This window comes from Glycomyces tarimensis, from assembly GCF_054776215.1.
The window spans coordinates 581528-633161 of the sequence record NZ_BAAHCB010000005.1 but is presented as its reverse complement, the minus strand read 5'-3'; the positions used below and the strand labels follow the sequence as shown (position 1 = coordinate 633161).

Annotated in this window: 47 protein-coding genes and 2 pseudogenes (1 of these 49 only partly in view); 26 read left to right on the top strand and 23 right to left on the bottom strand. The window is 70.2% G+C overall.

Annotated features, from left to right (window positions below; translation table 11 throughout):
• On the bottom strand, positions 1-795 hold the full coding sequence (locus tag ACYVK3_RS08380; RefSeq protein WP_460496820.1) for an FHA domain-containing protein: 795 nt from the start codon (positions 793-795) through the stop codon (positions 1-3).
• Between the two features lie 110 nt (positions 796-905).
• On the opposite strand from ACYVK3_RS08380, the gene ACYVK3_RS08375 reads away from it, so the two are divergent.
• Positions 906-1376, top strand: a complete 471-nt coding sequence (locus ACYVK3_RS08375) for a hypothetical protein (RefSeq protein ID WP_460496819.1) — start codon at positions 906-908, stop codon at positions 1374-1376.
• A gap of 4 nt (positions 1377-1380) precedes the next feature.
• Here ACYVK3_RS08375 and ACYVK3_RS08370 read toward each other — a convergent pair whose 3' ends face one another.
• A complete protein-coding gene (locus tag ACYVK3_RS08370) occupies positions 1381-3168 on the bottom strand; it encodes a serine/threonine-protein kinase (RefSeq protein ID WP_460496986.1) in 1788 nt (595 codons plus the stop codon).
• 109 nt (positions 3169-3277) lie between these two features.
• Positions 3278-4135, bottom strand: coding sequence for an NAD-dependent epimerase/dehydratase family protein (locus ACYVK3_RS08365; protein WP_460496818.1), 858 nt, complete (start codon positions 4133-4135; stop codon positions 3278-3280).
• A gap of 116 nt (positions 4136-4251) precedes the next feature.
• Here ACYVK3_RS08365 and ACYVK3_RS08360 point away from each other — a divergent pair, with 116 nt between their 5' ends.
• The 4 genes from ACYVK3_RS08360 (at position 4252) to ACYVK3_RS08345 (ending at position 9084) form a co-directional block, all read left to right on the top strand.
• Positions 4252-5064 carry an MBL fold metallo-hydrolase gene (locus tag ACYVK3_RS08360; protein ID WP_460496817.1) on the top strand — a complete coding sequence of 271 codons (813 nt, stop codon included), beginning with the start codon at positions 4252-4254 and terminating at the stop codon, positions 5062-5064.
• An 80-nt stretch (positions 5065-5144) separates the two neighbouring features.
• Positions 5145-6671: an alpha-N-arabinofuranosidase gene (locus ACYVK3_RS08355; protein WP_460496816.1), complete on the top strand. Its 1527-nt coding sequence runs from the start codon at positions 5145-5147 to the stop codon at positions 6669-6671.
• A gap of 117 nt (positions 6672-6788) precedes the next feature.
• Positions 6789-7787: a LacI family DNA-binding transcriptional regulator gene (locus ACYVK3_RS08350; RefSeq protein ID WP_460496815.1), complete on the top strand. Its 999-nt coding sequence runs from the start codon at positions 6789-6791 to the stop codon at positions 7785-7787.
• A gap of 106 nt (positions 7788-7893) precedes the next feature.
• The gene (locus ACYVK3_RS08345; RefSeq protein WP_460496985.1) at positions 7894-9084 is read left to right on the top strand and encodes a magnesium and cobalt transport protein CorA; all 1191 of its coding nucleotides are present in this window, start codon (positions 7894-7896) and stop codon (positions 9082-9084) included.
• 274 nt (positions 9085-9358) lie between these two features.
• Here the strand turns inward: ACYVK3_RS08345 and ACYVK3_RS08340 are convergent, their stop codons facing one another.
• The gene (locus ACYVK3_RS08340) at positions 9359-10024 is read right to left on the bottom strand and encodes a hypothetical protein (RefSeq protein ID WP_460496814.1); all 666 of its coding nucleotides are present in this window, start codon (positions 10022-10024) and stop codon (positions 9359-9361) included.
• 30 nt (positions 10025-10054) lie between these two features.
• Here ACYVK3_RS08340 and ACYVK3_RS08335 point away from each other — a divergent pair.
• Positions 10055-10564: pseudogene (locus ACYVK3_RS08335) on the top strand (DUF222 domain-containing protein); the annotation flags it as partial.
• A 1005-nt stretch (positions 10565-11569) separates the two neighbouring features.
• Here ACYVK3_RS08335 and ACYVK3_RS08330 read toward each other — a convergent pair.
• The 5 genes from ACYVK3_RS08330 to ACYVK3_RS08310 form a co-directional block, all read right to left on the bottom strand.
• Entirely contained in the window at positions 11570-12760 is a 1191-nt protein-coding gene (locus tag ACYVK3_RS08330; RefSeq protein WP_460496813.1) for a M20 metallopeptidase family protein, read from the bottom strand.
• An 86-nt stretch (positions 12761-12846) separates the two neighbouring features.
• A complete protein-coding gene (locus ACYVK3_RS08325; protein ID WP_460496812.1) occupies positions 12847-14067 on the bottom strand; it encodes an MFS transporter in 1221 nt (406 codons plus the stop codon).
• Between the two features lie 239 nt (positions 14068-14306).
• Positions 14307-15590, bottom strand: coding sequence for a glutaminase A (glsA, locus tag ACYVK3_RS08320; protein WP_460496811.1), 1284 nt, complete (start codon positions 15588-15590; stop codon positions 14307-14309).
• 130 nt (positions 15591-15720) lie between these two features.
• On the bottom strand, positions 15721-17799 hold the full coding sequence (locus ACYVK3_RS08315) for a PhoX family protein (RefSeq protein WP_460496810.1): 2079 nt from the start codon (positions 17797-17799) through the stop codon (positions 15721-15723).
• Positions 17800-17986: 187 nt separating this feature from the next.
• The gene (locus ACYVK3_RS08310; protein WP_460496984.1) at positions 17987-19078 is read right to left on the bottom strand and encodes an NADH:flavin oxidoreductase/NADH oxidase; all 1092 of its coding nucleotides are present in this window, start codon (positions 19076-19078) and stop codon (positions 17987-17989) included.
• 562 nt (positions 19079-19640) lie between these two features.
• Between ACYVK3_RS08310 and ACYVK3_RS08305 the strand changes: the two genes are divergently transcribed.
• From ACYVK3_RS08305 to ACYVK3_RS08275, 7 genes are all read left to right on the top strand, one after another.
• On the top strand, positions 19641-20225 hold the full coding sequence (locus ACYVK3_RS08305; RefSeq protein ID WP_460496809.1) for a CGNR zinc finger domain-containing protein: 585 nt from the start codon (positions 19641-19643) through the stop codon (positions 20223-20225).
• 271 nt (positions 20226-20496) lie between these two features.
• On the top strand, positions 20497-20949 hold the full coding sequence (locus ACYVK3_RS08300; RefSeq protein ID WP_460496808.1) for a VOC family protein: 453 nt from the start codon (positions 20497-20499) through the stop codon (positions 20947-20949).
• 74 nt (positions 20950-21023) lie between these two features.
• Complete coding sequence (locus ACYVK3_RS08295) at positions 21024-21911, top strand: pyridoxamine 5'-phosphate oxidase family protein (RefSeq protein ID WP_460496807.1); 888 nt, start codon at positions 21024-21026, stop codon at positions 21909-21911.
• Between the two features lie 11 nt (positions 21912-21922).
• Positions 21923-22120 (top strand): ferredoxin, encoded by a 198-nt coding sequence (locus ACYVK3_RS08290; protein ID WP_460496806.1) that lies wholly within the window; start codon positions 21923-21925, stop codon positions 22118-22120.
• Complete coding sequence (locus tag ACYVK3_RS08285) at positions 22117-23238, top strand: NAD(P)/FAD-dependent oxidoreductase (RefSeq protein ID WP_460496805.1); 1122 nt, start codon at positions 22117-22119, stop codon at positions 23236-23238. Before ACYVK3_RS08290 ends, ACYVK3_RS08285 begins: the two co-directional genes overlap by 4 nt.
• Positions 23235-23690 carry a nuclear transport factor 2 family protein gene (locus tag ACYVK3_RS08280; RefSeq protein WP_460496804.1) on the top strand — a complete coding sequence of 152 codons (456 nt, stop codon included), beginning with the start codon at positions 23235-23237 and terminating at the stop codon, positions 23688-23690. The genes ACYVK3_RS08285 and ACYVK3_RS08280 overlap by 4 nt, the downstream gene beginning before the upstream one ends.
• A gap of 269 nt (positions 23691-23959) precedes the next feature.
• Positions 23960-24697, top strand: a complete 738-nt coding sequence (locus ACYVK3_RS08275; RefSeq protein WP_460496803.1) for a Rossmann-fold NAD(P)-binding domain-containing protein — start codon at positions 23960-23962, stop codon at positions 24695-24697.
• A gap of 154 nt (positions 24698-24851) precedes the next feature.
• Here ACYVK3_RS08275 and ACYVK3_RS08270 read toward each other — a convergent pair whose 3' ends face one another.
• Complete coding sequence (locus tag ACYVK3_RS08270) at positions 24852-25742, bottom strand: SLATT domain-containing protein (RefSeq protein ID WP_460496802.1); 891 nt, start codon at positions 25740-25742, stop codon at positions 24852-24854.
• A gap of 54 nt (positions 25743-25796) precedes the next feature.
• On the bottom strand, positions 25797-26273 hold the full coding sequence (gene sepF, locus ACYVK3_RS08265; protein WP_460496801.1) for a cell division protein SepF: 477 nt from the start codon (positions 26271-26273) through the stop codon (positions 25797-25799).
• Positions 26274-26543: 270 nt separating this feature from the next.
• On the opposite strand from sepF, the gene ACYVK3_RS08260 reads away from it, so the two are divergent.
• Positions 26544-27272: a hypothetical protein gene (locus tag ACYVK3_RS08260; protein ID WP_460496800.1), complete on the top strand. Its 729-nt coding sequence runs from the start codon at positions 26544-26546 to the stop codon at positions 27270-27272.
• Between the two features lie 22 nt (positions 27273-27294).
• Entirely contained in the window at positions 27295-27960 is a 666-nt protein-coding gene (gene nucS / locus ACYVK3_RS08255; protein WP_460496799.1) for an endonuclease NucS, read from the top strand.
• A gap of 46 nt (positions 27961-28006) precedes the next feature.
• Here nucS and ACYVK3_RS08250 read toward each other — a convergent pair whose 3' ends face one another.
• Both ACYVK3_RS08250 and ACYVK3_RS08245 read right to left on the bottom strand, forming a co-directional pair.
• The gene (locus tag ACYVK3_RS08250; protein WP_460496798.1) at positions 28007-28411 is read right to left on the bottom strand and encodes a hypothetical protein; all 405 of its coding nucleotides are present in this window, start codon (positions 28409-28411) and stop codon (positions 28007-28009) included.
• A 121-nt stretch (positions 28412-28532) separates the two neighbouring features.
• On the bottom strand, positions 28533-30611 hold the full coding sequence (locus ACYVK3_RS08245) for an alpha-galactosidase (protein ID WP_460496797.1): 2079 nt from the start codon (positions 30609-30611) through the stop codon (positions 28533-28535).
• Positions 30612-30723: 112 nt separating this feature from the next.
• Here ACYVK3_RS08245 and ACYVK3_RS08240 point away from each other — a divergent pair, with 112 nt between their 5' ends.
• The 3 genes and pseudogenes from ACYVK3_RS08240 to ACYVK3_RS08230 all read left to right on the top strand — a co-directional run.
• Positions 30724-31812: a mannose-1-phosphate guanylyltransferase gene (locus ACYVK3_RS08240; protein ID WP_460496796.1), complete on the top strand. Its 1089-nt coding sequence runs from the start codon at positions 30724-30726 to the stop codon at positions 31810-31812.
• Positions 31813-31820: 8 nt separating this feature from the next.
• On the top strand, positions 31821-32330 hold the full coding sequence (locus ACYVK3_RS08235; protein WP_460496795.1) for a hypothetical protein: 510 nt from the start codon (positions 31821-31823) through the stop codon (positions 32328-32330).
• 306 nt (positions 32331-32636) lie between these two features.
• Positions 32637-32888 (top strand): annotated as a pseudogene (locus ACYVK3_RS08230) (WhiB family transcriptional regulator); the annotation flags it as partial.
• Positions 32889-33159: 271 nt separating this feature from the next.
• Here the strand turns inward: ACYVK3_RS08230 and ACYVK3_RS08225 are convergent.
• On the bottom strand, positions 33160-33591 hold the full coding sequence (locus ACYVK3_RS08225) for a metallopeptidase family protein (RefSeq protein WP_460496794.1): 432 nt from the start codon (positions 33589-33591) through the stop codon (positions 33160-33162).
• A 121-nt stretch (positions 33592-33712) separates the two neighbouring features.
• Between ACYVK3_RS08225 and ACYVK3_RS08220 the strand changes: the two genes are divergently transcribed.
• The 6 genes from ACYVK3_RS08220 to ahcY all read left to right on the top strand — a co-directional run bounded on the left by ACYVK3_RS08220 (position 33713) and on the right by ahcY (position 40098).
• Complete coding sequence (locus ACYVK3_RS08220; RefSeq protein WP_460496793.1) at positions 33713-34147, top strand: DUF3499 domain-containing protein; 435 nt, start codon at positions 33713-33715, stop codon at positions 34145-34147.
• Positions 34148-34209: 62 nt separating this feature from the next.
• Positions 34210-35622 carry a phosphohexomutase domain-containing protein gene (locus ACYVK3_RS08215; RefSeq protein WP_460496792.1) on the top strand — a complete coding sequence of 471 codons (1413 nt, stop codon included), beginning with the start codon at positions 34210-34212 and terminating at the stop codon, positions 35620-35622.
• 4 nt (positions 35623-35626) lie between these two features.
• Positions 35627-35803 (top strand): Trm112 family protein, encoded by a 177-nt coding sequence (locus tag ACYVK3_RS08210; RefSeq protein ID WP_460496791.1) that lies wholly within the window; start codon positions 35627-35629, stop codon positions 35801-35803.
• A gap of 2 nt (positions 35804-35805) precedes the next feature.
• On the top strand, positions 35806-36999 hold the full coding sequence (locus ACYVK3_RS08205) for a phosphoheptose isomerase family protein (protein WP_460496790.1): 1194 nt from the start codon (positions 35806-35808) through the stop codon (positions 36997-36999).
• Positions 37000-37058: 59 nt separating this feature from the next.
• The gene (gene manA, locus ACYVK3_RS08200) at positions 37059-38207 is read left to right on the top strand and encodes a class I mannose-6-phosphate isomerase (protein WP_460496789.1); all 1149 of its coding nucleotides are present in this window, start codon (positions 37059-37061) and stop codon (positions 38205-38207) included.
• A 445-nt stretch (positions 38208-38652) separates the two neighbouring features.
• Positions 38653-40098 carry an adenosylhomocysteinase gene (gene ahcY / locus ACYVK3_RS08195; protein ID WP_460496788.1) on the top strand — a complete coding sequence of 482 codons (1446 nt, stop codon included), beginning with the start codon at positions 38653-38655 and terminating at the stop codon, positions 40096-40098.
• A 51-nt stretch (positions 40099-40149) separates the two neighbouring features.
• Here the strand turns inward: ahcY and ACYVK3_RS08190 are convergent, their stop codons facing one another.
• The 5 genes from ACYVK3_RS08190 to ACYVK3_RS08170 form a co-directional block, all read right to left on the bottom strand.
• On the bottom strand, positions 40150-41043 hold the full coding sequence (locus ACYVK3_RS08190) for a serine hydrolase (RefSeq protein WP_460496787.1): 894 nt from the start codon (positions 41041-41043) through the stop codon (positions 40150-40152).
• A gap of 157 nt (positions 41044-41200) precedes the next feature.
• Positions 41201-42379: an adenylyltransferase/sulfurtransferase MoeZ gene (moeZ, locus tag ACYVK3_RS08185; RefSeq protein WP_460496786.1), complete on the bottom strand. Its 1179-nt coding sequence runs from the start codon at positions 42377-42379 to the stop codon at positions 41201-41203.
• A 71-nt stretch (positions 42380-42450) separates the two neighbouring features.
• Entirely contained in the window at positions 42451-43293 is an 843-nt protein-coding gene (locus ACYVK3_RS08180) for a zinc metalloprotease (RefSeq protein WP_460496785.1), read from the bottom strand.
• The gene (locus ACYVK3_RS08175; protein WP_460496784.1) at positions 43290-44291 is read right to left on the bottom strand and encodes an alpha/beta fold hydrolase; all 1002 of its coding nucleotides are present in this window, start codon (positions 44289-44291) and stop codon (positions 43290-43292) included. Before ACYVK3_RS08175 ends, ACYVK3_RS08180 begins: the two co-directional genes overlap by 4 nt.
• Positions 44292-44296: 5 nt before the next feature.
• A complete protein-coding gene (locus tag ACYVK3_RS08170) occupies positions 44297-45931 on the bottom strand; it encodes a hypothetical protein (RefSeq protein ID WP_460496783.1) in 1635 nt (544 codons plus the stop codon).
• 144 nt (positions 45932-46075) lie between these two features.
• Here ACYVK3_RS08170 and ACYVK3_RS08165 point away from each other — a divergent pair, with 144 nt between their 5' ends.
• Complete coding sequence (locus tag ACYVK3_RS08165) at positions 46076-46738, top strand: TetR/AcrR family transcriptional regulator (RefSeq protein WP_460496782.1); 663 nt, start codon at positions 46076-46078, stop codon at positions 46736-46738.
• A gap of 104 nt (positions 46739-46842) precedes the next feature.
• On the top strand, positions 46843-47070 hold the full coding sequence (locus ACYVK3_RS08160; RefSeq protein ID WP_460496781.1) for a DUF3107 domain-containing protein: 228 nt from the start codon (positions 46843-46845) through the stop codon (positions 47068-47070).
• A 63-nt stretch (positions 47071-47133) separates the two neighbouring features.
• On the opposite strand, the gene ACYVK3_RS08155 is transcribed toward ACYVK3_RS08160, so the two are convergent.
• The 4 genes from ACYVK3_RS08155 to ACYVK3_RS08140 form a co-directional block, all read right to left on the bottom strand.
• The gene (locus tag ACYVK3_RS08155) at positions 47134-48885 is read right to left on the bottom strand and encodes an LpqB family beta-propeller domain-containing protein (RefSeq protein WP_460496780.1); all 1752 of its coding nucleotides are present in this window, start codon (positions 48883-48885) and stop codon (positions 47134-47136) included.
• Positions 48875-50470: an MtrAB system histidine kinase MtrB gene (mtrB, locus tag ACYVK3_RS08150; RefSeq protein WP_460496779.1), complete on the bottom strand. Its 1596-nt coding sequence runs from the start codon at positions 50468-50470 to the stop codon at positions 48875-48877. Before mtrB ends, ACYVK3_RS08155 begins: the two co-directional genes overlap by 11 nt.
• Positions 50470-51159, bottom strand: coding sequence for an MtrAB system response regulator MtrA (mtrA, locus tag ACYVK3_RS08145; protein ID WP_026924637.1), 690 nt, complete (start codon positions 51157-51159; stop codon positions 50470-50472). The genes mtrB and mtrA overlap by 1 nt, the downstream gene beginning before the upstream one ends.
• A 74-nt stretch (positions 51160-51233) precedes the next feature.
• Positions 51234-51634 carry the final stretch of an NAD(P)/FAD-dependent oxidoreductase gene (locus ACYVK3_RS08140; RefSeq protein ID WP_460496778.1) on the bottom strand. It continues 976 nt past the right edge of the window, so 401 of the gene's 1377 nt are visible here — the last part of the coding sequence; the start codon falls outside the window, past its right edge; the stop codon is at positions 51234-51236.

Below are 51634 nucleotides of genomic sequence, written 5' to 3'. Positions count from 1 at the left end.
TCACGTCGGGTCGAGCAGCCGCAGGTCCGGAGGGACGAGCGTGCGGGTGTGCAGCAGCTCGGTGATGAGATTGTGGTTCAGCATGTTCCCCACCGGCTCGCCGAGCTCGTCGCGCGTCAGGCCCGGCACGCCGGCCTTCGACAGGCGCTTGCGCACGGCGACCACCAGATGCTCGACCTTCTTGGGCTTCCAGCCCGCGTCCGGATCGATCTCGGCGAGGTGTTCGGCCGCCTGGCGCCACGCCAGAGGCTGGGGATAGGACTCGCGCATGAGGTAGCGCCGGCCGAGCGCGACGAGCGCGAGCCGCTCGATCGGCGCGAGCTTCCACGGCTTGTCTCGCAGGGTCGACGCGTTCGGCGCTGGCGCGGGCACCTGCCCGTCCTCCCCCGTCACGTACAGCTCCAGCAGGTGCTCGCGGCGACGCGAGCCGCGGATGAACAGCGGCGTGTAGCCGTGTTCGAGCGGCACCGGCTCGTCCTCGGGGAACAGCAGGGTCGAGCCGGGCAGCTGGAGGGCCAGGTGCCCGATGTTCGCGACCCACCAGTGGTCGCCGCGGCGCGTGACCAGGCCGTGGCTGCGGCTGACGCGCCGGTCGTCCTCGCCGACGCAGACGTGCACCTCCGGCCGATTGCGTCCGAACAGGACCGATCGGCCCTCCCGGGGCCGGAAGCGGACGCCGCCCGAGACCGAGAGCGCGTAGATCGTGCCGGGGATCGGGTCGGGCACGCCGAACGCCAGGCTGTCGTGCCGCGGCCCCAGCGGTTCGACGCCGTCCAACTGCCGGATGTCACTCATGTCGACCTCCAAGTCCCTCCTCGCGATCAGCGTCGCACAGGCTCGCGGGACCCCTCCCGAGCGTTTCGGCGTACAACGGACGCGGCAGCCCCATGATCGAGGAGACACCCGTGAAACGCAATGCGCATCTGCTCGCCGTCTCGGCCGCGGCCGTGCTCGCCTCGGCCGCGTGCGGCGCCGGCGAGGAGCCCGAGTCCGACGCCTCGCCCACGGGGGGCGAGGCGTCGACTTCGCAGTCGGTGTCGCCCTCGCCGACCGAGGAGGCGCTCGAAGCGCTCGACGGGACCGACTACGAGTCCTGTTACGACGGCGACTGCGAGGTCATCGTCTCGGAGGGCACCACGTTCGAGCTCGATCCCGCTTTCGGGATCGACACGATGACGATCACCGGTTTCGACCGGTTCACTCCGGAGGGCGGCGGCACCGCGGTCGATCGGGTGATGTTCGAGGCCACCGGCAGCGGCTTCCTCTCGATGACGCTTCCGGTGGAGGGCAGCGGGCGCTTGCAGGGCACGCTGCTGGTCAGGGCCTTGGCGATCAGCGACGGCGAGGCCGTCCTGCTGCTGGAACCGGTGGCGTGACGTCTCAAGCCGACGGCAGCGCGGCCGCGATCGGCTCGGCGAAGTCGATCGCCATGTCGCACAGCTCGTCGATCGGCTCGTCGCCCTCGATGTAGACGCGCACGAGCTCGGCGGTGATGGTGCCGTCGCCGTCGACGCTGGGCTCTTGGCGGTTGACCACGCTCACCAGGCACGAGCCCTCGGCCCAGCGGTCGCCCTGGACGAACGCCTCCCGCCCGGCGAGCTCGACCGGCTCCCCCTCTTCGCCCGCGACCAGGGGTTCGCTGCGCTGGAACAGCACTCGCAGGAAGTCGTCGCTGGTGGTGCTGTTCCAGCGGCAGTCCCACTCGGCGAAGCTGACGACGGGGTGGTTGGCGTCGACGCCCGGGAAGCGCTCGAGTGCCGCGTCGTCGAGCAGCTCGCAAGCGCTGAGCCCGATGAGCGAACCGGGGTCCGGCTCGCCCTCGCGCCTGGGGATCGGCCCCTCCTCGAGGACGGCCAGCGCGCCGTCCACGGCGGTGTCCGCCATGGCGCACAGGTCAACCGATCCGCCCCACATCTGCTCGGCGTCGATCGAGACGATGTGCTCCCCGTCCGGCAGTATCAGCGTCCGGTCGCACTCCTCGGGCATGTCCTCATCGGACCGCACCACGCCGATCTGTCCGACCACCTCGGCCTCGCCGTCCGGCGGCTGCGTGGTGCTCCTGTAGATCTCGAGCTCGACGTCGACCTCGCTGGCGTCCGGGACGTCCACGAACACGTCGCAGCTGTTGAACTCGCCTTCGTCGGTGTCGAGCTTGGCCTCGCCGAACGCCGCGAGCGCCTCCGCGTCGAGCAGCGCGCAGGGGTCGGCGGTGGCCGGGTCGCCGACGAAGTCGGTGGTGAGCACGCTCTCGCGGCCCTGCACGGGGTCGTCGGGCCGGTCCCGGTCCTCGCCCAGGGCGGCCCAGATTCCGGCGGCGAGGAACGCCAGGGCGGCCACGGCGGCGGCCAGGGCTCGGGAGTGCGGCCGCCGCGGGCGGGGTCCCGCGCCGATGTCGGGCTCGCCGCACAGCTCCGCGAAGGACTTGCGGGCCTGGCCGGGGGTGGGTCGGCGTCTGGGGTCCTTGTCGAGCAGCCGCATCAGGACCGGCGTCATCGCCCCGGCCCGTTTCGGCTCGTCGACCTCCTCGGTGGCGGTGCGCCACAGCAGCGCGTGGGCGTTGTCCTCGCCGAACGGGGAAGCGCCCTCCATCGCGGCGTACAGGGTCGCGCCCAGGGAGAACACGTCGGAGGCCGCCGTGAACCTGCCGCCGCGCACGACTTCGGGCGCGACGTAGCCGGGCGTGCCGGTGACCGCCCCGGTGCCGGTCAGCGTGGCCACGGCGTGAACGTTGCGGGAGATGCCGAAGTCGGCGAGTTTGGCGAAGCCCTGGTCGGTGACGAGGATGTTGGCAGGCTTGATGTCCCGGTGCATGACGCCGATGGCGTGCACCGCCTCCAGGCCCCCGGCGAGCTGGGCGCCGTAGCGCGCCGCCTCCGCGGGCGGGATGGTCCCGAGGTCCGCGAGGGAGCGGCCCGGCACGTACTCCATGACGATCCACCAGTCGCCGTCGTCCTCGACGGCGTCGTAGACCGTGACCACGTTGGGGTGGTTGACGCTCGCGAGCGTCCCGGCTTCGCGCCGGATGCGTCCGGGCGCACCGGCGTCGCCGCCGTGCAGGGCGCGTTTCAAGGCCACCGGCCGATCGTCCAACTGCGGGTCCACTGCCCGCCACACCTCACCGTGGCCGCCCGAACCCAACCGTTCTTCCAGCCGATACCGGCCGCCCACTACCTGCCCGGCGCGCAACTGACTCTCCGCTCGCTTGAAGCACCCGACTCCTGCCGGTGCGTCATCGCGGTCCACATTAATGCAACGAGCCCAGGCGAAGGTGCGGCGTTCACCGGTGGTCGCGCCAGGAGTGGACGGGGTCGTAGCCGAGGAGGCGGCGGGCCTTCTCGATCGACAGGAGCGTCTCGTGGCCCTCGACGGGGCGGCGCAGCTCCAGTTCCGGGTAGTACTCCTTGACCAGGTCCATCGTTGGCGTGGTCATGACCGTGTCCGGGGAGGCGATCACGAAGACCTCCTTGCCGGCGCCCTCGCGCTCCAGGCCGAGCCGGACGGCCTGGGCGCCGTCGCGGGCGTCGATGTACGACCACAGGTTCCATTTGCGCAGCGCCGGGTCGTCGTTGAAGCCGGGGAAGACGTCGTAGTCCTCGGGGTACATGACGTTCGAGAATCGCAGGCCGGTGGCCTTGAGCTCGGGGTCCCAGCGGCACATTTGCCCGACCATGGTCTCCTCCATGGTCTTGACCAGCGAATACGTCGACTCAGGGCGTGGCTCGTACTCCTCGTCGACCGGCAGGTACGGCGGGGGCGTCTCGAACGGCAGGCCGAGCACGGTCTCGCTGGAGGCCCACACGACGTTCGTGATGCCGGCCAGGCGCGCGGCCTGGAAGACGTTGAAGGTCGTCAGCATGTTGTTGCGGAAGGTCGCGGCGTTCGCCCGCAGGCCCGGGGCGGGGATGGCCGCGAGGTGCACGAGCGCGTCGACGCGGTCGTAGCGGTCGTCGATGCCCGTCAGCGCCTCGACGGCCTGGCCGTAGTCGGTGAGGTCGACCTCGGTGAACGGCGCGAGCCCGTCCGGGGAGGGGGCGCGGTCGAGGTTGACGACGTGCCGGCCGTGTTCGACCAGGTCGCGCACCACCGCCCGCCCCAGCTTGCCGCTCCCGCCGGTCACCGCCACGCGATTCGCCATGGGGTCTTCCCTCCGATCGTTCGGTCTCCGTCGCTTGGAAGCCTAGGACTTGGAGCGCACTCCAAGTCAAGGAGCCACGTCATTCGTATCGGGGCGCCCGTGGCAGCATCGGGGGCATGATGCCCGCCCTACGAATCGGCCCGGCCGAGATCATCGCGCTCACCGACGCCGAAGGCCCGTTCTTCAGCGACCGTGCCGACGCGTTCCCCACCGCCACCACGCAGCAGTGGCGGGCCGCGGACGAGTTCGACCCCGGCGCGGTCACCGCCGACGGCCGCTGGTGGCTCCAGTTCCGGGCCTACGCCGTCAGGATCGAGGGCCGCGTGACGCTGGTCGACGCGGGCATCGGCCCGGCCGGCAGCCCCGCCGCGGGCTGGGCGCCCGTGCCGGGGCGGTTGCCCGAACAGCTCGAGGCCGCGGGCATCGCCGCGAACGAGGTGGACCACGTCATCCTCACGCATTTGCACACCGATCACGTCGGCTGGGCGGTCGTGGGCGAGGGCGAGCCGTACTTCGCCGGAGCGCGATATCTCTTGCAGCGGACCGAGATGGACGCCGTCGACCGGCTCAACCCCGCGCTGCGGGACGTGCTGCTCGCGCCGCTCCAGCGCACGGGGCAGCTCGAGCTGCTCGACGGCGAGAGCCGTCTGGGCCCGCACCTCCAGGCGGTCCCCACGCCGGGGCACACGCCGGGGCACCAGAGCGTCCTGCTCGAAGCGGGACGCGAGCTCGCGGCGATCACCGGGGACCTGCTGGCCCACGCGATCCAGCTGCTCCACCCCGAGTTGCCCTACGTCCACGAGACCGACCCCGCGGTGGCCCGGGCCTCGCGAGAGGCACTGCTGCGCCGCGTGGCCGGGGCGGGCGGCGCACTGGCCACGCCGCACCTGAGCGAGCCGTTCGTGCGGGCGGGAAGCGGCGGCTCTTGACAGCGGATGGTGTATCGGTAAAGTAACCGGTGCCGTATCGATACAGCCTCCGAATCGCCATCGCTCCCAGGAAGGCACCCATGCCGAACCGCACCGTCCCAGCCGTGATCAATGTGGACCTCGAAGGCCCGCGCATCAACCGCCACGTGTACGGCCACTTCGCCGAGCACCTCGGCCGGTGCGTCTACGGCGGCTTCTACGTCGGCGAGGACTCGGACCTGCCCAACGAGGGCGGCATCCGCCTCGACGTCGTCGAGGCCCTGCGGGCCCTGAACATTCCGAACCTGCGCTGGCCCGGGGGATGCTTCGCCGACGAGTACCACTGGAGGGACGGCATCGGGCCGAAGGACGAGCGCGCGGTCATGATCAACACCCACTGGGGCGGCGTGGAGGAGAACAACCACTTCGGCACCCACGAGTTCATGGCGCTGTGCGAACTGCTCGGCGCCGAGCCGTACATCTCTGGCAACGTCGGCTCCGGCACCGTCAGGGAGATGAGCGAGTGGGTCGAGTACCTCACCCGCGAGGGCGACTCCCCGATGGTCCGCCTGCGCAAGGCCAACGGCCGCGAGGAGCCCTGGAAGGTCCGCTTCTGGGGCCTGGGCAACGAGACGTGGGGGTGCGGCGGCAACATGAGCGCCGAGCACTACGCGAACGAGGCCCGCCGCTACGCGACCTACTGCCGCGACTACGGCGACAACAAGCTCTACCGCATCGCCGCCGGCGCGGCCGACTTCAGCTACGAGTGGACCGAGACGCTCATGAAGCAGCTGAGCCACCTCGGCTGCCAGCGCGTCGAGCGCCCGCTCTACCAGGCGGTGTCGGTGCACTACTACACGATCGCCGGCACCTGGGCCGACAAAGGCTCGGCGACGGTGTTCGGCACCGACGACTACTACACCACGATGCTCAAGGCCGCCCGCACCGACGAGCTGCTCACCGGTCACGCGAACGTCATGGACTGCTACGACCCCCACAAGGAGATCGGGATCGTCCTCGACGAGTGGGGCACCTGGTGGGACGTCGAACCGGGCACCAACCCCGGCTTTCTGTACCAGCAGAACACGCTCCGGGACGCCCTGGTCGCGAGCCTGCACTTCGACATCTTCCACAGGCACGCCGACCGGCTCGTCATGGCGAACATCGCGCAGACGGTGAACGTGCTCCAGGCGATGATCCTCACCGACCCCGACTCGGGCGCGCTCGTGCTCACGCCCACCTACCACGTGTTCGAGATGAACAAGGGCCACCAGGACGCCGCGAGCCTGCGCGTCGACACGCCCGCCGGGCTCCCGAGCCGCGCCGTCGGCGACGCCGAGCTCGCGACCGTGTCGGTGTCGGCGAGCCGCAAGGACGGGCGACTGCTCGTCTCGCTGTCCAATCTGGATGCCGATGAGGCGGCCGACGTGGACATCGATCTGCGCGGCGGCTCGGTCGCCGACGTCACCGCGCGCCTGCTCACCGCCGGGGCGCTCCAGGACCACAACACGCCCGAGACGCCCGAGGCCGTCGCGCCGCGCGCCCACGAGGCCGAGGCCGCCGACGGCCGCCTGCGCGTGCACGTCCCCGCGCACTCCTTCGTCACCGTGGAGGGGCGCATCGCATGACCCGCGCCGGGCGGCGCGCAGTGCCGAGGCGGGCTCGCGTACCGCGGGCTGCGTCGGCACTGAGTACAGTGTCCGCGTGGTGAACGCGCACCCGGTTCAGCGAGCGAGGAGCGGCGCATGGTGACGATGAGCGACGTGGCGCGGCTCGCCGGGGTCTCCAAGATGACGGTCTCGAACGTCGTCAACGGCCGCGCGGGGGTCAGCGAGCCGGTGCGCCGCCGCGTCATGGAGGCCATCCGCGCCTCCGGCTACCGCGTGAACGTCTCGGCCCGGACGCTGAAGTCGGGTCGGACCGGCGTCATCGGCTTGGCCGTGCCGCGCGTCAACGACGCCTACTTCGGCGTCCTGGCCGAGCAGGTGATCGAGCGGGCGCGCCGGCGCGGCTTCCACGTCGCGATCGAGCAGACCGGCGCGGCCGCCGAGGGCGAGTACGAGGCCATCGCGCATTCGCACACGCTCCAGTTCGACGGCCTGATCCTCAGCGCGGTCGGCCTGGACCCGAAGGACCAGCGACTGCCCGGCGGGGACTTCCCGATCGTGCTGCTCGGCGAGCGCGACTTCGAGGGCGCCTTCGACCACGTCGCGATGCCGAACGAGGAGGGCACGAAGGCGGCCGTCGAGCACCTCATCGAGCGCGGGTGCCGCAGGATCGCGCTCGTGACCGGCGGCGACCTCAGCGGCGTCAACGTCGTGACCCGCCGCCGCGAGGGCTACCTCGAGGCGCTGCGCGAGCACGGCCTGGAGGCCGATCCGGCGCTGTACGAGCCGCTGGACCCGTGGAGCGCCGCGGGCGGGCGCGACGCGGCCCACCGCCTGGTCGACTCGGGACGCGAGTTCGACGGCGTGGTCGCGGTGACCGACACCGTCGCGTTCGGTCTGCTGCGCGGCTTCGCCGACCGGGGCGTGCGGGTGCCCGAGGACGTCCGCGTCATCGGCTTCGACGACATCCGCGACGCCGAGTTCACGGTCCCCTCGCTGTCCACAGTCGCCCCCGACCACCTGTGGATGGCCGCCAAGGCGGTCGAGCTGGCGACCGCCCGCATCGAGGACCCGACGCGGCCGACCGGCGTGCACACCGCGCCGTTCGCGCTGCGCGTGCGCGAGTCCACGGCCTGAGAGGCCCGTCACCGCATGCGGCCACCGTGAGGCCTCGCATCCCGGTACCGTCGCGTTACGGTAAACCCGCACACGCATAACAGGTCTGGAGGTCGGGCGCATGGGCATGTTCAGCCGGCTCGCGGACTGGTGGCGGCGCCCCCCGCCGAAGGCGACCGACGAGCGGCCCGAACGCGAAGTCTCCGTCCGCACCGCCAAGCGATCGCGGCCCCGCCGGCCCAGACTCGTACCCACGGAGGCAGAGGCCGCGGATCGCGACGCGGCCGGCGAGGAGCGCACCGGCCCTACGCTCGTCGACAACGCGGTCTACGCCGACGGCGAGCGGATCGAACCGGAATCGTTGGAGCAGACCTACGAGATGGTGCGCGAGCGGCGCGGCATGGGCTGGATCGGGCTCTACCGGCCCGACAAGGCGGCCGTCGAGTCGATCGCCGCCGAGTTCGGCATGCACGAGCTGGCCGTCGAGGACGCCTTGGAGGCCCACCAGCGGCCCAAGCTCGAACGCTACGGCGAGACGCTGTTCGTGGTGCTGCGCCCGGCCCGCTACGTCGACCCGATCGAGGTCGTCGACGTCGGCGAGCTGCACGTGTTCCTCGGCAACGACTTCGTCGTCACCATCCGCCACTCCGAGACCCCGGACCTGCGCGACGTGCGTCGCCGCCTCGAATCGGAGCCGGAGCTGCTCGGCCTCGGCCCCGAGGCGGTCCTGTACGCGATCTTGGACCAGATCGTCGACGACTACGCGCCGGTGCTCCGGGGCCTGGCCATCGACCTCGACGAGATCGAGACGCAGGTCTTCGACGGCGACTTCGAGGTCTCGCGGCGCATCTACCAGCTCGGCCGCGAGGTCATCGAGTTCCGGCGCGCCGTCGAGCCGCTGCTGGACCTGATCGCGTCTTTGCGGTCGGGCTTCGAGAAGTACAAGGTGGACCTGGAGCTCCAGCGGCTGCTGCGCGACGTCGAGGACCACACGGTGCGCGTCTCCGAGAAGCTGGACTCCTTCCGGGAGCTGCTCAGCACCATGCTGACGGTGAACGCCGCCGTCGTCGGCCAACGCCAGAACCAAGAGATGCAGCGGCTCAGCGAGGCGAGCCTGTCGCAGAACGAGGAGGTCAAGAAGATCTCGGCGTGGGCGGCGATCCTGTTCGCGCCGACGCTGGTGGGCACGGTCTACGGCATGAACTTCGACCACATGCCCGAGACGCATTGGGCGTGGGGCTATCCGTTCTCGCTGGTGCTCATGGCGTCGGTGTCGGTCTCGCTGTATCTGGTGATGAAGTGGCGGCGCTGGCTGTAGGAGCGTGGGGGCGTAGCGGCGGCAAGAGTGCGTGGGTGTTGCGCCCGGGGAGACCGGCAATGGAACTTATGGGGGCGGCGGGAACGGTGTTGGTTGTGGTTGCGCTGCACTAAAGGCGTCAGCGACGGAGAGGTGGGTCGTCTGATGCGGTTGGGTTTGCGGGCTGTCGGGAGGGCGTGTGGCGCTGGCCGGAGTGGCGGATTTTGTCCGGGTTGTCTTGCAGGGCAAGGATTCTCGTCGTCCTGGGTGGCGGAAACGTGAGTGTTTTCCCACCCTAATGGGTGATGACAGGGCGTCTGTGACCTGGGAGAATAGAGGTATAGCACGAACCGACGGAAACAGCAGGTTCGTACGAGACCTCAAGGATCGAGGGAGGTGTCAGATGGCCAAGACGAGCATGAAGCCCAGCAGGACCGAGCGGACCGAGCGCGCCAAGGTCATCCACACCACGCTCGATGACGCAGCCGCCACCATCAATGCCCTCCACGCTCGGGTCCTGTCCGAGGTGATCGAGGCGAAAGCGTGGAATATCCACCGCGACTGCGATGGCTTCTCGGCCTTGCGGGAGTGGCTGGTGTCGACCTTCGACTTCCACCTGCGCGTCGCGGCCGACCTGGCCGCGATCGCCCGCACCGCAGGTAAGTTCCAGGTGTTGGCCGAGACGGCGACGTCGGCTCGGGCGCGGATCGACCGGGTCGCGGCAGCCGTGCGCCGCCTGGACGCCACCAAGGCCCTCCGCGTGTACGCCCGCACCCCCTACCAGGAGCCGGTCCCCTCCCCGTTCGACGCGGACACCCGCTGCCCCACCCCTGAGCATTTGATCGCGCAGTACTGCATCCACGCCACCGTCAAAGACGTGCACGCCCAACTCGACGAACTCCAAGCCGCCCTCGACTCCGGTGAGGAGCTGTTGGACGGGCTCGGGCAGCAGTCCCTCCAACGCCTGGATCTAGTCGAGACTGAGAATGGCATGTTCGTCCTCACCGGGCTCCTGTCGGCCGACACCGGGAAGCTGTTCGCCAAGCTCCTGACCACCGCCGTGCCCCCGCCCCGGCAGGACGAAGTCGACCAGGACGGGACGCTGCCGCCTGCGGCGAACCGCCGCGCTGAGGCGTTCCACCAGATGGTCGCGGCCCATGGCGCCGACCCGAACGCGGCCAAGCGGCACGGGCACACCGCCATCCTGCACCTGTCGGTCGACATCGAAACGTTGGCCGGGGAGGACACCGGACGCGTCGCCACCTTGGAAGGCGACCCCATCTCCCTCGGGAAGGCCCGCCTGCTCGCCTGCGAGGGCCTCGTGATCCCCAACGTGTTCAACTACCGCACCGGTGAAGCGATCGAGCTCGGCCGCGCCCTGCGCCTGCCCAACAGCGCCCTGCGGCGGAAGCTGGAACTCGAGCAGCCCGGCGGGTGCGCCTGGACCGGTTGTCTCGCACCGGTGCAGTGGACCGAAGCCCACCACATCCGCCACTGGGCGAATGGTGGGCCGACAGTAGCCGAGAACCTGATCCTGCTGTGCCGGTTCCACCACGGCCGCACCCACACCCCCGGCTGGACCATCACCAAAACCGGACCCGGCAAAGCCCTGATCGTCCACCACGACGGACACGAGGACACCGACCCCGACCTCACATGCGGCTGCGCCGACTGGCGCACCGACACCGACCTGGATCTGGGCTTCGCCGACGACATCGCGAACGCCTTCCCCACCGGCCTGTATCCCGAGGAATGGTCGGAGGCACTGAAACCTGACCTCGAAGCGGCTGCCGAGCGGGCCGAGACCGCGCAGGTCATGGCCGCCGCGAAAGCCGCCCGCACGAAACTGCGAGCACGGTTCACGACATCGGCACCCCAACCCGCGACCGCACCCGAACCGGCTTCAGCACCGGCACCCGAACCGGAACCGGGACAGGGATACGAGACTTCGACACCACTCACTGAACCGAGGTGGACTCACGACCTCGTCAGCGCCGCACCGGCACCCGACTACGGACCGCCGCCGTTCTTAACCCGCCCGCTGCGGGAGGCCGTGGCGGGGAAGACACCTCATAGGTCGCCAGCTCGAAACCGGAAACGGCTTCGAGCACATCCCCATGCCCGGAGCCCGAACCGGCACACCAACCGCCCAGGCGGCCGCCACGAGCCGCCGCCGAACCGGTCCCAAGACCACCCCTGCACGGCCCCACCGGCCACCTCCGCGTCGAACGACCACCTCGCCCCGACTGCCACCGCTTTTGTCGCCGCCTTGGCGCAGAACAACCATGCACAGCACTGTTCCCGCCCAACGCACCGGCGACCATTTCCGGGCTCCCCCGGGCTTGCCCTGCCCCCACGGCTCCCACCCCGGACCCCAACACCGGCCACCCCGCCACCTCGTCATCGCCGCCGCCTTTGGCGCAGAACGACCATGCACGACACTGAGCCCGCCAACGCCCCCACGGCCATTGCCGGGCTCAGCGGGCGATCGCTGCGTCGTTCCGGCTCAGCCGCGCGTCATGCGGCGGACCGCGAGCTCGGCGAGGAGCGCCGCTCCGTCGGCGAGGACGCTGTCGTCGAAGGCGGCCCGCGGCGAGTGGTTGGCCGCCGCGCGCTCGGGGTCGCCGGTCGCGCAGGCGCCGAGGAACAGATAGCTGCCGGGCACCGCGGCCAGCACGCGCGAGTAGTCCTCCGAACCCATGACCGGCTCGGGCATCTCGACGTAGCGCTCGGCGCCGAACACGTCGGCGACGGTCTCGGCGACGAAGCGGGCCTCGACCGAGTCGTTGACGGTGGCCGGGTACTCGCTGTCGTAGCGGACCTCGGCCTTGAGCCCGTGCGCGGTGGCGATGTCGTGGCACAGCTTCACGGCATGTTCGGCCATCTGCTCAGCGGCCTCGACGGAGAAGGTGCGGACGGTGGCCTCGATGACCGCTTCGTCGGGGATGATGTTGCGCCTGGTCCCGGCGTGGAGGCTGCCGACGGTGACGACGACCGGCTCGAAGGCGCTGAAGCGGCGGGTGACGAGCGTCTGGAGCGCGGTGACGATCTCGGCGGCGGCCGGGACGGGGTCGAGTGCCTTGTGCGGGCGCGAGCCGTGGCCGCCGGCGCCGACGACGCGCACGAACAGCCCGTCGGAGGCGGCCATCATCGGGCCCGGCCTGGTGGTGAAGACGCCGCGAGGGACCATGTCGGAGGCGACGTGGAGCCCGTAGGCGGCGTCGGCGGGCCGCCCGGCGGCCTCCAGGACGCCTTCGGCGATCATGTGGGCCGCGCCGTCGAAGCCCTCCTCACCGGGCTGGAACATGAAGACGATGTCGCCGGCGAGATCGTCCTTGTGGGCGCTGAGCAGGCGGGCGGCGCCGACGAGTCCGGCAGTGTGCAGGTCGTGGCCGCAGGCGTGCATGACGCCGTCGTGGCCGGAGATGTAGTCGGCGTCGGATTCCTCGGCGACGGGAAGAGCGTCCATGTCGCCGCGCAGCAGGACGACCGGGCCGCTCTTGCCGCCGCGCAGGACGGCCGTGACGGAGCTCGTGCTGCGGCCGGTGGTGATCTCCAGCGGCAGTCCTTCGAGGGCGGCCAGGACCGCGGCCTGGGTCTTGGGCAGCTCGAGCCCGATCTCGGGGATGCGGTGCAGCTCGCGGCGCAGCGCGATCAGCTCGGATTCGATGGCAGCGGCCTCTTCACGCAGGTTCATGCGCTCTCCTGGGCGTCGTCGATCTGGCGGGGGTGCGGGTTCGGGCCGCACGCCGTAATACTGCCACGGGCACGGGCCGGCGGAATCTAGCCGACGGGCTCGGCGACCTTCGGCTTACGGGCTGCCGGCGAGCACACGAGCGCGACCGCGACCAGTGCGAGCACGGCGTAGAACGCGCCGCGCAGGCCGACCTCCTCGCCGAGCAGGCCGATGAGCGGCGGGCCGATGAGGAATGCGACGTAGCCGATGGTGGCGACCGCCGCGACGTTCGCGGTGGCGTTCTCGGGGTCGTCGGCGGCGGCGGACATGCCGACCGGGAAGCCCAGCGAGGCGCCCAGGCCCCACAGGACGACGCCGGCGATGGCGAACGGCGCGGTCGGGCCGATGATCACCAGCAGCAGGCCCGCGAAGGCGAGCAGCGCCGAACCGGTCAAGACCGGGACGCGGCCGTACCGGTCGAGGACGGCGCCGCCGCAGACGCGCCCGACGGTCATCGCGGTGACGAACACGGCGAAGACGGCCGCGCCGCCGGGGTTGCTCAGGCCGTAGCCGTCGACCATGGCCAGGCCGAGCCAGTCGTTCGCGGTGCCTTCGGTGAAGGCCATGCCCAGGACGATGAGCCCGATGAGCAGGATCCGCGGGTCGGTCCACGAGTTCAGACGGGAGCGCCATCCGGCGGCCTCGCTCTCGCTCGTGCGGGGCTCCTCGGCCGGTTGCAGGAATCGGACGATGTACAGGTCGACGAGGACCACCGCGGCACCGATGGCCCCGAGGTGGACGCCGACGGGGATGCCGAGCAACTCGGTGAGCGCGCCGCAACCGGCGCCGAGCATGGTGCCGAGGCTGAACGCGGCGTGGAACAGCGGCATGAGGGTCCTGCCGATCCGGCGCTCGTTGGCCGCGCCGGAGAGGTTCATGGCCACGTCGAGGATCGCGTTGCCCGCGCCGAGGACCGCCATGGCGGCCATGAGGACCCAGTAGTCGGGGGCGAGCCAGGCGATGAGCCCGGCCGCGCCGAGCCCGATCGCGGAGAAGGCGAGGAACCATCGGATCGCGCTGGTGGCGCCGAGGTGGGAGATGACGTGGCTGGAGGCGAGCATGCCGAGCATCGCGCCCACGGCGATGCCGAGGATGAGCAGGCCCATCTCGCGGGTGGAGGCGCCGAGGATGTCGCGGATGTTGGGGACGCGGGCGGCCCAGTTGGCGAACACGAAGCCCGACAGCGCGAAGACGACGAGCACGGCGTTGCGCCAGCGGGCGAGGACGGGGTCGACGCGGGCGGGCTCGGCCACGGCGGAGTGGGTCACGGCAATCCAATCGAACGGCGGGGTCGGGCCTCTGCTGCCGGTTTCGAGCCCCGACCAGCATGCATCCGCGGCAAGCGGTCTGCCAACTGGTTTCTCGGATGCGAGCCGCGCTCGTCACTGTGATCATTGTCGGATGCGCCCGCTGGGGCACGGCTACACCGACCGCCGCCGCGGGGAGCCGAGCGGCGCCGAGGCGCACCGGTGGGCGGAGCGCACGGCGGTCTGGCGGGCGTGCTCGCCTATGCGGCTCCGTCGCTCTCGGCCCAGACGACCGCCTCATCGCGCGAATCGAAGCGGTGCCAGCCGACGGGCTCGGCGCCGTCGAGGACGCGGTCGAGCGCGCCGCCGACCACGGCGACGCGGTGGCCGCGGGCGGCCAGCCGCTCCAGCGCGGTGGCGACCAGGCGCACGGCCACCGGCTCGGTCCGCACCACCGCCGAGAGGTCGAACACGAGCCGGGCCCGCGCGGGTCCGACCGCCTCGTCCATGGAGTTGAGGAGGCGCTCGGCGACACCGAAGTCCAGCACGCCCTGGGCGGCGACGATGCCGATCCGTCCGGAGTGGTCTTCGATCGAGGGACCGGCGGTCTCGGCGTGGCGCATGAGGTGCAGGCCGAAGCGGTCGGCGAGGGTCCGCAGCGCCGCCACCCCGCGCACGGAGTTGCCCGCGGGGTCGATCCGGGGGCTGTAGGCGGCGACGCCGAACCGCGCCGGACTGGCCGCCATGACGATGCCCGAGACGCCGCTCTTGGCGGGCAGGCCGACGCGGACCAGCCATTCGCCCGAGGAGTTGTACATGCCGCACGTGGCCATGACCGACAGGACCTGCGTCGCCACCTCGGCGGGGACGACCGGCGTCCCCGTGGCGGGATTGACGCCGTCGTTGGCGAGCGTGGCGGCCATGAGCGCGACGTCGGCGGCGGTGGCGCGCACCGAGCACTGCCGGAAGTAGGTGTCGACGGCGGCGTGGACCTCGCCGGGCAGCGACCCGGCCGAGCGCATGAGATAGGCCAGCGCGCGGTTGCGGTCGCCGGTGAGCGACTCGGAGGCGTAGACCGATTCGTCGACGTCGAGCGATCGCCCGGCGAAGCGGGAGAGGCCCACGAGGATGCGCTCGAAGCGATCTGCGAGATCGCTCCCGCTCATCAGGGCGGTCGTGACGATCGCCCCGGCGTTGATCATGGGGTTGGCGGGGCGGCCGGTGTCGGGTTCGAGCCGGATGCTGTTGAACGCCTCGCCGCTCGGTTCCGTGCCCACCCAGCGCGACACCTCGTCCAGGCCGTGCTCGGCGAGCACGAGGGCATACACGAACGGCTTGGAGACCGACTGGAGCGTGAAGCCGGCGTCGACGTCCCCGGCGGCGTACCGGCGCCCGTCGACGCTCGCCAGCGCGATGCCGAACCGCTCGGGTTCGGCGAGCGCGAGCTGCGGGATGTAGTCGGCGACCGCTCCGCCGTCGCGCGGTTCGAACGTCGCGCGCACCGATTCGAGGGCGTTCGTGATCACTTCGGTGCCGACGTCCACATAGCACCCCTCTCGGTCGGCGCGGAACTCATTGAGAGCAAGTCTAGGCAGTCGACCGCATATGTGTACAGGGCTCGCGAAACGGCGGGAACGGCCGCAGGGCCGTTCCCGCCGCGTCAGGCGGTGCGCGTCAGCGGCCGATGCGGCCGTAGCCCTTCCTGGTCACGCTGACGACCGAGGGGCGCGGCATGGTGCCGGCCCCGTCGGGCCACTGCGAGGCCGGGACCTCGGCGCTGGCGCCGTCGACCTCGCCCGGGTGCTGCACGGCGACCAGGACCCGCCGGTCCTCGATGATGGGGCCGCAGGTCTCCGCGCCGGTCGGGACGGTGAGGAACTGCTTGACCTGCCCGCGCTTCGAGCCGTCCAGGGCGACGCCGAACAGGCCGTCGTGCGTGCCGAGCGCGTTGCCGTCGGTGGAGATCCACAGGTTGCCGTGCGGGTCGAACGCGACGTTGTCGGGGCAGGAGATCGGGCTGACCTGGTCCTTGGGGAAGCCGCCGTAGTAGGTGGCGGGGTCCTCGGGGTCGCCGCACACCAGCAGCAGGTTCCAGGAGAACTTCTTGGAGGTCGGGTCGTTCCGGTGCTCGACGATCTCGACGACCTGGCCGTGCCGGTTGCTGCTGCGCGGGTTGGCCTCGTCCGCGGCGGGCCGGCCCTCGGTGCCGCGCTGGGAGTTGTTGGTCAAGGCGAGGTAGACCTTGCCGGTGACCGGGTTCGGCTCGACGTCCTCGGGGCGGTCCATCTTGGTCGCGCCGACCTTGTCGGCCGCCAGCCGGGTGTAGACGTAGACCTCGTCGGCGCTCATGCCGTCCACGAAGGACTCGTTGCCGCCGGCCAGGGGGATCCACTCGCCCGAGCCGTCGAAGGCGCCGTCGGAGGGCAGCGCCCCCGAGCCGTCGATCTGCTCGGCCGGGCTGTCGCCGGCGAACTTGGCGACGTAGAGCGTGCCCTCGTCGAGCAGCTTGCTGTTGTGCTGCTTCGCGTGCCGGCTCTTGCCGTGCTTCATCTTGTGCTTGGAGACGAACTTGTAGAAGTAGTCGAAGCGCTCGTCGTCGCCCATGTAGACGACGACGCGGCCGTCACGGGTCAGGCGCGGGCCGGCGCCCTCGTGCTTGAAGCGGCCCAGCGCGGTGCGCTTCTTCGGCGTCGAGTCGGGGTCGTAGGGGTCGATCTCGACGATCCAGCCGTGCCGGTTGACCTCGTTGGGTTCGGCCGCGATGTCGAAGCGGGAGTCGAACTGCTCCCACTTGCGGCCGCTCGCGCCGCCGGAAAGGCCGTAACGGCTCAGCTTGGCCTTGGCGTCGGGGTCGGTCACCGTATCGGCGCCCGCGAAGTACTGGTTGAAGTTCTCCTCGCCGGAGAGGATCGTGCCCCAGGGAGTGGTGCCGCCGGCGCAGTTGTTGAGGGTGCCCAGGACGGTCGTGCCGCTCGGGTCGGCGCTGGTCTTGAGCAGCTCGCTCCCGGCGGCCGGTCCGGTGAGCTCGAACTCGCTGGTGACGGTGAGGCGCCGGTTGAGGCGGTGGCCGACGACGGGCTCGAGCGCGCCGGAGCGGCGGTCCTCGTCGAGGACGACGACGGAGAGGCCGTGTGCGGCCCAGGCGATCTCGATCTGCTCCTGGGTCGGGTTGTCCCCGTCGTAGCCGAAGAACATGAGCTCTTCGTCGGTGTATTCGTGGTTGGCCACCAGGACGCGCCGGCGCCACTCCCCCGGCAGGCCCAGCAGCGCCAGGTAGTCGCAGTTGTAGCCGAACTGCCCGGCCTGCGCCTCGGGCGTCTGGTCCTCGGGGTCGAAGTCGGGGGCGCCCTCCAGGATCGGGTCGCCCCAGCGGATCACGACCTGCTGCTCGTAGCCCGAGGGGATGGTGACGGCGTCGTCGGTGTTGGGCGCCACCGGCTCGAAGTCGAGGCCGCGCGGGCCCTTCCAGCCGTGGGCGTGGGCGGGGGCGGTCCGGGAGGAGGCGGCGGCGGGGGCCGCCAGCGCCCCCGCGGCGCCGGCGGACACCGAGGCCACGACGCCGGCGCGGAAGAGCGAGCGGCGCGAGACGGCGCTGGCGATGAGATCGGTGAGGTAGGGGTTGTCCGACGTGTTCGGCACGGGGTGACTGCACGCGTTGCCGCACCGGTATTCGCAGGTCATGGCGGAGCGACCGCCTTCGTGCGCGGTGAGCAGCGGCAGTTTCAGCCGGTTGGCGGATGAGCGGGGACGCATGGCAGCTCCAAAACGAGTCCAACAGAAGCAGGGTCGCCGACCCGTGGGGCAGGGGTGGTCGAATCGGCGCCTCTCGCCTCCGGAACCTATGCCGGGAATTCGACCGGTTCCACCAACGAAAAGTGAACAGGCGGCGAATGGACGCCGGCGGTCCCGGCAGTGGTCTTCCCGTTCGCCGCCCGAGCCGTCAGCGCCTGCGCGGCTCGGCCCGTTCGTACTGCGGCGCGACCGTGTAGGACTCGCCGAGCTCGCGGGCGGCCTGGCGCGGCCAGTACGGGTTGCGCAGCAGTTCCCGGCCGATGGCGACGGCGTCGGCCTCGCCGTCCGCGAGGATCTTCTCGGCCTGCTCGGGCTCGGTGATCAGGCCGGCCGCGGCGGTGGGCAGGCCCGTCTCCCGGCGCACGCGCGCGGCGAACGGGACCTGGTAGTTCGGCCCTGACGGAATGGAGGCGTCCGGCAGGTTCCCGCCGCTGGAGACGTCCAGCAGGTCCACGCCGCGGTCCCTCAGGACGGCGGCGAGGCGGACGGTGTCGTCGGCGGTCCAGCCGTCGGGCTCGATCCAGTCGGTGGCCGAGACGCGGAAGAACACCGGCGTCTGTTCGCCGACGACCTCGCGGACGGCGTCGACGACCTCCAGGGGCAGTCGGGTGCGGTTCTCGAAGGACCCGCCGTATTCGTCCTCGCGCCGGTTCGAGACGGGTGAGAGGAACTCGTGGAGGAGGTAGCCGTGCGCGGAGTGCACCTCGACGACCTCGTAGCCGGCGGCGAGGGCGCGGCGGGCGGCCTCCGCGAACGCCTCCACCACGCCGTGGACCTCCGCGGTGCTCAGCGCGTGCGGCACGGGCATCACGCCGTCGAAGGAGACTGCGCTCGGGGCGACGGCCTCCCAGCCGCCCTCGTCCTGGGCGAGCGGCCTGCCGCCGAGGAACTCGATGTCGGTGCTGCCCTTGCGGCCGGCGTGGGCGAGCTGGAGGCCGGGCACGACACCGTGGCGGCGCATGAACGAGGTCAGGCGGCGGTGGCCCTCGACCTGGGTGTCGTTCCAGATGCCGAGGTCGGCCGCGCTGATGCGGCCTTCGGGGACGACGGCGGTGGCCTCCACGAGGATGAGGCCGGGGCCGCCCAGGGCGCGCGAGGCGTAGTGCTGGAGGTGCCAGTCGTTCGGCGCGCTGGTCTGCGGCCCGGAGACGTCGGCGCTGTACTGGCACATGGGGGCCATCCAGATCCGGTTCGGGATGGTCGTCCCGCGCATGGTGAGGGGCGCGAACAGGTGGCTGATCATCGGTGGTTCCGTTCTCTCATTCGTCGAAGCTCGCGGAGCGGATCGTCGGCGGCGGGGGCGCGGCCGCCGAGCACGGGCTCGGTGCCCGTGCATTCTCCCTCATCACGGTGCCTTGCCGCCAACACGTCAGCGCGGGAGCGATCCATGTCCCCCGCCGCGACGGCGTCCGGTTCCGTCCCGCCGGCGACATCGCCCCCGGCTCATGCCGCCGCACCGCCCGTGGTCGGACTCGGCGGCATCTGGCCGTTCGAGCGGGCCCGGGCGGCGATGGCGGCCCTGTCGGAGACGTCGAGCTCGCGCTGCACGTTTCACCGGATGGGGCTGCACCGTTCCGGCGCTGATCAACGGCTCGGCGCCGATCTCGGCATTGGTCAGGCCTCGCGCCACGAGCCTCGCCGCTTCGAGTTCCCTTCCGCCCAGCGCCGCTTCAAGGCCGCCATCGCCTACCACCGCCGCGAGGCGTGTGCCGCGTGCGGCAGGGGCCGGGACGAGCGAACGACCCGGTCGGCGCGGGATCTTCCGGGTTCTAACGTATCGAAACCGGTGTTATCGTTAGAGGATGCCCGCGTTGATCCATCCCGATGAGCCGGTCGCGGTCCGCCTGATGAACACGATCTGGGCGGACCGGTCCGGCCTGCACGACGACCTGGCGTCGACCGGCGGGCTCCGCGAGTGGCTCTCGGCCACCGGCGACGCGGTGGAGGGCCCGATCGGGCGGACGGATCTCGAGCGCTTCCGCCGGCTGCGGGACGCGCTGCGGCGACTGGCCGCCTTCCAGACCGACGACACCCGGGTGGCCGCGGCTTCGCCGACACCCGAGGTCACGCAGGCCGTCGCCGATGTGAACGAGGCCGTCGCCCAGGCGCCGACGTGGCCGCTGCTCGCCCTCCGCGACGGCGAGCTCCGGCGCCGATCAGGCGGCAAGGCCGAGCTGCCCGCGCGCCGCCTCTCGGCCCTTGCCGCGCAAGCTGTCGAGCTGTTCACCGGTGGCGAGGGCAGCAAGCTGCGCGCCTGCTACGCGCCCGGCTGCGTACTGTACTTCGTCAAGGACCACCCGCGCCGCGAGTGGTGCTCGGGAGGCTGCGGGAACCGCGCCCGCGCGGCACGGCACTACGCGCGCCACCGCGAAGCGCAGCAGCGCTAGCGCCCGCGCTCGGCGTGCCCGCGCGGCCTCCTCGCCGAGAGCCGAGGCGCGAGCCGTCGCTCGCACGCCTTACCTTCCCGGGGTTCGCTCCGGTTCGCCCCGCCGACGCCGTGGCACGCCTTGTCCGCTGTAGGCCGAGTCACACAATTTCTAATGGATGTAATTGTTACATCCATTAGATCGTCGTGCTAGCTTGACACTAACGGAATAACCGTTAGAACGATCGAGGTCGGCGTCCGCCGCCTCGGCACGACGACATCGGAGGACCCCCATGGGCACAGCACCGCTCCAGACCGGCCACATCGGATTGAACGTGACCGATCTGTCCCGATCGATCGCCTTCTACCGACGGGTCTTCGAACTCGATCTGCTCGCCGAGCAGGCGGACGGCGACAAGCGGTACGCGTTCCTGGGCTATGACGGGGCCCTCGTGGTCACCCTGTGGCAGCAGAGCACGGGTGCCTTCCTCTCGGACCGCCCCGGACTGCACCACCTGGCATTCCAGGCGCCCGACATCGAGGCCGTGCGCAAGGCCGAGGACACCCTCAAGGAGCTCGGCGCCGATCTGTTCCACGACGGGATCGTCCCCCACGGCGAGGGCGCCTCCTCCGGCGGCGTGTTCTTCGCCGACCCGGACGGCACCCGCCTGGAGATCTACGCGCCCGCCGGCGCCGAGACCGCGCCGGCCCCGAGCGCTGGCGCCCCCACCTGCGGCTTCTTCTAGGACGGGCCCAGGGCCGATCGATCGCCGGTCACGAGCCGCCGTGCGGCCCGTGACCGCCGGAAAGGAGCTTCCCCATGTACCACCCAGGCGAACGCGAGGTGCAGTCGCGGGCGGGAGTGCACGCCGAACGCTGGGGTTCGTCCGGCGTCGACGCGGCCATCCCGCCGATTGCCGCCGCCTTCCTCGAACAGCAGCGGATCATCGTGATCGGCGCCGCCGACGACGCCGGCGCGATGTGGGCGACCGCCCTGACCGGGCCGGCCGGTTTCGTAGCGCCCGCCGACGAGCGCACCGTCGTCACCGATCGAGTGCCGGCGGGAGACGACCCGCTGGCCGGCCTGTTCGACTCCGACCGCGACATCGGGATGCTGGCCATCGAGCCCTCCACCCGGCGGCGGATGCGGATCAACGGCACCGCCCGCCGCTCGGGCGAGCGCCTGGAGATCCGCACCGAACAGGTCTATTCGAACTGTCCGAAGTACCTCCAGACCAGGACCGTCCACGACGACCACCCGGCGCCCGGACCCGCCACCGGCCGCGAAAGCGACACACTCACCGACGAGCAGCGGCGCTGGATCGCCGCCGCCGACACCTTCTTCATCGCCACCCGCGCGCCCGGCCTGGGCGCCGACGCCTCCCACCGCGGCGGCAACCGCGGGTTCGTGACCGTCTCGGGCGACCGGCGGCTGACCTGGCCCGACTACGTCGGCAACGCCATGTACATGACGCTGGGCAACCTGGCGCTCGACCAGCGGTGCGGCCTGCTGTTCATCGACTGGGAGCGCGGGAGCGCCCTGCACCTGACCGGCCGGGCCCGCGTCGACTGGGACGAGCGCCGCGCCGCATCGGTGCCCGGGGCGCAGCGGCTGATCGACTTCGACCTCGACCGGGCCGTCCAGATCGACGGCGCGATCCCGCTGCGCTGGTCGTTCGAGCGGTACTCGAGATTCAACCCTTCATGAGAGGAACCACCATGCACCTCTTCGTCGACATGTCCCGCTGCGAGACCCATGCGCAGTGCGTCTTCGCCGCGCCCGAGGTCTTCGCCCTGGACGACGACGATGCGCTCGTCTACGAGCCCGAACCCTCCCAGGAGCGGCGGGCCGAGATCGAGCAGGCCGCGCGCGCCTGCCCGGTCCAGGCGATCTTCCTCGACGGCGACCGGCCGTGAAGCGCATCGCCATCGTCGGCGCGGGCCTGGCCGGGCTTTCGGCCGGCCGAGAGCTGCGCCGGCTCGGCTTCGAGGGCGAACTCACCGTGGTCGGCGACGAGCCGCACGGGCCCTATCGGCGGCCCCCGCTGTCGAAGGCGTTCCTGGCCGGCCGGGGCGAGGTCGACCTGCGCGGGCGCGACGAGCTCGATGCGACCTGGCTGCTGGGCCAGGCGGCCACCGGCCTCGATCTCGCTTCCCGGCGAGTGCTGCGAGGCCCGTCCCGAGCGGTCGACTTCGACGGCCTGGTGATCGCGACCGGCATGCGCGCCAGAACGCTGCCGGGCGCGTTCACCTTGCGCGGCATCGACGACGCCCGGCGGCTCCGGACCGCGCTCGCCGCCGGCCCCGCCGTCGTCGTGGCGGGCGCCGGGTTCATCGGCTGCGAGATCGCCTCGACCGTCCGGTCGATGGGTCTGCCGGTCACCCTGGTCGCGCCCGATCCGGTGCCGCTGCACCGGCCCCTCGGCGCGGCGGTCGGCGCGATCGCCGCGGAGCTTCTGCGGGCCCGCGGCGTCGACCTGCGGCTCGGCCGCCGCGTCACCGGCGTCCGCGGGACCGACCGCGTCGAACGCGTCCACCTCGACGACGGCGCGACGATCCCGGCCGATCTGGTGGTCGCCGCGGCCGGCGCCGTGCCGCAGACCGAGTGGCTCCGCGGCTCGGGCCTGCGCGCCCGCGACGGCGTCGCCGTCGGCGGCGACGGACTCGCCGCGCCGGGCGTGGCCGCCGCCGGCGATGTCGCCGCTCGGCCCCATCCGCTGTTCCCCGGGCGGCGGCTCCGAATCGAGCACTACGCCAACGCCGCAGAGCAGGGCGCGCGAGCGGCCCGAGCGCTGCTCGATCCGGGCCAGGTGCCCGCGCTGGTCCCGTCGTTCTGGTCCGACCTCGACGGCGTCCGGCTGCAATCCATCGGCTTCACCGGCGCCGAATACGAGGTGCGCCTGGTCGAGCGCGAACCGGACCACCGATTCGTGGCCGAGTACCGCCACGCCGGCCGCCTGGTCGGCGCGGCGGTCGCCGGCTTCGCCGGAGCCCTGCCCCGATACCGACGACTGATCATCCAGGAGGTCTCATGACACGCCCACCGCTCCCGCCGTTCACCGCCGAAACCGCCCGCCGCAAGGTCCAGGCCGCCGAGGACGCCTGGAATACCCGCGACCCGCATCGCGTGGCGCAGGCGTACACGCCCGATTCGCTGTGGCGCAACCGCGACGTCTTCGTCAACGGCCGCGACGAGATCGTCGGCTTCCTGACCCGCAAGTGGGAACGGGAACTCGACTACGCGCTGCGCAAGGAGCTCTGGGCCTTCACCGACGACCGGATCGCCGTGCGGTTCCAATACGAGTGGCACGACGCGAACGGGCAGTGGTGGCGCAGCTACGGCAACGAGCAGTGGGAATTCGACGCCGAAGGACTGATGCGGCGCCGCGAGGCCAGCATCAACGACGTCCGGATCGGGCACGGCGAGCGGCGGGTCTTCGGGCCGCGCCCCGAATCCGAGCACGGCCGGTCCATCCCGCTGGCCTGATTCCGAAGGCGGCAGCCCGGCGGGCCGCGCGCCCGCCGGGCGAGGTCGTGCTGCTCCACCTCCCGGACCGCGGTGCCAGGCCGATCACACGGGACGACCGGTCGCTCGCCCGCCGGCGGCGTTCCGTTCGATGATGTGGAAACGCACGGGAGCGGACTCGAACCGCGATCGCGGCAAGGCCCGCTCCCGCCGCCCGTGTCCGCAATCCCGTTCCAGGACGGCGACCGCCGAGCCGGTCCCGCTGGGGCGACCCCAGTTGGAGGTATTGAATGAGCGTCGCACTCGTGTCCGGGGCTTCCCGCGGTCTCGGGGCCGTCATCGCCCGACGGCTCGCCGCCGACGGCTTCGCCGTCGCGGTCAACTACGCCTCGAGTCGATCGGTCGCCGAACAAGTCGTCGCCGACATCCGCGAAGCCGGCGGCACCGCCGAGGCCTTCGGCGCCGACGTCACCGACGAAGCGGGCGTGCGCGACCTCGTCGAGCGCGTCCGCACCGCGCTGGGACCGGTCGGCGTCCTGGTGGCCAACGCGACCGGCCCGCAGCCGGAAATGCCGCTCGACCACGTCACCTGGCGCGACCACCTCGACCAACTGGAGTTCTTCGTCAAGAGCCCCACCCTGCTGCTCCAGGCCGTACTGCCCGACATGCGCGCGGCCGGGAAGGGCCGGGTGATCCAGATCGGCTCCGACGTCTTCGAACGCGCGCTGCCGGGCATGTCGGCCTACACGGCGGCGAAGGGCGCGCAGTGGGGCCTCACCCGCACCTGGGCGCGCGAACTCGGCGGCGACGGCATCACCGTCAACCTCGTGGCGCCGGGCTGGGTGCCCGTCGAACGACACGGCGACCTCACGGACGCCGACCTCGCGGGCTACGTCGCCGAGGTCCCGATGGGCCGCATCGGCAAGCCCGCCGACGTGGCCTCCGCGGTCGCCTACCTCGCCTCCGACGCCGCGGGCTTCATCACAGGACAGCGCCTGACCGTCAACGGCGGCCACAACATGGACTGACCGCTCGCAGCCGGACGGACAGGCGCCGGAGCGCACCAGGCGGCAACGGTAGGGTGCTGGGCATGCGTTTGGTTGTCGCTCGTTGCTCGGTTGACTACACGGGCTAAGCGACTATCTGCCATGGAAAGTGGAAGGCCGACGAGCACTGTATCGATTACTCTGCCGAGTTCCGCAACTCCGGAGGTTGCTCGAGGTTCTGCTGCCGCTTCTTCTGTTCCGACTTGAGGCGGTGGACCTCCTCGACGAATTCCTCAAGCCGTTCAGCTTCTGTTGCGAACCGCTTGTATCTGCCCACGCCCACTTCTACAGCCTCCCATTCCTGCTCGATTGCATCGGCAGTCTGTTGAAGGTAGAAGCTGCGTTCCTTGTACTTGAAATATCCCATGAAGCCGCTGGAGATGCCGACCAAGAACGTCATGCCGAGCAGGGCCCATCGGACGATCGAGAACTGAGCAGCTATACCAGCTGTACCCGTGGCAGCCAACGATCCAATGATCACGACCCCTTGGAGCGTATTGTTGATGCTCCTGTATCGCTTGCTCTCCGTTCGGAGTTCATCGATATCCGAGTAGGCGTCCTCCTTGTAGGCTGTCCTCCGGATCGAGATGTCAATGCTGGCATCAGCGAGCTGCTGCTTCCGCTCTTCGCGGATCTGCGAAACCTGTAGTTCCAGGTCGCCTTCGCTGGTCCTGCTTCGGTTGCCGAACAACGCGTCGAAGAATACCTGCCAGCCGTCTCGATCATCCTTCCCGCTGGGATACACCACCGGGCCACCGGGGGATCGCTTCAACCTGAACGAGGCGATTGAGAACCCGAGCACCACCGGGATGATAGGGATGGTTACCGCGATCTTGACCGTCTCGCTGATAACGGGGATCCACCACATCGTGTAAAGCAGGATGATCATGACAGGACCGAACACTAGCGAGATGTTCGACCAGCGCCTGCGGGACTGAGCGACCCTAAGGTGGTGCTCAGTTACCCTAAGATGATGGCTCATTCTGAGCAGGGCAGCTCGCTCGTGTATTCCTTCAGTAGTCGACATCTGGCTCCTCCGCCAAGTTGCTAAGCTAAAATTGATCGGGCAGGCAAACACGAATCACTGATCGATGATCACTCCGGGAGTAAGGATGATTGCCGTCTCGGTCATGTGAAAAATCCAGCCGGAGCACATCGATGTAGCGCCACTACAAAAGTCCACCAACCTGCTAGCATGTCGAGGATCGAGCGTTGAGAGATCGATCGATACTGTCCTACCTTCGCGGAGAATCTTTGGGATGTCTGCGACGGCGCCAGCGAAGCTTGTGGGAGATAGCCTGACGGCGGATTGAAGCCTGACTAGAGGATCAGGGTTCCGAGCAGATGCCGACGCGTTCAGTTGCACGGCTTCATCGATCGCCTTTTTCAATGACTCGACTGCCGGGGCTCCATGAACTCCTGTCGTACTGGTCTCGATGTGTTGGCGCGTTCGGTCGAGTGGCTCAGCGACCTTCAACAGGCGGACGGAAACCGCAACTACAAGTACGGAGAACATCAAGAGTAGAGTGGTGGCTATGGTCTCCACGAGGTCAGTCAATTTCGACGCACCTGTCTTAGTGAAAGCTTCGGAACAGGTTGTCGAGGGAAATCATCGGTCGACATGTGGCTCCACGGGGCGAGCTGGGGTGTCTGCAAGGCAATGCCGCAATAGTCTATCGAAGATCGGGCGTCCGCGGTGTCCCCGAAAGGATGGAAGCCGCTCGTTGCGGCGGCCGATACGATTCGCCCATGGATAGCGGCTCCGCCATGCGCCAGCGCCTCATCGACGAACTCGACTTCATCATCCGCCGGCCCGGAATGTATTCAAGTGACGGCAGCTCGCTACAGACGATCTGCTCAATGCGCCTCAGCGACCTACTGTTTCTGGACGGCAAGCAAGCCCGAGCTGGACTTCCACAGCCTCGGCATCGGGGCAAAGTACGGCAAGTGCGGCGTCAGCGGCCCGTTCCATCAGAGGTTCGGCCGCGAGCTGCGGTTCTACAACGAGATGGGCTCCGTCGTCGCCGAGATCTTCCACCAGCACGGGTACTTCACCCCCGAACGGCTGGTTCCCGATGAGGCATGGCCGAAGCTGGTCGAGGCCGCAGACGCCGCCTACGTTGACACTGACGTTCACATGAGCGAGATCCTCGACGCCTTCGAACCGCCGAGCCTCAAAATCGGTCGCGATCTGCTTTGCTACGCGCCTGAGAACGACACCGGCTGGCTCTTCATCGACTGCTTCTGGGAAACCACCACTACCTATGAAGCTGGCACCAGCGGGCTGGAACACTCCACCGAAACCTACGATCCACTCGTCCGCGACTTCCGTCTGCCCGGCGCGGACTTCGAAGAGAACCTGCGCCTCACGCTCTATGGCAGATTCTCCACTGGGGGCCAAGCTGGTGGATCCACCACCCCAACAGCAGGCAATCGCCTGAAGGGCAGGCCGTCGCCGCTCAACTTCGCGCAGTCGAGTCCGCGGACCCGTCACAGCCGTCTGCCCTGTAGCGCTGCAACGTCGCACAGCGGGATGCACACGCAGGCAGGGGCATGACGCGGCCGGTATGGTGGCGGGCATGCGTTTGTTGGTGGCACGGTGCCAGGTTGATTACACAGGTCGGCTTTCCGCCCACCTCCCCATGGCCCCGCGCCTGATCATGATGAAGGCGGACGGGAGCGTGCTGGTCCATGCCGACGGCGGTTCGTACAAGCCGTTGAACTGGATGACGCCCCCCTGCACCGTGGCGGAGTCGGACGCGGTGTGGACCGTGACGTCGAAGAAGTCCGGGGACCAGCTGAAGATCACGATCGAGGAGATCTTCCACGACTCCTCGCACGAGTTGGGCGTCGATCCCGGGCTGCAGAAGGACGGGGTCGAGGCGCACCTGCAGGAACTGCTCGCGGCCGACACGAACCCGCTCGGGAAGGGCTGGACGCTCGTGCGGCGGGAGTACCCGACCGCGATCGGGCCGGTCGACCTCATGTGCCGGGACTCGGACGGCAGGCACGTGGCCGTCGAGATCAAGCGGCGCGGCGAGATCGACGGCGTCGAGCAGTTGACGCGGTACCTGGAGCTGCTCAATCGGGACCCGCTGCTGGCGCCGGTCGACGGGGTGTTCGCCGCGCAGGCCATCAAGCCGCAGGCGCGGGTGCTCGCCGAGGACCGCGGGATCCGGTGCGTGGTGCTCGACTACGACGACATGCGCGGGGCCGTCGACGAGTCGCAACCGCGCCTGTTCTAACGCGAAAGGGCCGCAGCAGCGCTGCGGCCCCACTGCTTCGGGGACGTTACTGGACGTCTTGGTCCCAGTCTTCCCACTCGCCGCATTCCTCGTCGGACAGCCCGGCGTCGTCGCAGGCCTGCTGCCATTCCTCATCGAGGACGTCGGACGCCTCGTTGACGAACCAGACGTTGATCGCGATCGAGCCGGCGAGGGCCACGATGCCGAGGATGACGCCGACGCCTCCGGTGCCCTTGCCCTTGCCGCCGCGCTTGCCGCTCACGCCGAGCGCGATGAAGCCGAAGATCAGGGCGAGGATGCCGAGGGGGATGGCGGTGAAGATGTTGATGGCCGGGATGATGGCGAGGACGGCGCCAATGATGCCGAGCACCAGGGCGGTAACACCGAAGCCGTTGCCCTGCTTCTGGACTGGCTGCGCGGGCTGCGCGGCCGGGGCGGGCGGGTAAGCCACGTGGATCTCCTAGGAGTTGTGTATCGATTCGTTCGGGCCGAACCCGGGCGAGTCTAAGGGAGCGCCGCAAGCGCCGGCGGCCCCGTTCCCGCGAATGCGGCGCCGAGTGAGCCTGATCGTCCTATTCGGTGCGACGCAGTCTGAGGATCGCCGAGTCCCAGTCGGTGCCGGCCCATCGCAGCGGCAGACCGCGCGCGCGGAGCCCGGCGCCCCAGTGCGTCTCGCCGGTGTCCTCGTCGACCCAGCGGGAGGCGCTCGCGATCCCCGCCGGCCGCAGCGGCGGCTGCGGCCGGTTGAACCGCGAAGGCGTCTTGAAGCCCAGCACCACGATCCGGTCGTCCAGGACGTACTGGACGCCGGTGAGCCGCTCGGTCTCGGGATCGCCCAGCCGGTACTGGACGCCGTGCTGCACGACCGGCCGGATGTCCTTGTAGACGGCGACGTGCCCGGCTGCCTCGTCCAGTTCGGCGTCGGTCCACGCGGCGAGGTCGCCGCCCACGGCGAGCACCCCGGCGCTGGCCACCTGGAACCGGTAGCGCAGCGACGTCACACGCCGCGTGAACGGGCTCGGCACGTCGGTCACCCAGGCGCCCATCGCCCGCGCCGGGTAGGCCTGGCTGAAGCCGTGCTGGATCGCCACGCGGTCCCCCGCGTCGGTGTTGTCCGAGGTCCACACCTGGTCGACGTACGGCAGGATGCCCGGGTCGACGCGTGCCGCGCCCCCGGCGCAGCCTTCGATGCGCACCTCCGGGTGCGCCTGGCGGAGCCGGCGTTTGAGCTCGTAGAGGGCCTTGACGTGGTCGATGTAGACGCGGTCGGGATCGGCCCCGCCGGGCCGCCCGACCTCGGTGAAGGGCCGGTTGTGGTCCCATTTGACGTAATCGACGGCGTTGTCGCTCAAGAGCTCGTGGAGGGTCGTGAACGCCCATTCGGCGACCTCGGGCCTGGAGTAGTCGAGCACCAGCTGGTTGCGCAGCTCGGTGCGGTCCCTGCCGCTCTGGTGCATCACCCAGTCGGGGTGGGCGCGGTACAGCTCCGAATCGGGGTTGACCATCTCGGGCTCGACCCACAGCCCGAACTTCATGCCCTTCGCGTGCACGGCGTCGATGAGCGGCTTCAGGCCGTTGGGGAACCGCTCGGCGTTGGGCCACCAGTCGCCGAGCCCGGCCCGGTCGGAGGTGCGTGCGCCGAACCAGGCGTCGTCGACGACGAACTGCTCGCAGCCGATGCGCGCCGCGAGCTCGACCAGGGGCCGCTGCTTCTCCTCCGAGACGTCGAAGGTGACGGCCTCCCAGGAGTTGAACAGCACGGCCGCGTCCTCCTCGGCGGTCGGCATGACATGGCGCCGCAGGTGCTCGTGCCAGGCGCGCGAGGCCCCGCCGAAGCCGTCGGCGCTGTAGTGCCCCGAATAGACCGGCGTCTCCCACGTCTCGCCGGCCTCGAGGTGCCAGCGCAGGCCCTCCTGTCCGGCCCCGCCGGTGATGCTCACTCGCCCTTGGGCGGAGCGGCGGATCTGGACGCGCCACGACCCCGACCAGGCGAGCACCGAGGAGTAGACCTCGCCGACGGTCTCGGTGGCGGTGCCGTCGTCGACGGCGCACCACGGGTTGGCCTGGTGGCTGGTGTTGCCGCGCCGGGAGCCGAGGAGCGTCTCGCCGACCGGCAGTTCGACGCGCCGCAGCTGCCATTCGGCGGCCCACTCGCCCGACAGGTGCGAGAGCCGGTAGTCGCTCCAGTGCGGCAGCGTCCATGCCGCCGAGTCGAAGCGGCCGATCTCGACCGGGGAGGCGGCTTCGAGGACGGCCCACCGGTCGACGACGCCGGTGTCCCAGGCCCGGTAGTGCAGGGTGAGGCTCGCTTCCCTGTCGGTGAAGGCGATCGAGAGGTGGTCGCCGTCGACGGCGTGGCCCGTGTGCGTCCACGCGAAGCCCTTGGCGCCGTCGGGATGCCGCAGTTGGAGCGACGGGGTGGCGAACTGGGGGCCGAGCTCGCCGAGCAGCTCGGCTCCCGCGTTGGCGCGGTCGTCGAAGGCGTACCCGTCGCCGCGTTCGGTGCTCAGCTCGGCGACGGCGCCGTCCGGGATCGGCGGACCCCAGTAGCGCTGGCGGGGCATGCCGGAGTCGGCGAGTCCGACGACGTAGGAGTAGCCCGGGCCGCTCAGGTGCCAGGCGCGGGCGGCTTCGTCGAAGCTGATGGTCATGATCACTCCTTGAAGGTCTGAACCGGTTCAGTCTGCCATTGGACACCGCTATCCAGGCACGCCCGTCCCCCGGCTGAGCCGCCGCCCGGAGTCGGCATGAAAGACTGTTGGCATGCTTCACGCGGTGGTCCCCGCAGGCGGTTCCGGAACCCGGCTCTGGCCCCTGTCTCGCGCGCAACGGCCCAAGTTCCTCCTGCCCCTGACCGGCTCGGAGTCATCCCTCCTCCAGTCCACCGTCGAACGGGTGCGCGTGCTCTCGCGTCCCGACCACGTCTATGTCGTCACCGGCACCGCCCACGCCGTCGATGTCGCCAGGCAGCTGCCGGAGGTGCCGGGCGACAACATCCTCGTCGAGCCCTCGCCCCGGGACTCGGCCGCCGCGATCAGCCTCGCCGCCGCCGTCATCGCCGAGCGCGATCCCGGCGCGATCATGGGCGCGTTCGCCGCCGACCACCTCGTGCCGGATGCGAAGGCCTTCGCCGAGACCGTCGAGCGGGCGATGGAGCTGGCCGCCACCGGCCTGCTCATGACGATCGGCATCACGCCCACCGGCCCCGACACCGGTTACGGATACCTGCGCCTCGGTTCACGCGTCGGTCCCGGCTTCAAGCTCGACGCGTTCGTCGAGAAGCCCGACCAGGTGTCGGCGGTCGAGTACGTCTCGGGCGGCAACTACCTGTGGAACGCCGGCATGTTCGTCTGGCGCGTCGACGTGTTCCTCGACGAGCTCGCCCGCCAGCGCCCGGCCCTCCACGACGCGGTGCGCACCCTCGCCGCCGCATGGGACTCCAACGGCCGCGACGCCCTGTTCGGCGAGCTGTGGCCGACCTTGGAGAAGATCTCGGTCGACTACGCGGTCATGGAGCCGGCGGCCGCCGCCGGCAGGGTCGGCGTCGTGCCCGGCGACTTCGACTGGCACGACGTGGGCGACTACAACACCCTCGGTCAGGTCCTCAAGGCCGCCGACCGGGTCGGCAACGTCATCGTCCAGGCCTCGGGAGCCGGCGAGGCGCTGCTGACCGAGTCCAAGCGCAACGTCGTCGTGCCCGCCTCGGGGCGATTGGTCGCCGCCGTCGGGGTCGACGACCTCATCATCGTCGACACCCCTGACGCGCTCCTGGTGTGCCCCAGGGATCGCGCCCAGGAGGTCAAGGGCGTGGTCGAGGAACTGAAGCAGGCGTCCAGGACCGATCTGGTCTAATACCGGCCATGCCGTCCACGCAACGCAGCCGGGCCGTCGTCGCCCTCATCCTCCTCGCCGCTGCCGCGGTCTTCATCGCCGTAGCGCTCTCGCAGTGGATCGTCGGCGCGGGCCTCGACCCCAGGGACGATTACGGATCGCGCGCCGCCGGGATCGGATTCACCGACACCGCCCGGGACACGCTGTTCTCGATCGTGCCGGTGGCGGCCCCCGCGCTGGCGGCCTTCGTACGACCCGGACGGGTGATTCGACGCCTGGCCCGGATCGTCTACGGTCTCTTGCTCGTTACCGGTGTGCTGCTGGCGTTGTCGGCGGCGTTGTACGGATACGACGATGCGACCCAGCTCGCCGACCAAGGACGTGTCTGGATCGACGACCGCGCCGCCACGGAGCGGCTGCTCCTCGACGGGGTGTGGCTGGTCCTGGCCGGCGTGGGTCTGGCGACCGTGCGATGGAACCGGGTACACGAGGAATCTTCCATTGTGTTGCAACAGGATCAGGAGCCCCCGAAGGAGTGAGTCTGAGGGGTCCTTCCGTCGCCCGGATCACTGTGCGCTATCGTCTGATATCGAAACGTTATCGAATAGCGATGAACACTCATCGTCCATCGAGATGAGTATGGCGGCGCGACCCCATCATCAGGTCGCCCGCGGGCACCAGGACCTCAATCGCATGCGGCCAGCCGGCGGCACCGCATTACAGGGTCGTACGCGCAGCTGGGGAGGGGCGCGTTCGATCCTCGGGTCTGACATCCGGTGCCATGCAAGTGATTGCAAGGGGGGAGCACCGGCTCGACCGGTGCGCAAACGAGGAGGCGGACGTATATGGACGGCCGTGACTACCTGGCCGACCTATTGGGCAACGTTCCGGAGTGGCAGGCTCGCGCATTGTGCGCGCAGACCGACCCGGAGGCGTTCTTCCCCGAAAAAGGGGGGTCGACGCGCGATGCGAAACGCATCTGCGCGCGATGCGAGGTCAAAGAGAACTGTCTACAGTACGCACTCGAACACGATGAGCGATTCGGCATCTGGGGCGGGTTGTCGGAGCGCGAGCGACGCAAGATCAAGCGGCAGGCCCGCGAGGCCGCTCGCAGGCGTGCCGAACGCATCATGCCCGTGGTGGTGTGCATGCCGCGCCCGATGATCAACCCCGAATTGGAGCCGCAGACGGCCCTCGATCCCGAGCCGATCCCGGTGGGATCGGTCCTGGCCGAGGAGCGGGTCGAGGAGGAGGAACGCGAACGCGTTCCGGTGGCGGCCTAGGACGGCACCTAGCCCGGGGAACCGGCCGCACGAGCACGCGAGGGGCGGGACAGCGTCGTCCCGCCCCCGCGCCGTTTCCGCGGCATCACGGCTCCAGCTCTTCGGGCGGCAGGTTCAGCAGCGAGGCGAGTTCCTCGGCCAAGACGCTGCGCACCAGGATCTCCAATTCCGGTTTGCCGTCGGCCCGCAACTCGATCGGTCTGCGGTAGAGCACGATCCGCGGCGCGTCGGCGCTCGTGCCCGGCTGTGCCGGGTACAGCTTCGCCAACGGCACGCCCCGGTCCTCGACGACGTCGGCGTCGTACGGCTGCGACGGCGGCGGGACCTCGTCCACCGCGAACTCCACATGCCGCAGATTCGTGAACTTCGGCCCGAGCGACTCGGAAAGATGCCGCTCGATCGCCACCACCGTCTCCATCACCAGCGCGTCGAACTCCTCGACAGGGGTGCGCCGCATCGGCAGCGCCCTCGGCGCCAGCGGGCCGCGCATGCCCCGCCCGTGACGATCTCTCCGCATGCGCCCACCATAGCCTCCAATGAGACCGTTCCCCGGCGACGAAGCCGCCGAGCCGTGAAATCGGTCCGATACCACTGCTCAGCGCCACCGGGTTCGACACTACGAGTGGTAGTTTCGTGGGGTGAGGTCGGATCGGCGTTGCTCCCGGAACGGCTGCCGCCAACCAGCGGTGGCCACATTGACATATATCTACTCTGATTCCACGGCTGTGGTAGGCCCGCTCGCGACGACTCGCGAGCCCCACAGCTATGACCTGTGCGATGCCCACGCACGCCGGCTCACCGTGCCCCACGGCTGGGAGCTGGTCCGCCACCAAGGGGACTACAGCGCGCCGATGCCCACCGACGACGATCTGGTGGCACTGGCCAACGCCGTGCGTGAGGCCGCCACCACCGACCGGGCCGATGCGGACGCGGCGACGCTCGCCGGACGGGCGTCCGATGAGCCGCCGGCGCCCGAACCCGCGCCGCGCCACGGCTACCGGCCGACCGCGCCGCCCATGGGCGCCAGACGCCACCTCCGGGTAGTCTCTGGCGACGAGGACGCCGGGCGTTAGGCTCATTACACCGGCCCCGCGCATCACCTTCTGAAGGACCTCTGAAAGGCGGACACACACCCGTGGCTCCCCAGCTCAGCGATTTCGTGAAGGCCTACGACGTTCGAGGACTCGTCGGCTCCCAGCTCACACCGGAGGTCATGGAGGCGATCGGCGCGGCCGCCGTCGCCGTGACCGGCGAGACGACCTGGGCGGTCGGACACGACATGCGCGACTCGGGCCCCGGCTTCGCCGAGGCGTTCGCCCGCGGCGCCACCGCCGCCGGCGCGAACGTCGTCCAGGCCGGGCTGTGCTCGACCGACATGCTCTACTACATCGCCGGCGCCCGCGACGTGGCCGGCGCGATGTTCACCGCCAGCCACAACCCGGCCGAGTACAACGGCCTGAAGATGTGCCTGCCCGCGGCCCGCCCCATCGGCCTCGACACCGGCCTGGCGCAGATCCGCGACAAGGCCCAGGCCATTCTCGACGGCGAGCCGGCCTCGGCGAAGCTCGCGAGCCGCACCTTGGCGGAGACCAGAGCCGAGACCCCGGGCGAGGTCACCACAGAGGACTTTCTCAGCGGCTACGCCGCCTACATGCGCGGCCTGGTCGACCTCTCGGGCATCCGGCCGCTCAAGATCGTCGTCGACGCCGGCAACGGCATGGGCGGGCACACCGTCCCCGCCGTCCTCGGCGACCAGATCCTCCCCCCGCTCCCGCTCGAGATCGACCCGCTCTACTTCGAGCTCGACGGCACCTTCCCCAACCACGAGGCCAACCCGCTGGAGCCGGCGAACATCGTCGACCTCCAGGCCCGCGTCCGCGAGACCGACGCCGACCTCGGCCTGGCCTTCGACGGCGACGCCGACCGCTGCTTCGTCGTCGACGCGAACGGCGACCCGGTCACACCCTCGGCGATCACCGCGCTCATCGCCACCCGCGAGCTCGCCAAATACCCCGGCAGCGCCATCTGCCACAACCTCATCTGCTCCAAGGCCGTCCCCGAGATCGTCGCCGAGCACGGCGGCCGGCCCCTGCGCACCCGCGTCGGCCACTCCTACATCAAGGCCGTCATGGCCTCCGAGGAGGCCGTCTTCGGCGGCGAGCACTCCGGCCACTACTACTTCCGCGAATTCTGGTTCGCCGACACCGGCATGCTCGCCGCGATGCACGTCCTGGCGGCGGTCGGCGGGTCCGACAAGACCCTGACCGAACTCGCCGACGAATTCGTCCGCTACGTCCCCTCCGGCGAGATCAACTCCGAAGTCGACGACGCCCCCCGCAAGATCGAAGCGGTCGCCGCCCACTACGAGCAGACCGGCGGCGCCCGGACCGACCGGCTCGACGGCCTCACCGTCACCCTCGACGACGGCTCGTGGGCGAACCTGCGCCCGTCGAACACCGAACCGCTGCTGCGGCTCAACGTCGAAGGGCCCGACCAGGCCTCGATGGAGCGGCTGCGCGACGACATCCTCCGCATCGTTAGGAACTGAACCCATGCCCGCCTCCCCCGCTCCCGTGCTGCTCGAACTGCTGCGCTGCCCCGACCCCCACCACGCGCCGCTCGCCTACGACCGCGAGGCCAACTGCCTCACCTGCTCTCAATGCGACAAGGTGTTCCGAGTCGAAGACGGCATCCCCGTGATGCTGCTCGATTCCGTCAAGGAGGAATAGAGATGGGCCCAGACGACGACGGCGTGGCAGGGATCACCGGCGATCGGCTGCCCGACGAACGGCGCATCGAAGGCGACCTGAGCGACTCGACGAATCCCGGCGGCGCGCTGTGGGCGCTGGCCTCTGCCGGACCGCAGCTGCGCGAATCGGCGGCGCTGGCCGCCGACGCCGGCCTCGGGGTCCTCGCCGACGAGGGCCGCCCCAGAGCCGTCGTCGTCGCGGGCGTCGGCACCGCCGCCCGCACCGGCGACGTCCTCGCCACCGTGGCCGGGCCGCGCTGCCCCGTGCCCGTGCTGGGCCACCGCTCCGCCGGCGTCCCCGGCTGGGTCGGCGCCGCCGACGTCGTCCTGGCCGTCTCCGCGTCCGGACGCAGCCCCGAGGCGCTCGCCGCCGCCGAGGCCGCCGCCCGCCGCGGTGCCCGCCTCGTCGCCATCGGCGCCCCCGACTCCGAACTCCAGGCCGTCGCCGAGCGCGCCCGCGCGCCCTACGTCGCCGTCCCCCGCCGCGCCCCGGCCCGACTGAGCCTGTGGGCCCTGACGATCCCCGTCCTGCTGGCGGGACGCGAACTCGGGCTCGTCCCGCTCGCCGAGGCCGACATCGCCGAGACCGCCAGGCGCCTCGACGAGGACGCCGAGCGCTGCCGCGCCGAAGCCGACGCGTACGTCAACCCCGCCAAGGAACTCGCGCTCAACCTCGCCGGCTCGATCCCCGTCGTGTGGGGCTCCAGCCCGCTCGCCGGCGTCGCGGCGCGTCGCTTCGGCGACATGCTCGCCGCCAACGCCCGCTACCCCGTCGTCTCCGGTGAGCTCGGCGAGGTCGGCCGCGGTCGCGTCGGCCTCCTCGACGGCGTCTTCGGCTCACTCGCCGAAGGCAAGCGGGACATCTTCTCCGACGAAAGCGCCGAAGAGCTCACCCGCCTGCGGATCGTCCTCATGCGCGACGACGGCCTCGACGGCGACGACACCGCGCCCAAGCCCGACACCAGGCGCGCCGATGCCATCGCCAAGCTCGCCGAACGGCGCGGCGTACGCTGCGACGTCATCCCCGCCGAAGGCGGCTGCGCGCTCGAACGCCTCGCCTCGCTCATCGCGATCCCCGACTTCGCGTCGGTCTACCTCGCGCTCGCCCACGGCCTCGACCCCATGCGGGTCCCGGCCGTGTCCGAGATGAAGGACGAGGCCCTCGGCGGCGAGTGAGCCGCTGATGCGAACGGATAGAGTTGGCTACTCCGGGAACGTACGAGTGAGGAGCGGCCGTGCAAGGGCTTGACGGTGTCATCCGCAACTACGCGTGGGGTTCACAAGTTGACATCGCAGCGCTCCAGGGCCGCGAGACCCCCGCGGAGCTGCCCGAGGCCGAGGAATGGTTCGGCGCGCACCCGACGGCCCCGTCGATCCTCGACGACGGCCGGCCGCTCGACGACGCCATCGCCTCCGAGCCCGCGAACCTGCTCGGCCCGCGTGTCCTCGACCAGTTCGGCCCCCGGCTGCCGTTCCTGCTCAAGCTCCTCGCCGCCGACAAGCCGCTGTCGCTGCAGGCGCACCCGAACTCGCGCCAGGCGCACTCGGGCTACCAGCGCGAACTGCGCATCGGGATCGACGCGGCCTACCGCAACTACGTCGACGGCAACCACAAGCCCGAGCTGATCGTCGCCCTCACCGACTTCCGGGCGCTGTGCGGCTTCCGCGATCCGCTCGCCACCGCCGACTCCATCGAGGCGCTCGGCGTCGCCGGGCTCGACCACCTCGTGGCGACGCTGCGGGACAAGCGGGCCGGGCTGCGACGCGCCGTCACCGACCTGCTCGGGCTCGCCCGCGACGAATGCCGCGAGATCATCGGCGAGGCCGCCAAGGCCGCGACCGAGACCGGCAGCGAGGACACGGCCGTCCTGGTCGAACTGGCCCGCCACTACCCCGACGACCCGGGCGTGCTGGTGAGCATGCTGCTCAACCACGTCACGCTGCGGCCTGGCGAGGCCGTGTACATGCCAGCCGGGAACCTGCACGCCTACCTCAAGGGCTTCGGCGTGGAGATCATGGCCGCCAGCGACAACGTCCTGCGCGGCGGCCTCACGAGCAAGCGCGTCGACGTGCCGGAGCTGCTGCGCGTGCTGGACTTCCGGACGATGGACGAGCCGCGCGCGGACTCCGCCGACGAGGGCCAGGTGCGCACCTGGCCGGTGCCCATCGGCGACTTCTCGCTCCGGCGGGTCGAGGTCGGCGGCGAGTCGCAGTCCTTCGACATCGACGGCCCGCGGATCTGCCTGTGCACCGGCGGCGACATCGCGGTGGCCGACGACGACGGCGAGTTCGCGCTCGCGCCCGGCCGCGCCGCGTTCTCGGCGGCCACGGCCGGCGCACTGCGCGCCTCGGGCGACGGCGAGCTGTTCATCGCCTCCGCCTGAACTCGGGTCCTAGGCGAGCTGCTTCTGCACCGCCAGCTCGCGGGTGAACCTCCGGTAGCCGACGGCCTCGTTGATGTCGATCATGTGGCCGTTGACCTCGGAGTTCCAGGTGACGACGTACCGGATCATCGGCCGGTAGCGGCGCAGCTGGTCAGGGGAACCGCGGAGTACGGTAGGGCAATGCAGGCATTCCGGCACAAAAATGTGCCGGGCGGCCACCCCAGACCGCCCGGCACTCCCCCCGGTTTGGTTCCCCCGCGCGTCACTGGCGGCGTTTTCTGACCCTGTGGGCCATCCCGTCGCTGTGACGCTGCGTATCTGCAATATTACCCACAGCCTCACGAGTGTCAAGCGGAAACCCCGGTTGCTTTGGAAAATTTTTCCGTGTCGCCCGCCACCACGGCGTTCGTCGGCACCCGCGGGGACGACGCGTAGCATTTCACCCATGACGAACACGCTGCGAGCCGACGACTACAAGGTTGCCGACCTCAAGCTGGCCGACTACGGTCGCCACGAGATCCGCCTCGCCGAGCACGAGATGCCCGGCCTCATGGCGCTGCGCGAGCGCTATGGCGCTGCCAAGCCGCTCGAGGGCGCCCGCATCACCGGGTCCCTGCACATGACCATCCAGACCGCCGTGCTCATCGAGACGCTCACCGAGCTCGGCGCGCGCGTCCGCTGGGCCTCGTGCAACATCTACTCGACCCAGGACCACGCCGCCGCCGCGATCGCGGTCGGCCGGGGCACGCCCGACGAGCCCCAGGGCGTCCCGGTCTTCGCGTGGAAGGGCGAGACGCTCGAGGAGTACTGGTGGTGCACCGAGCGCGCCTTCGACTGGGGCGACGAGGAGCCGAACATGATCCTCGACGACGGCGGCGACGCCACGCTCCTGGTGGTGCAGGGCGCGAAATTCGAGGCCGCCGGCGCCGTCCCCGACGCCTCCGGCGCCGCCAGCGAGGAGGAGGCCGTGGTGCTCGCGCTGCTGGCCGAGTCCCTCAAGGAGGACGCGACCCGCTACACCCGCAAGGCACGCTCGATCCAGGGCGTCACCGAGGAGACCACCACCGGCGTCCACCGCCTCTACGAGATGGAGCGGGAGGGCCGCCTGCCGTTCCCCGCGATCAACGTGAACGACTCGGTCACCAAGTCGAAATTCGACAACAAGTACGGCGTGCGGCACTCGCTGCCGGACGGCATCAACCGCGCCACGGACGTCCTCATCGGCGGCAAGGTCGCCGTGGTCTGCGGCTACGGCGATGTCGGCAAGGGTTCGGCCGAGGCGCTGCGCGGCCAGGGCGCGCGCGTCATCGTCACCGAGATCGACCCGATCTGCGCGCTCCAGGCGGCGATGGACGGCTTCCAGGTCCTCACCCTCGAGGACGTCGTCGACACCGCCGACATCTTCATCACCACCACCGGCAACCGGGACATCATCTCGGTCGACCACATGCGGCGCATGAAGCACCAGGCGATCGTCGGCAATATCGGCCACTTCGACAACGAGATCGACATGGCCGGTCTGGCCGCCGAGCCGGGCATCAAGAAGCTCGAGGTCAAGCCGCAGGTGCACGAATGGCAGTTCGCCGACGGGCACTCGATCATCGTGCTCAGCGAGGGACGCCTGCTCAACCTGGGCAACGCCACCGGGCACCCGAGCTTCGTGATGAGCAACAGCTTCACCAACCAGGTGCTCGCCCAGATCGAGCTCCACACCAAGCGCGACGAGTACCCCATCGGCGTCTACACGCTGCCGAAGCGGCTCGACGAGGAGGTCGCGCGCCTGCACCTCGACGCGCTCGGCGTCAAACTGACGCCGCTGTCCAAGACGCAGGCCGACTACATCGGCGTCGACGTCGAGGGCCCGTACAAGGCGGACCACTACCGCTACTAGCGGCTCCGGCAAAGGCCCGGTCAGCGCGACCGGGCCTTTGCCATGCCATCGCTACGAGCGCTCGATGACCTCGCGGGCGATCCGGGCGATGTCCTCCACGATCGGGATGCCCTGGGAGGCGTCGGCGGCCCCGCTGGTCAGAATCGCCATCTTGACCGGGTCGTCGCCGTCGCCGCCGAGGACCCCGACCGAGTTGACGACCCACAGGCCGCCCAGCTGCGACTCGACGTCCCAGCCGTTCTTGAGCCAGACCGCCTCGCCCGTCTCGGCCGCGGCGGAGACGCCCCAGGCCTGGGCCTCGATGACCCCGCCCAGGAGCTCGCGGCCGAGCTCGACCTGCCCGGCGTCGAGGACGCCTTCGAAGAGGTTGATGTCGGCCAGGATCAGCTGGTCGGACGCGATGGTCTCGGCCAGGCCCCAGCGGCCGTCGGGATCGGCGGTCGTGTTCTCCAGGCCGTAGCGCTCGTTCGCGGCCTCGAGCGCCTCCTTGCCACCGAGGAAGTTGAACAGCTCGGTCGTGGAGTCGTTGTCGGACTCGGTGATCATGAGCCGCATCAGCTCGAGATGGTCGTCGGGGATCTCCTCGACCGCGCCCCAGTACTGCTGGATCATCGCGAGGATCTCGATCTTGACGATCGAGGCGGTGATGTGGGTCTGGTCGCCGTTGTACTCCAGCGCCAGGTCGCCGCGCCCGACGGCGACGGAGGCCTCGACCTGAGTGCCGCTGTCGGCGAGATAGTCGTCGATGCGGGTCCGCAGTTCGGCGTCGAGCTTGTCTTTGGAGGGCCCGAACCAGTCGTCGAGCGCGGCCTTCGCCTCGTTCGCGCTCACGGCGCTGAACGTGGCGGTGCCGGCCAAGACCGCCGCGGCCGGCACGCCGAGCCGCAAGGCGCTCCTGCGGGTGAGCCGCGCGGAGGCCCCAGTATCGCTTGGGTTGCGAATCATGATGCAAGGTTAGGAAACCGACGTATCGGAGTCAACGACTCAAGCCTGAGAATCTGCTGAGAAACGGTGTCGGAAACCTCATGCGGACCCAAAGCAACCCAGAGCACGCGAAAAGGCGTCCGGCCTCCACGGCCGGACGCCTTTGCCGATGTCGTCGCTAGTAGGTCGGCAGGCTCGGGTCGACCTGGTTGATCCAGCCGAGGACCCCGCCCTGGACGTGGACGGCGTTCTTCAGGCCCGCGGCCTTCGCGGCGGCCAGCGCCTCGGCCGAGCGGACCCCGGCCTTGCAGTAGAACACCGCCTGGCGCTCGGTCGGCAGGTCCTGGAGCGCGGCACCGGAGACGATGTCGCCCTTCGGGATCAGGCGTGAACCGGGGATGCGGACGATCTCGTACTCGGCGGGCTCGCGGACGTCGATCAGTTCGATCTCGCGACCTTCCTTGATCCACGCTTCGAGCTCGCGGGCGGTGATGGTGGAGCCGACGACGGCCTCGGCGGCCTCATCGGTGACCGCGCCGCAGAAGTCCTCGTAGTCGATCAGTTCGGTGACGGTCGCGTTCTCGCCGCAGACCGCGCAGTTCGGGTCCTTGCGGACCTTGATCTTGCGGTACTCCATCTCGAGGGCGTCGTAGACCATGAGGGAGCCGACGAGCGGATCGCCGATGCCGGCGATGAGCTTGATGGCCTCGTTGACCTGGATCGATCCGATCGAGGAGCACAGGACGCCGAGGACGCCGCCCTCGGCGCAGCTGGGCACCATGCCGGGCGGCGGGGGCTCAGGGTAGAGGCAGCGGTAGCAGGGGCCGTGCTCGGCCCAGAAGACCGAGGCCTGCCCGTCGAAGCGGTAGATCGAACCCCACACGTAGGGCTTGCCCAGCAGCACGGCCGCGTCGTTGACCATGTAGCGGGTGGCGAAGTTGTCGGTGCCGTCGACGATGAGGTCGTACTGCGCGAAGATGTCCATGACGTTGTCGTTGTCCAGCGCGGTGTTGTGGATGACGACGTCGATGTACGGGTTGATCTCGCGGATGGAGTCGGCGGCGGATTCGGCCTTGGGGCGTCCGACGTCGGACTGGCCGTGGATGATCTGGCGCTGGAGGTTCGATTCGTCGACGGTGTCGAAGTCGACGATCCCCAGGGTGCCCACTCCGGCGGCGGCGAGGTACAGGAGCGCCGGCGAACCGAGCCCTCCGGCGCCGACGCAGAGCACGCGGGCGTTCTTCAGACGTTTCTGGCCGTCCATCCCGACATCCGGGATGATGAGGTGGCGGGAATAGCGGCGCACCTCGTCGACGGAGAGGTCGGCGGCTGGCTCGACTAGCGGCGGCAAACTCATATAACAAGTAATGCATATCCACTCTGTGGATATTCCAGCGGGAAGACCGTTGTGCTGGGTTTCACCCGCGGCTAGGAGTCGGCGTAGTCGTCGGGCGGCAGGTCGGGACCGCCGTACTCGCCGGGCGGGCCCGCGAGGTAGGTGCTGCCGTCGGGGTACGGCCAGGCGTTGCCGACGCATCCCGCCAGCTGGAACGTCTGCTGGGCCATGACCGGGGACAGGGAGCCCTTGGCGGGGCAGATCTCGTGGGACTGTCCGAGGCGGTGGCCGACCTCGTGGTTGACGACGTATTCGCGGTAGGAGTCGAGGGTGCCGTCCCAGTGGTCGACGCCGGTGATCCAGCGCGCGGAGTTGATCACGACCTTGTCGCCGTTGCGGCACGAGACGGTGGTGTTGGGGTGGCTGCACAGGACCGAGCGCTGCTCGGGGCTGGCGAGGTAGACGGTGAAGTCGGCCCCGGAGGCGCCGACCTGCTGGAAGCGCCAGGCGCCGCCGGCGGTCCAGGAGCGGGCGTCGGCGAGCGTGACGGCGACGAAGTCGCTGAAGTCCTGGGCGTCGATCGCGATGCCGTCCTCGACGGCGACGTTGTACCTCAGGAGGGTGCCGGATCGGCCGAACGCGCCTGTACGGCTGGGCTCGGCGTAGGTCCAGGTGCCGGTTCCCGAGTAGTACAGCGGCGGGGTCGGGTCGCCGGGAGTCGGGGCCGGGAGGTCGCCGAGGTCGTCCCCGGAGTGGGCGTAGGTGTCGACCAGCGGGGGCGCCTGAGTGTCCATCGCCTGCGGTGCCCGGCCCTCGTCGGAGGAGGAGACGGCGAAGTACAGGCCGGCGGCCGCCATGATCGCGAGGATCGCCAGCAGCGCGGCGCGGCGCTGCCTTCGCGCGCGGCGCCGGTCGGCCAGACGTCTCTCGGTCACATTGGGGAGTCTAGGTCAGCTTTGGCCGCGGGGGTGCCAGGCTCGTCAGTTCGACGCATCTCGTCGAGCATGGCGACCATCGCGCGGGCGACGGCTGCGGGCTCCTCCATCATCGCGACGTGCCCGACCCGGTTGAGGATGAGCAGGCGCGAGTCGGGGATGGCCAGGCCGGTCTCGGGCGCCTGCCTGACATCGATGACGCGGTCCTGCTTGCCCCACACGATGAGGGTCGGGACGTCGATCTTGCGGGCCAGGCGCCACAGCGAGTGGGTGCCGGGGACGTACGACTGGAGGAAGGACGCCATCAGGCCGCGGTAGGTCTGGATGTAGGCGCTGTTGTTCCACGGCACGGCGAGGCGCCGCCGGGCCTCGGCTATGGCCTCACGGCGGCGCTGCGGGTGGATCCTGTCGGGGTCGGCCCAGGTGCCGAGGAAGATCTCGTCGACGACCTGCTGCGGCGTGCGGCCGCGCATGGCGCGGTCCGCGAAGCGCGCCAGCTGCGGCAGGACCAGCATCGGCACGAACCTGGCCTGGTGGGAACGGCGCGGGTTGGCGAACGGCATGGCCGGGGAGATGAGGGTGAGGGAGCGGACCAGCTGGGGGCGGGTGCCGGCGAGGTAGACCGAGACGGCCCCACCGAGGGAGTGCCCGGCGAGGTGGACCGGGCCGCGCCCGGACTCGACGATCCAGGCGGCGATGTCCTGTGCGAGGGAGGGGATGGTGACGCGGCGGGCGGGGGCGGAGTGCCCGAAGCCGGGCAGGTCCACCGCGTCGACGAGGAGATGATCGGAGACGGCGTCGGCCAGGTCCGTCCAATTCTGAGCCGAGCCGCCGAGCCCGTGCACGAACACCGCCGGCTCGGCGTCGGGGCCGGTGGCCGGGGTGTGGCGGATGAACAGGCGGCGGCGACTCAGCTGGTGCTCGATGCCCGGCCACGGCGGGTGCGGGCGGACGGGAATACGAACCCTGTCCGCCTCCACCAGCCGCGCTCGCCTCATGAGAGTCAGTGTGCCACTTCGGCCGCCAATGCGGACAGTGTCGCCGAAACCACCGCGCGGAAGCGTTCGGCGGTCACGACCGAAGCGCCGGCGAGGCGGCGCACGGAGCGGCCGTCGAGCCACAGGACGACGACCACGGCGGTCTTGACCGGGCCGGTGGTGACGATGGAGGCGTGCTCCACTTCGACCCGTGCCTCGCTCGCTCCGAAGTAGGGGCGCAGGGCCTCCACTGTGGCCGCGGCGGCGGCGTGCTGGACGTGCCAGTCGATCGGCGGGACCGTCACCGCGCCGGCGGACTCGTAGTCGCCGACGGCGAGGCTCACGCTGACCTCGGCCTCGAGGCCGGCCGAGTCGATCTCGACGCGGCGCACTTCGACGGGGCCGACGATGCGCAGCTCGGTCTCGGCGGGCGCGGCCGGTTCGATCTCGGCCCGGGCCTCCTCACCGGGCTCGTCGAGCGTCTGCGGGCCGGGCGAGGTGGCGCGCTGCTCGGCGACGACCGCCGAGACGGCCGACTGGACCTCGTCGGGGTCGACGCCGTCCTCGAGCTCCAGGCGCAGGCTCGGGCTGCCGTCCGGCGCGGTCACATGGTAGGCGTCGCGGACCCCCGGAACCTGCCGCACCCATGCGAGCAGCTGCGCGGACTCGGGGTCGTTCGGCTCGTCCTCGCTGGTCACCGGCGGAGTGGGCTCGGACAAGGGCTGCCGGGACGTCGGCGGCGTGCGCGGCGGCACCTGCTCGGTGACCGGTCCTCGAACCGGGGAGGGCAGCGAAGGCGCGCTCGGCGTGGGGTTCGGGTTCGGGGGCGGACTGGGCGCCTGCGGGTCGACCTCGGTCACCGGGAGCGCGGCGGCGTTCGGGACCTGCTCGGTGCCTTCGCCCTGCGGTACCGACGGGTTCGCCGGCGTGGGTTGGCCGGTCGGCGCCGGGCCGGTGGCGCTCGGGGCGCTCGGCGCACCGGGCGGCGAGACGTGCCCGCCGGGGGTGCCGGGGGCCTGCGGGCTCGGAGGGACGCTGAACTGCTGGCCGGGCGAGTGGCCGAACTCGGGGTTCGGGCTGGGGGCCGAGCCGCGGTCGCGATTCGCGGGGCCGTGGTCGTGGTTCGCGTTCGGCGGCGTGGCACCGTGCTCCCGGTTCACGCCCGGAGGCGCACCGTGCTCCCGGTTTACCCCTTGGGGCGCACCGTGCTCCCGGTTCGCGCCCGGCGTCGCACCGTGCTCACGGTTCACGCCCGGAGGCCCACCGTGCTCATGGTTCGCGCCTGGCGGTGCGAACGGCGACTCGGGTTGCTGACGCTGCGACTCGGGCTGCTGATGCTGCGGCGCGGGCGGGATCGGCTCGAACTGATCGCCCTGCGTGTTGCGGCGGGTCGCGGGCATCATCGGGCCGGTCTCGGCGATCTCCACCGGCACGCCCGGCATCTGGCCGGTCGGCTCCTCGGAGTAGCGGTGGCGCCTGCCTCGGTCCGGATCGAAGCGGTACTGCTCCTGCTGCTGTCCGGCGCCGCGCTGCGCGCCGTCGTCGGTCTCCGCCGCGGGCTCCTCCGCTGGCCCCCAGGACCGGCCTATCCGACGGCGGGCCGGCTTCTCGTCTCCGGGCGGACGCTGCGGCTCTTCCGGGCGGTTCTGGTCATACACCACTAAGTTTCTCCTTCGTCTTCCCGCCTCGAAGGTACCGTGGCCGAGCTGGCGACGTGAAGCCGCTTCGAGGCGCCCCGTACGCTGGGAAGCTGGATTGAAGCTTCCGTAAACTTCGTCGGGATCGCAAGATTCGGCGACTGACGGATGAGCGACACAACGGAAAGAGGTCCCGAGGTGAACAGCGCTGGAGACGGCAGAGTCCGACTGCCCAGGAGCGAGCGCCGCGTGCAGCTGCTGCAGGCCGCCCAAGAGGTGTTCGTCTCGCACGGCTACCACGCCACCTCGATGGACGACATCGCCGAGCGCGCCGGCGTCTCCAAGCCGGTGCTTTACCAGCATTTCACCTCGAAACTGGAGCTGTATCTGGCGCTGCTCGACGGCCGGGCCTCCGAACTGGTCGGGCGCATCCGCGATGCCATGGACCGCTCCGAGGACAACAAGGAGCGCGTCTACGAGGCCACGCGCGCCTATTTCGACTTCGTCGACGCCCAGGGCGAGGCGTTCCGGCTCGTGTTCGAGTCCGACCAGCGCAACGACCCCGCCGTGGCCGAGCGCGTGCTCCGCATGGAGGCCGAGTGCGTGGCGGCGCTGTCCGACACGATCATGGCCGACACGCAGGTCGACAAGGCCCGCGCCGAGCTGCTCGCCACCGGACTGGTCGGGTCCGCCGAGGTCGCGGCGCGCAAGTGGATCGCCTCGGGCCGGGTGGTGCCCAAGGAGGAAGCGGTCGAGCTGATGAGCTCGCTCGCGTGGCGCGGCATCTCCCATTTCCCGCTCGAAGGCGAGGACGCCGCCGAGGAGGAGTGAGGTCCGTTCGCTCACGGCGCAGCCGCGATGGCGCCCGCGCGTCCGGCGCCCGAGTAATGTTGCATCGTCTGTAGACGTCAGAGGATTCTGTTTGAGGAGGGCCCGTGGAGGTCAAGATCGGTATCCAGTACGCCCCGCGCGAGCTGGTGCTCGAGAGCAAGCTGTCGTCGAAAGACCTGTCCGAGACGATCGAGGAGGCCGTCAGTGGCGGCGGTTTGCTGCGACTGGAGGACGTCAAGGGCCGCCAGGTGCTCGTTCCCGTGGAGAAGATCGCCTACGTCGAGGTCGCCGCGCAGTCGCCGAGGCCGGTCGGATTCACGGTCGACTCTTAGGAACCGTCACTTGCCCGGCCCGGAGCTTCGCGCTCCGGGCCGTTTCGCTGTCCCCGGGCGGGTCTATTCGGGGACGGTGAACGGCGCCGAGCCGTGCACGAACTCGCCGTCGCCGTCCTCGACGGGGTCGACGGCGACGCTGAAGACCCGATAGAGCTGGTTGTTGCTCACGACGATGTTCGGCTCGCCGCGGTTCTGACCGGGGTCGACCGGGTCGGCGGGGCTGGCGGCGATCCGCTCGGGCAGCGGCAGGCTGGCGGTGCCCGACTGCGCCTCGACCTGGGCGTTGTCGATCGCGACGCGGAACAGCTTCTCGTCGCTGCTCGGACTCACTCCGGCAACCCACACGAAGTCCTCGGAGCTCCAGGCGACGTCGGTGACCTGGGAGATGTTGAGGCCGATGCGGCGCGGTGGGTTGCCGATCTGGAGATTGCCGTCGGCGTCGTGGCCGAGCTGCACGGCCCAGGCGTGATCGCCCTCGACGTAGAGCAGGCGCCTGCCGTCGGGGGCGGCGGACAGGGCCGTGACGTCCTCGCCGGAGAGGACCTGGACGCCGCCGCTGCCGGTGTCGACGGCGGTGAGGACGCCGTCCTCGATCAGGATGAGCGTGTCCGGTCCCACCCATTGCGGGTCGTTGAGGTTCCCCGAGAGGCCCTCGAAGGTGGTCATGTTCCCCACGGCGCCGACCTGGAGCGTGTCCCCCTCCGATGAGGAGACGATCGCGGCGATCCGGTGGTCGCGGGCGACGGCGACCTGTTCGAGGCCGGGCGTGCTGAATCCGACCCACGGGTGGTCGGCCGAGGTGTTGGCGACCTGGTCGTTCTCGAACCGCCAGACCGTGTCCTCGGCGATGAAGTAGCCGATCTCGGAGGTGTCGCCGCCCGGCGGGATGGCGTTCCAGTCCCGCCAGTCCTGCAGGGTCCCCGAGGCGACGGCCTCGCCGTCGATGAGGAGCGTGAACTCGCCGGTGAGGCCGAGGCTCCAGACGACCTGGGCGGCGATCGCGTCGATCGTGCCGTCGTCGATTTCGGTGGTCTGGCCGGGCCTGAGGTCGATCTCGACGGCGCCGTCCTCGTCCTCGGTGATCGCCTGGGCGTCGGTGCCCGAGGGGATGGCCGAACGCGCCGACTGGCGGACCCACTCGGAGGTGCCCTGAAGCAGCCATCCGAGCCGGATGGTGGCGTCTCGGGTCGCATCGAGGCTGTCGTAGACCCAGCGCAGATCGGGCACGAGCACCTCGGTCTGACCGACGGCGCCGGTGGCCTGGAAGTACAGGGGCGCCTGCACGTAGGAGCCGGCGAACTGGGAGCCCAGCATCATGACCTGCTGCGGCAGGACCCTGATGTTCCAGTTCTCCTGGAGGCCGTCGCGCTCGAGGACGAAGTCCTCCTCGTAATCGCGGGGCGGGGTGTTCATGCGGACCTGCCCGTCGGGCAGGTAGGTCGCGGTGACCGAGCCGGTGACGGTCACGGTGATCGTCTCCAGGTTCGCGCCGTCGCCGAGGTGGTAGTCGACGTTGTCGAGCAGGCCGATGCCCTCGGCCAGCTCGGAGAACTCCTGGCCTTCGTCGGTGAACTCCAGGAGGCGCTCGTCGCGCCCCTCCGGGTCGCCGGCGGCGGCGCGCAGGAAGTTCTGGACGGTGCCGCTCGCGTCGGTGGTCGGCAGGAACAGTTCGGCCTCGACCGAGGAGGACTGGTCGAAGTCGGTGGGGGCCGACTGGATCGCCTCGGGCGCCGATGAGTCGGGGATGCCGCAGGAGACGAGCATCGGGGCCGCGGCACAGGCCGCGGCGACGGCGGCGACCTTATTTCGCATCCGGTGCCTCCTCGTCGATTCGGAGCGGGATCGGGGACGTGATGACGCGGTTGCCCGCCTGAAGCGGCAGGCTGAGGACGAACAGGGTGCCGCGTCCGGGCTCGCCGACGACCTTGAGGGTCCCCGAGTGCAGTTTCGCGTCTTCGAGGCTGATGGCCAGACCCAGGCCGGTCCCACCGGTCTTGCGGGTGCGGGAGGGATCGGCGCGCCAGAACCGGTCGAAGACGCGGTCGGCATGGCCGGGTTTGAGGCCGATGCCGTGGTCGCGGACGGCGACCGCGACGGCGGTGTCGGACTCGGCGACGGTGACCTCCACCGGTTTGCCCTCGGCGTGCTCGATGGCGTTGGAGACCAGGTTCCGCAGGATGCGCTGGACGCGCCGCGAGTCGACCTCGGCGACGACGCGGCGGGCCGGCTTGCGGACGGTGACGGTGACGCCGCAGTCCTCGGCGAGCGCCGAGTAGTGGTACACGACGTCGTCGACGATCGGGTTGACATCGACGGCGTCGACCTCGAGCGAGGCGAAGCCTGAGTCGAACCGGGAGATCTCCAGCAGCTCCTGGAGCAGGTCCTCGAAGCGGTCGATCTCGTGCTGGAGCAGCTCGGTGGAGCGCTTGGTGATCTGGTCGAAGTCGTCGCGGTTGTCGTAGAGCAGATCCGCGGCCATGCGGATGGTCGCCAGCGGCGTGCGCAGCTCGTGGGAGACGTCGGAAGTGAACCGCCGCTGCATCATCGACATCTCCTCGAGACGCCGGATCTGGCTCTGGAGGTTCTCGGCCATGAGGTTGAACGAGCCGGCGAGTCTGGCGAGGTCGTCGGATCCGCGAACCTCCATGCGCTCGTGCAGGAGCCCCGCGGCGAGCCGCTGGGAGGTGCGGGCGGCCTCGCGCACCGGAGTGACGACCAGGCGCGTGACCAGGGCGGCGATGACGCCGAGCAGGAGCACCAGGGCGATGCCGGCGAGCGCGAGGTTGGTGCGCAGGAGGCTGACGGCGTCCTGCTCGGAGTCGAGCGGGTAGTAGGCGTACAGCTCGAACTCGACGCCCAGGTCGATCGGTGATCCGATGACGAGGAACGGCCGCGACTGGGCGCCGTCGAAGTCGTAGGTGGCGTACTGGCTGGAGACCGAGCCGGAGCGCACCAGTTCGCGCAGATCGCTCGAGGGCGCGTCGATGCCCTCGGTGGGGTTGGACTTGACGGCCCGGTCGTCGGCGGTGCGGAGCATGATGAACGGCGCGAAGACGGGCTCCTCGGAGAGCTCGTTGACGACCTGCTGCATGGCCTGGCCGAGGTTGGGGTCGGTCGAGGTGTTGTAGGTGCCCAGGTGCTCGGCGGCGCGTTCGACGGCGTTGCGGGTCTCGTCGACGGCGGTCTCGCGCCGGTTGTCGAGCAGGCCCGTGGTCACCGATCCGGCGACGACGAAGCTGAAGGTGAGCACCAGGACGGTGGAGGCGATGAGGGTGGAGGCGACGACGCGCAGCTGGAGCGAGGCACGGAACCTGGCGACGATCGGCATCGCCGCGCGGTGCGCCGAGCGCATGATCCGCCTGCCGAGCCGCCTCGGCCAGTTCGGCTTGCCGCCCACTATCCCAATCCGGCTTTGTACCCGACGCCGCGAACGGTCTGGATGAGCTGGGGGCGCTCGGGGTCGGGCTCGATCTTGGCGCGCAGGCGCTGCACGTGGACGTTGACCAGGCGGGTGTCGGCGGAGTGCCGGTAGCCCCAGACCTGCTCGAGCAGCACCTGCCTCGTGAAGACCTGGCGGGGCTTGCGGGCGAGCGCCACCAGCAGGTCGAACTCGAGCGGCGTCAGCTTCACTTCGGCGCCGTTGAGGGTCACCTGGTGAGCGGGCACGTCGATCTGGACCTGGAGGCCGGGCTTGCCGATCTCCAGGCGTTCGGGCGTGACGTCATCGCCGCGGCGCAGGCGCGCGCGGATGCGGGCCACGAGCTCCTTGGGTTTGAACGGCTTGACGATGTAGTCGTCGGCGCCCGACTCGAGGCCGAGCACGACGTCGACGGTGTCGGACTTGGCGGTGAGCATGACGATGGGTACGCCGGACTCGCCTCGGATGGCCTTGGCGACGTCGATGCCGCTCATGCCGGGCAGCATGAGGTCCAGCAGGACGATGTCGGGGCGGTGCTCCTTGAACGCGGCGAGCGCCTTCTCGCCGTCGGTGACGAATGTGGGGGTGAAGCCTTCGGTGCGGAGGATGATGCCGAGCATCTCCGCCAACGCCGGGTCGTCGTCAACGACGAGTACACGTGCTCTCATGGACACCAGTTTTCCACCTCACATAAGCCGAGAGCACCACGGGTGGTCACCCGCGGTGCTCCCAACTGTATCGACTAACCGATCGGCTTTCCGGCCCGTGCGGGGTCCGAGCCCGAGGCGATGGCCTCGAACGGCTCGCGGCCGAGGCTGATTTCACCGAGCTGCACCATTTCGCGCTTGGTGAAGAATCCGACGATCCAGTCGGCGAGGATGCGGCTCTTGCGGCCGACGCCGGGCACGCGCGACAGGTGGTAGCCGCGGTGCATGAGCCAGGCGAGCAGGCCCTTGGCCTTGAAGCCGTAGGTGTTGGCGACGCCCTTGTACAGGCCGAGGCCGGCCACCGAGCCGATGTATTTGTGCTCGTACGGCTTGAGGGCCGAGCCGACGTGCTTGGCGTAGAGGTTGTCGGCCAGGACGTGCGCCTGCCGGACGGCGTGCTGCGCGCTGGGCGTGCAGTACGGCATCGGGAAGTCGG

Excerpts from the sequence above, each read along its gene's own strand:
- ACYVK3_RS08380 (WP_460496820.1), bottom strand. The coding sequence starts at position 795 with ATGAGTGACATCCGGCAGTTGGACGGCGTCGAACCGCTGGGGCCGCGG.
- ACYVK3_RS08365 (WP_460496818.1), bottom strand. The coding sequence starts at position 4,135 with ATGGCGAATCGCGTGGCGGTGACCGGCGGGAGCGGCAAGCTGGGGCGG.
- ACYVK3_RS08360 (WP_460496817.1), top strand. The coding sequence starts at position 4,252 with ATGATGCCCGCCCTACGAATCGGCCCGGCCGAGATCATCGCGCTCACC.
- ACYVK3_RS08355 (WP_460496816.1), top strand. The coding sequence starts at position 5,145 with ATGCCGAACCGCACCGTCCCAGCCGTGATCAATGTGGACCTCGAAGGC.
- ACYVK3_RS08350 (WP_460496815.1), top strand. The coding sequence starts at position 6,789 with ATGGTGACGATGAGCGACGTGGCGCGGCTCGCCGGGGTCTCCAAGATG.
- ACYVK3_RS08345 (WP_460496985.1), top strand. The coding sequence starts at position 7,894 with ATGTTCAGCCGGCTCGCGGACTGGTGGCGGCGCCCCCCGCCGAAGGCG.
- ACYVK3_RS08330 (WP_460496813.1), bottom strand. The coding sequence starts at position 12,760 with ATGAACCTGCGTGAAGAGGCCGCTGCCATCGAATCCGAGCTGATCGCG.
- ACYVK3_RS08315 (WP_460496810.1), bottom strand. The coding sequence starts at position 17,799 with ATGCGTCCCCGCTCATCCGCCAACCGGCTGAAACTGCCGCTGCTCACC.
- ACYVK3_RS08305 (WP_460496809.1), top strand. The coding sequence starts at position 19,641 with ATGCCCGCGTTGATCCATCCCGATGAGCCGGTCGCGGTCCGCCTGATG.
- ACYVK3_RS08300 (WP_460496808.1), top strand. The coding sequence starts at position 20,497 with ATGGGCACAGCACCGCTCCAGACCGGCCACATCGGATTGAACGTGACC.
- ACYVK3_RS08295 (WP_460496807.1), top strand. The coding sequence starts at position 21,024 with ATGTACCACCCAGGCGAACGCGAGGTGCAGTCGCGGGCGGGAGTGCAC.
- ACYVK3_RS08290 (WP_460496806.1), top strand. The coding sequence starts at position 21,923 with ATGCACCTCTTCGTCGACATGTCCCGCTGCGAGACCCATGCGCAGTGC.
- ACYVK3_RS08280 (WP_460496804.1), top strand. The coding sequence starts at position 23,235 with ATGACACGCCCACCGCTCCCGCCGTTCACCGCCGAAACCGCCCGCCGC.
- ACYVK3_RS08275 (WP_460496803.1), top strand. The coding sequence starts at position 23,960 with ATGAGCGTCGCACTCGTGTCCGGGGCTTCCCGCGGTCTCGGGGCCGTC.
- ACYVK3_RS08270 (WP_460496802.1), bottom strand. The coding sequence starts at position 25,742 with ATGTCGACTACTGAAGGAATACACGAGCGAGCTGCCCTGCTCAGAATG.
- nucS (WP_460496799.1), top strand. The coding sequence starts at position 27,295 with ATGCGTTTGTTGGTGGCACGGTGCCAGGTTGATTACACAGGTCGGCTT.
- ACYVK3_RS08245 (WP_460496797.1), bottom strand. The coding sequence starts at position 30,611 with ATGACCATCAGCTTCGACGAAGCCGCCCGCGCCTGGCACCTGAGCGGC.
- ACYVK3_RS08240 (WP_460496796.1), top strand. The coding sequence starts at position 30,724 with ATGCTTCACGCGGTGGTCCCCGCAGGCGGTTCCGGAACCCGGCTCTGG.
- ACYVK3_RS08235 (WP_460496795.1), top strand. The coding sequence starts at position 31,821 with ATGCCGTCCACGCAACGCAGCCGGGCCGTCGTCGCCCTCATCCTCCTC.
- ACYVK3_RS08225 (WP_460496794.1), bottom strand. The coding sequence starts at position 33,591 with ATGCGGAGAGATCGTCACGGGCGGGGCATGCGCGGCCCGCTGGCGCCG.
- ACYVK3_RS08210 (WP_460496791.1), top strand. The coding sequence starts at position 35,627 with ATGCCCGCCTCCCCCGCTCCCGTGCTGCTCGAACTGCTGCGCTGCCCC.
- ACYVK3_RS08205 (WP_460496790.1), top strand. The coding sequence starts at position 35,806 with ATGGGCCCAGACGACGACGGCGTGGCAGGGATCACCGGCGATCGGCTG.
- ahcY (WP_460496788.1), top strand. The coding sequence starts at position 38,653 with ATGACGAACACGCTGCGAGCCGACGACTACAAGGTTGCCGACCTCAAG.
- ACYVK3_RS08190 (WP_460496787.1), bottom strand. The coding sequence starts at position 41,043 with ATGATTCGCAACCCAAGCGATACTGGGGCCTCCGCGCGGCTCACCCGC.
- moeZ (WP_460496786.1), bottom strand. The coding sequence starts at position 42,379 with ATGAGTTTGCCGCCGCTAGTCGAGCCAGCCGCCGACCTCTCCGTCGAC.
- ACYVK3_RS08175 (WP_460496784.1), bottom strand. The coding sequence starts at position 44,291 with ATGAGGCGAGCGCGGCTGGTGGAGGCGGACAGGGTTCGTATTCCCGTC.
- ACYVK3_RS08165 (WP_460496782.1), top strand. The coding sequence starts at position 46,076 with ATGAGCGACACAACGGAAAGAGGTCCCGAGGTGAACAGCGCTGGAGAC.
- ACYVK3_RS08155 (WP_460496780.1), bottom strand. The coding sequence starts at position 48,885 with ATGCGAAATAAGGTCGCCGCCGTCGCCGCGGCCTGTGCCGCGGCCCCG.
- mtrA (WP_026924637.1), bottom strand. The coding sequence starts at position 51,159 with ATGAGAGCACGTGTACTCGTCGTTGACGACGACCCGGCGTTGGCGGAG.